This is a genomic window from Mesorhizobium sp. BAC0120, assembly GCF_033542235.1.
Taxonomy (GTDB): Bacteria; Pseudomonadota; Alphaproteobacteria; order Rhizobiales; family Rhizobiaceae; genus JAWRCU01.
Genome location: NZ_JAWRCU010000002.1, coordinates 620,782 through 678,452, shown reverse-complemented (window position 1 = coordinate 678,452; position 57,671 = coordinate 620,782). Strand labels below are relative to the sequence as shown.

The 57,671-nt window shown below is 62.9% G+C and carries 49 protein-coding genes, 1 tRNA gene and 1 pseudogene (2 of these 51 only partly in view); 17 read left to right on the top strand and 34 right to left on the bottom strand.

What is annotated here, in order from left to right; all coding sequences use genetic code 11:
- Both clpP and SAZ10_RS06700 read right to left on the bottom strand, forming a co-directional pair.
- Window positions 1-159: the 5' end (the start) of an ATP-dependent Clp endopeptidase proteolytic subunit ClpP gene (gene clpP / locus SAZ10_RS06705; RefSeq protein WP_318608406.1), read on the bottom strand. 483 nt of this gene lie to the left of the window's left edge; the window shows 159 of its 642 coding nt (coding positions 1-159); it begins with the start codon at window positions 157-159; the stop codon falls past the left edge of the window.
- Between the two features lie 234 nt (window positions 160-393).
- Window positions 394-1,602 (bottom strand): phosphotransferase family protein, encoded by a 1,209-nt coding sequence (locus tag SAZ10_RS06700; protein WP_318608405.1) that lies wholly within the window; start codon window positions 1,600-1,602, stop codon window positions 394-396.
- A 74-nt stretch (window positions 1,603-1,676) separates the two neighbouring features.
- Here SAZ10_RS06700 and SAZ10_RS06695 point away from each other — a divergent pair, with 74 nt between their 5' ends.
- Window positions 1,677-2,912 (top strand): cytochrome P450, encoded by a 1,236-nt coding sequence (locus SAZ10_RS06695; protein WP_318608404.1) that lies wholly within the window; start codon window positions 1,677-1,679, stop codon window positions 2,910-2,912.
- 400 nt (window positions 2,913-3,312) lie between these two features.
- Here the strand turns inward: SAZ10_RS06695 and SAZ10_RS06690 are convergent, their stop codons facing one another.
- From SAZ10_RS06690 to SAZ10_RS06670, 5 genes and pseudogenes are all read right to left on the bottom strand, one after another.
- A complete protein-coding gene (locus tag SAZ10_RS06690; RefSeq protein WP_318608403.1) occupies window positions 3,313-3,657 on the bottom strand; it encodes a cupin domain-containing protein in 345 nt (114 codons plus the stop codon).
- A 19-nt stretch (window positions 3,658-3,676) separates the two neighbouring features.
- On the bottom strand, window positions 3,677-4,960 hold the full coding sequence (locus SAZ10_RS06685) for an O-acetylhomoserine aminocarboxypropyltransferase (RefSeq protein ID WP_318608402.1): 1,284 nt from the start codon (window positions 4,958-4,960) through the stop codon (window positions 3,677-3,679).
- Window positions 4,961-5,038: 78 nt separating this feature from the next.
- Window positions 5,039-5,560 carry a CoA-binding protein gene (locus SAZ10_RS06680; protein ID WP_318608476.1) on the bottom strand — a complete coding sequence of 174 codons (522 nt, stop codon included), beginning with the start codon at window positions 5,558-5,560 and terminating at the stop codon, window positions 5,039-5,041.
- Window positions 5,561-5,563: 3 nt separating this feature from the next.
- Window positions 5,564-5,982 (bottom strand): annotated as a pseudogene (locus SAZ10_RS06675) (VOC family protein); the annotation flags it as partial.
- Window positions 5,983-5,984: 2 nt separating this feature from the next.
- On the bottom strand, window positions 5,985-6,806 hold the full coding sequence (locus SAZ10_RS06670) for an enoyl-CoA hydratase (RefSeq protein ID WP_318608401.1): 822 nt from the start codon (window positions 6,804-6,806) through the stop codon (window positions 5,985-5,987).
- A gap of 148 nt (window positions 6,807-6,954) precedes the next feature.
- On the opposite strand from SAZ10_RS06670, the gene SAZ10_RS06665 reads away from it, so the two are divergent.
- The 6 genes from SAZ10_RS06665 (at window position 6,955) to SAZ10_RS06640 (ending at window position 11,653) form a co-directional block, all read left to right on the top strand.
- The gene (locus tag SAZ10_RS06665) at window positions 6,955-7,434 is read left to right on the top strand and encodes a PaaI family thioesterase (RefSeq protein WP_318608400.1); all 480 of its coding nucleotides are present in this window, start codon (window positions 6,955-6,957) and stop codon (window positions 7,432-7,434) included.
- A gap of 229 nt (window positions 7,435-7,663) precedes the next feature.
- Entirely contained in the window at window positions 7,664-8,128 is a 465-nt protein-coding gene (gene rplM / locus SAZ10_RS06660; RefSeq protein ID WP_318608399.1) for a 50S ribosomal protein L13, read from the top strand.
- Window position 8,129: 1 nt separating this feature from the next.
- The gene (rpsI, locus tag SAZ10_RS06655; protein WP_318608398.1) at window positions 8,130-8,603 is read left to right on the top strand and encodes a 30S ribosomal protein S9; all 474 of its coding nucleotides are present in this window, start codon (window positions 8,130-8,132) and stop codon (window positions 8,601-8,603) included.
- Window positions 8,604-8,794: 191 nt separating this feature from the next.
- Window positions 8,795-9,742: an agmatinase gene (speB, locus tag SAZ10_RS06650; protein ID WP_318608397.1), complete on the top strand. Its 948-nt coding sequence runs from the start codon at window positions 8,795-8,797 to the stop codon at window positions 9,740-9,742.
- A gap of 138 nt (window positions 9,743-9,880) precedes the next feature.
- Window positions 9,881-10,813 carry an N-acetyl-gamma-glutamyl-phosphate reductase gene (argC, locus tag SAZ10_RS06645; RefSeq protein WP_318608396.1) on the top strand — a complete coding sequence of 311 codons (933 nt, stop codon included), beginning with the start codon at window positions 9,881-9,883 and terminating at the stop codon, window positions 10,811-10,813.
- Window positions 10,814-11,653 (top strand): aminoglycoside phosphotransferase family protein, encoded by an 840-nt coding sequence (locus SAZ10_RS06640; protein WP_318608395.1) that lies wholly within the window; start codon window positions 10,814-10,816, stop codon window positions 11,651-11,653.
- Here SAZ10_RS06640 and SAZ10_RS06635 read toward each other — a convergent pair.
- Window positions 11,643-12,731, bottom strand: a complete 1,089-nt coding sequence (locus SAZ10_RS06635; RefSeq protein WP_318608394.1) for a COX15/CtaA family protein — start codon at window positions 12,729-12,731, stop codon at window positions 11,643-11,645. The two genes, SAZ10_RS06640 and SAZ10_RS06635, sit on opposite strands and share 11 nt — an antisense overlap.
- A gap of 119 nt (window positions 12,732-12,850) precedes the next feature.
- Between SAZ10_RS06635 and SAZ10_RS06630 the strand changes: the two genes are divergently transcribed.
- On the top strand, window positions 12,851-13,066 hold the full coding sequence (locus tag SAZ10_RS06630) for a DUF2842 domain-containing protein (RefSeq protein ID WP_318608393.1): 216 nt from the start codon (window positions 12,851-12,853) through the stop codon (window positions 13,064-13,066).
- Window positions 13,067-13,093: 27 nt separating this feature from the next.
- Here the strand turns inward: SAZ10_RS06630 and SAZ10_RS06625 are convergent, their stop codons facing one another.
- Both SAZ10_RS06625 and SAZ10_RS06620 read right to left on the bottom strand, forming a co-directional pair.
- A complete protein-coding gene (locus SAZ10_RS06625) occupies window positions 13,094-14,272 on the bottom strand; it encodes an MFS transporter (protein WP_318608392.1) in 1,179 nt (392 codons plus the stop codon).
- A gap of 198 nt (window positions 14,273-14,470) precedes the next feature.
- Complete coding sequence (locus tag SAZ10_RS06620) at window positions 14,471-15,529, bottom strand: polysaccharide deacetylase family protein (RefSeq protein WP_318608391.1); 1,059 nt, start codon at window positions 15,527-15,529, stop codon at window positions 14,471-14,473.
- A gap of 95 nt (window positions 15,530-15,624) precedes the next feature.
- Between SAZ10_RS06620 and SAZ10_RS06615 the strand changes: the two genes are divergently transcribed.
- Window positions 15,625-16,833 carry a GNAT family N-acetyltransferase gene (locus SAZ10_RS06615; RefSeq protein ID WP_318608390.1) on the top strand — a complete coding sequence of 403 codons (1,209 nt, stop codon included), beginning with the start codon at window positions 15,625-15,627 and terminating at the stop codon, window positions 16,831-16,833.
- A gap of 85 nt (window positions 16,834-16,918) precedes the next feature.
- Here the strand turns inward: SAZ10_RS06615 and SAZ10_RS06610 are convergent, their stop codons facing one another.
- Complete coding sequence (locus SAZ10_RS06610; RefSeq protein WP_318608389.1) at window positions 16,919-19,093, bottom strand: exopolysaccharide transport family protein; 2,175 nt, start codon at window positions 19,091-19,093, stop codon at window positions 16,919-16,921.
- 245 nt (window positions 19,094-19,338) lie between these two features.
- Here SAZ10_RS06610 and SAZ10_RS06605 point away from each other — a divergent pair, with 245 nt between their 5' ends.
- The 4 genes from SAZ10_RS06605 (at window position 19,339) to SAZ10_RS06590 (ending at window position 24,028) form a co-directional block, all read left to right on the top strand.
- A complete protein-coding gene (locus SAZ10_RS06605; RefSeq protein WP_318608388.1) occupies window positions 19,339-19,902 on the top strand; it encodes a polysaccharide biosynthesis/export family protein in 564 nt (187 codons plus the stop codon).
- Window positions 19,903-19,921: 19 nt separating this feature from the next.
- Window positions 19,922-21,061, top strand: a complete 1,140-nt coding sequence (locus SAZ10_RS06600) for a glycosyltransferase (RefSeq protein ID WP_318608387.1) — start codon at window positions 19,922-19,924, stop codon at window positions 21,059-21,061.
- Window positions 21,062-21,236: 175 nt separating this feature from the next.
- Window positions 21,237-22,778, top strand: coding sequence for an undecaprenyl-phosphate glucose phosphotransferase (locus SAZ10_RS06595; RefSeq protein ID WP_318608386.1), 1,542 nt, complete (start codon window positions 21,237-21,239; stop codon window positions 22,776-22,778).
- A complete protein-coding gene (locus SAZ10_RS06590; RefSeq protein ID WP_318608385.1) occupies window positions 22,775-24,028 on the top strand; it encodes an O-antigen ligase family protein in 1,254 nt (417 codons plus the stop codon). The genes SAZ10_RS06595 and SAZ10_RS06590 overlap by 4 nt, the downstream gene beginning before the upstream one ends.
- 124 nt (window positions 24,029-24,152) lie before the next feature.
- On the opposite strand, the gene SAZ10_RS06585 is transcribed toward SAZ10_RS06590, so the two are convergent.
- The 10 genes from SAZ10_RS06585 to SAZ10_RS06540 form a co-directional block, all read right to left on the bottom strand.
- On the bottom strand, window positions 24,153-25,568 hold the full coding sequence (locus SAZ10_RS06585; RefSeq protein WP_318608384.1) for a DUF4269 domain-containing protein: 1,416 nt from the start codon (window positions 25,566-25,568) through the stop codon (window positions 24,153-24,155).
- Between the two features lie 7 nt (window positions 25,569-25,575).
- Window positions 25,576-26,544, bottom strand: a complete 969-nt coding sequence (locus SAZ10_RS06580) for a nucleoside hydrolase (RefSeq protein WP_318608383.1) — start codon at window positions 26,542-26,544, stop codon at window positions 25,576-25,578.
- Between the two features lie 25 nt (window positions 26,545-26,569).
- Complete coding sequence (locus SAZ10_RS06575) at window positions 26,570-27,532, bottom strand: ABC transporter permease (protein WP_318608382.1); 963 nt, start codon at window positions 27,530-27,532, stop codon at window positions 26,570-26,572.
- Window positions 27,532-28,635, bottom strand: coding sequence for an ABC transporter permease (locus SAZ10_RS06570; RefSeq protein ID WP_318608381.1), 1,104 nt, complete (start codon window positions 28,633-28,635; stop codon window positions 27,532-27,534). The genes SAZ10_RS06575 and SAZ10_RS06570 overlap by 1 nt, the downstream gene beginning before the upstream one ends.
- Window positions 28,632-30,203 (bottom strand): ABC transporter ATP-binding protein, encoded by a 1,572-nt coding sequence (locus tag SAZ10_RS06565; RefSeq protein WP_318608380.1) that lies wholly within the window; start codon window positions 30,201-30,203, stop codon window positions 28,632-28,634. Before SAZ10_RS06565 ends, SAZ10_RS06570 begins: the two co-directional genes overlap by 4 nt.
- Window positions 30,196-32,211, bottom strand: a complete 2,016-nt coding sequence (locus SAZ10_RS06560; protein WP_318608379.1) for a N,N-dimethylformamidase beta subunit family domain-containing protein — start codon at window positions 32,209-32,211, stop codon at window positions 30,196-30,198. The genes SAZ10_RS06565 and SAZ10_RS06560 overlap by 8 nt, the downstream gene beginning before the upstream one ends.
- Window positions 32,212-32,216: 5 nt before the next feature.
- Window positions 32,217-33,215, bottom strand: coding sequence for a BMP family ABC transporter substrate-binding protein (locus tag SAZ10_RS06555; RefSeq protein WP_318608378.1), 999 nt, complete (start codon window positions 33,213-33,215; stop codon window positions 32,217-32,219).
- 114 nt (window positions 33,216-33,329) lie between these two features.
- Window positions 33,330-34,337 (bottom strand): aldo/keto reductase, encoded by a 1,008-nt coding sequence (locus SAZ10_RS06550; RefSeq protein ID WP_318608377.1) that lies wholly within the window; start codon window positions 34,335-34,337, stop codon window positions 33,330-33,332.
- Window positions 34,334-34,993 (bottom strand): GntR family transcriptional regulator, encoded by a 660-nt coding sequence (locus tag SAZ10_RS06545; protein WP_318608376.1) that lies wholly within the window; start codon window positions 34,991-34,993, stop codon window positions 34,334-34,336. The genes SAZ10_RS06550 and SAZ10_RS06545 overlap by 4 nt, the downstream gene beginning before the upstream one ends.
- 8 nt (window positions 34,994-35,001) lie before the next feature.
- A complete protein-coding gene (locus SAZ10_RS06540; protein WP_318608375.1) occupies window positions 35,002-36,336 on the bottom strand; it encodes an aspartate aminotransferase family protein in 1,335 nt (444 codons plus the stop codon).
- A gap of 442 nt (window positions 36,337-36,778) precedes the next feature.
- Between SAZ10_RS06540 and SAZ10_RS06535 the strand changes: the two genes are divergently transcribed.
- On the top strand, window positions 36,779-36,946 hold the full coding sequence (locus SAZ10_RS06535; RefSeq protein ID WP_318608374.1) for a hypothetical protein: 168 nt from the start codon (window positions 36,779-36,781) through the stop codon (window positions 36,944-36,946).
- Window positions 36,947-36,962: 16 nt separating this feature from the next.
- On the opposite strand, the gene SAZ10_RS06530 is transcribed toward SAZ10_RS06535, so the two are convergent.
- The 8 genes from SAZ10_RS06530 to SAZ10_RS06495 all read right to left on the bottom strand — a co-directional run bounded on the left by SAZ10_RS06530 (window position 36,963) and on the right by SAZ10_RS06495 (window position 46,183).
- The gene (locus tag SAZ10_RS06530) at window positions 36,963-37,931 is read right to left on the bottom strand and encodes a sugar-binding transcriptional regulator (RefSeq protein WP_318608373.1); all 969 of its coding nucleotides are present in this window, start codon (window positions 37,929-37,931) and stop codon (window positions 36,963-36,965) included.
- Window positions 37,932-38,002: 71 nt separating this feature from the next.
- Complete coding sequence (locus SAZ10_RS06525; protein ID WP_318608372.1) at window positions 38,003-38,554, bottom strand: SIS domain-containing protein; 552 nt, start codon at window positions 38,552-38,554, stop codon at window positions 38,003-38,005.
- Window positions 38,555-38,582: 28 nt separating this feature from the next.
- Window positions 38,583-40,346: a dihydroxyacetone kinase subunit DhaL gene (gene dhaL, locus SAZ10_RS06520; RefSeq protein WP_318608371.1), complete on the bottom strand. Its 1,764-nt coding sequence runs from the start codon at window positions 40,344-40,346 to the stop codon at window positions 38,583-38,585.
- A gap of 39 nt (window positions 40,347-40,385) precedes the next feature.
- Window positions 40,386-41,270, bottom strand: coding sequence for a sugar phosphate isomerase/epimerase (locus SAZ10_RS06515; protein ID WP_318608370.1), 885 nt, complete (start codon window positions 41,268-41,270; stop codon window positions 40,386-40,388).
- A 31-nt stretch (window positions 41,271-41,301) separates the two neighbouring features.
- Entirely contained in the window at window positions 41,302-42,267 is a 966-nt protein-coding gene (locus SAZ10_RS06510) for an ABC transporter permease (RefSeq protein WP_318608369.1), read from the bottom strand.
- Window positions 42,257-43,765, bottom strand: a complete 1,509-nt coding sequence (locus SAZ10_RS06505; protein ID WP_318608368.1) for a sugar ABC transporter ATP-binding protein — start codon at window positions 43,763-43,765, stop codon at window positions 42,257-42,259. The genes SAZ10_RS06510 and SAZ10_RS06505 overlap by 11 nt, the downstream gene beginning before the upstream one ends.
- A 128-nt stretch (window positions 43,766-43,893) precedes the next feature.
- Window positions 43,894-44,844: a substrate-binding domain-containing protein gene (locus SAZ10_RS06500; protein ID WP_318608367.1), complete on the bottom strand. Its 951-nt coding sequence runs from the start codon at window positions 44,842-44,844 to the stop codon at window positions 43,894-43,896.
- A 253-nt stretch (window positions 44,845-45,097) separates the two neighbouring features.
- Window positions 45,098-46,183: a S1C family serine protease gene (locus SAZ10_RS06495; protein WP_318608366.1), complete on the bottom strand. Its 1,086-nt coding sequence runs from the start codon at window positions 46,181-46,183 to the stop codon at window positions 45,098-45,100.
- 377 nt (window positions 46,184-46,560) lie between these two features.
- Here SAZ10_RS06495 and SAZ10_RS06490 point away from each other — a divergent pair.
- Window positions 46,561-46,637: transfer RNA gene (locus tag SAZ10_RS06490), tRNA-Pro, on the top strand.
- Between the two features lie 210 nt (window positions 46,638-46,847).
- Here the strand turns inward: SAZ10_RS06490 and SAZ10_RS06485 are convergent.
- The 4 genes from SAZ10_RS06485 to SAZ10_RS06470 all read right to left on the bottom strand — a co-directional run bounded on the left by SAZ10_RS06485 (window position 46,848) and on the right by SAZ10_RS06470 (window position 54,655).
- On the bottom strand, window positions 46,848-47,918 hold the full coding sequence (locus SAZ10_RS06485; RefSeq protein WP_318608365.1) for a DUF2156 domain-containing protein: 1,071 nt from the start codon (window positions 47,916-47,918) through the stop codon (window positions 46,848-46,850).
- A gap of 412 nt (window positions 47,919-48,330) precedes the next feature.
- Window positions 48,331-48,693, bottom strand: a complete 363-nt coding sequence (locus SAZ10_RS06480) for a hypothetical protein (RefSeq protein ID WP_318608364.1) — start codon at window positions 48,691-48,693, stop codon at window positions 48,331-48,333.
- Between the two features lie 602 nt (window positions 48,694-49,295).
- On the bottom strand, window positions 49,296-53,423 hold the full coding sequence (locus tag SAZ10_RS06475; protein ID WP_318608363.1) for an autotransporter outer membrane beta-barrel domain-containing protein: 4,128 nt from the start codon (window positions 53,421-53,423) through the stop codon (window positions 49,296-49,298).
- Window positions 53,424-53,488: 65 nt separating this feature from the next.
- Complete coding sequence (locus tag SAZ10_RS06470) at window positions 53,489-54,655, bottom strand: TIGR03032 family protein (RefSeq protein WP_318608362.1); 1,167 nt, start codon at window positions 54,653-54,655, stop codon at window positions 53,489-53,491.
- A 358-nt stretch (window positions 54,656-55,013) separates the two neighbouring features.
- On the opposite strand from SAZ10_RS06470, the gene SAZ10_RS06465 reads away from it, so the two are divergent.
- Window positions 55,014-55,829, top strand: a complete 816-nt coding sequence (locus SAZ10_RS06465) for a hypothetical protein (protein WP_318608361.1) — start codon at window positions 55,014-55,016, stop codon at window positions 55,827-55,829.
- Entirely contained in the window at window positions 55,822-56,544 is a 723-nt protein-coding gene (locus SAZ10_RS06460; RefSeq protein WP_318608360.1) for a metallophosphoesterase family protein, read from the top strand. Before SAZ10_RS06465 ends, SAZ10_RS06460 begins: the two co-directional genes overlap by 8 nt.
- A gap of 71 nt (window positions 56,545-56,615) precedes the next feature.
- Here the strand turns inward: SAZ10_RS06460 and SAZ10_RS06455 are convergent, their stop codons facing one another.
- Window positions 56,616-57,671 carry the 3' portion of a M10 family metallopeptidase gene (locus tag SAZ10_RS06455; RefSeq protein WP_318608359.1) on the bottom strand. It continues 384 nt past the right edge of the window, so the window shows 1,056 of its 1,440 coding nt (coding positions 385-1,440); its start codon lies beyond the right edge, outside the window — the gene reads right to left on this strand; the stop codon is at window positions 56,616-56,618.

Here is a 57,671-nt window from a genome sequence, read left to right as displayed (position 1 = left end):
GCACACCAGCGTCGCCATGCCGTCCTCGACCGGACCGGTGATGAAGATGATGCGTTCCTTGAGCAGGCGCGAGAAGATATCGAACGCCCGCTCACCGCGGTTGGTCTGCTCGACGACCATGGGCACGAGGTTCATGGCGATCTGGACCGGGTCTTTCATGAGAGTTCCTTTTTGAAGCGGAAGGCCGCCGGCAGGCGGAGTCGCGCAGAATTCTTAGGACCTAAATAGGATGGCGAGCCGATGGAGTGCAAGACCGTCCGAACGGGCAGGCTCTACAAAAGCCGGCCAGACCCCTTCCGCAGCGTCGCCTTTCGATCACATTCAGCCAACTGCATTCAGCCAAACGACGTGCGCTGTGCATACAGCAGTTTCGGAAAGGGTACTGGCAATCGATCAACCTTCGGCCAACAGCAGCGCCAGCATCCGATGCAGCCAGTCGGCGGGATCGTGGCGATGGTAGACGTGTTCCGAGGGCTCGATATTGTCGAGGAAGCGCTGGTAGACAACGGCCTGCCTGGCGGCGGCGAGCGGCGCCAGGAGCTGCGAGGCCCGTGCCGGGTCGGAGCCGGGCGATGCGACCTGCCATCTTCTCACCCAATGCGCCTGAACCACATCCCTGTGCGCCGGCGGAACACGGCCGAGAAAAGCCGACTGGTCCAGCATGGGATGGCCGATGCCACTGTCGCCCCAGTCGAGCAGCGTGAGCCGATCTGCGGTACCGCGAAAGTTGCCGGGATGGAAATCCCCGTGAACCAGCGTGTCCGGGAGACCGCAGGCCTCGATCCCGGCAAAGCGGCGCGGCAGGTCATTGACGAAGCGGTCGAGGACCGCCGCATCATGGAGCGAAAGCTCGGCTCGCCTGCGCCCGACGACGTCGGCGATCCCAGCAGCCAATGCCGGGCCACGCCAGTCGGGCAAGCCGAGCGCCTGCAGCTCCTCCACGCGACCGGCCCACGATGCCTGTATCCCAACCAGCAGGGTCACCATTTCCAGAAGCCGGGGCAGCGTGGCCTCGTACAGGTCGTCGCCGCGGATTTCGGCGAGCAGCATGCGGCCGCCGTCATGGCCGAGCAGCCGCGGCACCGGCTCGCCCGCCAAAGCTGTCAGCAGACGAGGCTCATGCGCAAAGAACGGCGGCACGACCTTCAACCAAAGCGTCTCGCCATGGACCGGTATTCGCCAGATGCTGGAAAGGTTCCAGCTGCGGATCTGAACTGGCGCACCGCTAGGACGGATACCCCGGCGACGAATCACGGAGATCGCCCAGTCGAGATCGGCAGCAGGCCCACCGGGCTCGGCATAGGTCTGGCGAAGCGCGTGCGGCTCAAGCCGCCCAGCCCAGTGATTGGCCGCCACGGGTTCGGCGACTTCGGCGAGATAGACTACGTCGCCGCCATGCGGCCTTTTCCTGGATGCCTGGAGAAGCCGGAGCACGATCACGTCGATGCCATGCCGCTCGCGGATGGCTCTCACCACCGACTCCACCTCTTGCCACCATGGCAATTCGACCGGCACGCCCGGCAGGCTGCCCACCACCCCGCCATCCGGAGTTACGAGCACAAGCTGGGCAATCCGCTGCGGAGGCTCTGTCCTATGGCTCATAAAGTCTCGACACGTTCCCTTGCCGAACCGGCAGGCGGAGGTGCAATAACGACCGCCGAACCGGAGCGACTTGCATGCACGCCTACATGATCTCTCGAGATTCGCACGCCTCGGCCGAGCCGCGCGACAGAGCCTTCTACCAGAACCCCTACCCCTTCTACAGCGAGCTCCATGCAACAGCGCCCGTCTTTTTCTGGGAGAATTATGGCCACTGGTGCTTTGCGGGCTTCAAGGAGGTCAACGCGCTGCTTCGCGACAAGCGTTTCGGCCGGCAGATCCTGCATCTTGCAACTCGCGAGCAGCTCGGACTGCCCGAGCCGAAGCCGCATGTCGCGGCCTTTGACCAGACCGAGAAATATTCGCTTCTCAATCTCGAGCCGCCTGCTCACACACGGCTCAGGACCTTGGTCAACAGGGCGTTCGTGTCGCGGCAGGTCGAGCAGCTCAGGCCCCGCATCGAGCGGCTGGCCAATGAGTTGATCGACGGTTTCGAAGCGGACGGGCAAGTCGAGCTGATCAAGGCCTACGCCGCACCGATCCCGGCAATTGTGATCGCCGAGATGATCGGGCTGCCGGCCGAGATGGCCATGCAGCTGGTCAATTGGTCGAACCGCATGGTGACCATGTATATGTTCGGCGTCACGCATCAGACCGAGCTCGATGCAAACCAGGCTTCGGCCGAGTTCATGGACTATCTCAACGGCGTGATTGCCGAACGTCGGAGCCAGCCGAAGGACGACCTGCTCACGCATATGATCACCACTGAGGTCGATGGGCAGAGGCTCGACGACGAGGAGATCATGTCGACGGCTATCCTCCTCCTGAATGCCGGTCACGAGGCGACGGTCCACACGACCGGCAACGCAGTGAAGTCGATCCTCGAAAGCGGCATCGAGCCGACAAGGCTGTTCGCCGGGGACCAGCAGACCGCCGCGACCGTGGAGGAATGCCTCCGCTATGACGCACCGCTGCACATGTTCACGCGCTATGCGCTGGCCGATGTCGAGCTCGAGGGCGGCGTGCGCTTCAAATTCGGCGAGACCATCGGATTGATGCTCGGTGCGGCCAATCGCGACCCGCTGCGTTTCACCAATTCGAACAGCTTCGATCCCTTCCGCAGCGACGGCGGCAATGTCTCGTTCGGCGCGGGCATCCATTTCTGCATTGGCGCGCCGCTGGCCAGGATCGAGCTCCAGGTGGCACTGAAAGTGCTGTTCCAGCGGCTGCCGGCGCTCAGGCTCGCGGCAGCGCCGCAATACCGCGACGCCTATCATTTCCATGGGTTGGAGAGGCTGGACGTGCGCTTCTAACCGCTTCGGCGGTCAAGGGCCGCAATACCGCGACGCCTATCATTTCCATGGGTTGGAGAGGCTGGACGTGCGCTTCTAACCGCTTCGGCGGTCAAGGGCCGCACGCCTTCCTCAGGACAGGTGTGGTGATCGCGGAGGCAACTCTCTCCATTGTCAACCTGCCGATGGGGCGAGCCTGACTGTCGACGACATGGGCAGCGCGCACCAGCGTTCGTCACGAGGCGCAAGGCATCCTCAAGCGTGGCGTGTTCGCCGATGGCGGGATGGAGAGACGGCGCAGCCCGGTTTCGTGCTCGATTTTCCCGCCAGCGATCCGGTCGTCCACGAAGGGGACAAGGTGGATCGGCGCGAAGCGCCGAGACGGATGAGGGATGTTCCAGTAGGCGCGACCGACGGCGGACTAAGCCCTGATCACATACTCCTTGCGGGTCGTTTCAATGACTTCCCAGCTACCCTTGAACCCCGGTCTCATGACGAAGGCATCACCGGCACGCACCGTGCGTGCCTCGCCGCCGTCCTCAGTGATCACCGAGACGCCTGCGAGAATGTGGCAGAATTCCCATTCGTCATATTCGATGCGCCATTTGCCGGGCGTTGCCTCCCAGATGCCGGCATAGAGCCCGCCCTCGGCCTCTTCGACGTTCCACGTCGCGAAGCGCGGATCGCCCGAGATGACGCGCCCCTCGGCGGGCGCGCCGGTCTCCGCCTCGATGCCTTCCGTGCCGATGTTGCGAAACCTGCTCATAGGCCTCCGGCCCGCCACGTCAGACGTTCGCCAGCCCCTGCTCCAGGTCGGCGATGATGTCTTCGACATCCTCGATGCCGACTGACAGGCGCACCACGTCCGGCCCCGCGCCGGCGGCGACTTTCTGCTCGTCGGAGAGTTGGCGATGCGTGGTCGAGGCAGGATGGATGATCAGCGACTTGGTGTCGCCGACATTAGCAAGGTGCGAGAAGAGTTCGAGCGACTCCACCAGCTTGATGCCGGCCGCGTAGCCACCGGTAAGCCCGAAGGTGAACACCGCGCCGGCGCCGAGCGGCGAGTACTTCTGCTGCATTGCGTGGTTCTTGTCGCCCGGCAGACCGGGATAAGAGACCCAGGCTACCTTGGGGTGTTTCGACAGCCATTCTGCAACGGCCTGTGCGTTGTCGCAGTGGCGCTGCATCCTAAGCGGCAGAGTTTCGAGACCGGTCAGGATCAGGAAGGCATTGAAGGGCGAGATTGCCGGACCGAAATCGCGCAGGCCAAGCACCCGGCAGGCGATCGCGAAGGCGAAATTGCCGAAAGTCTCGTGCAGCACGACGCCGCCATATTCCGCACGCGGCTCGGACAGCATCGGGTAGTTGCCGGATTTCGACCAGTTGAAAGTGCCGCCGTCGACGATCGCGCCGCCGATCGAGTTGCCGTGTCCGCCGATGAATTTGGTCAGCGAATGCACGACGATATCGGCGCCATGCTCGATGGGACGCACGAGATACGGGCTCGCCAGCGTATTATCGACGATCAGCGGCAGTTCATGCTTGCGCGCGATATTGCCGATCACCTCGATATCGACGAATTCGCCGCCCGGATTGGCCAGGCTCTCGATGAAAATGCCGCGCGTTCTCTCGTCGATCTGGCTCTCGAAGGTCGACGGATCGCGCGGGTCGGCCCAGCGCACTTGCCAGTCGAAGTTGCGGAATGCTTGGCCGAACTGGTTGATAGAGCCACCGTAAAGCTTGCGCGCGGCGATGAAATTGTCGCCGGGCCGCATGATGGTGTGGAACACCAGGAGCTGCGCGGCATGGCCGGATGCGGTGGCGAGCCCAGCCGTGCCGCCCTCCAGCGCGGCAATGCGCTCCTCCAGCACCGCCGCCGTCGGGTTCATGATGCGCGTGTAGATGTTGCCGAACGACTTCAGGCCGAAAAGCGAGGCAGCATGATCGACGTCGTCGAAGACATAGGAGGTGGTCTGATAGATCGGAGTCGCGCGCGCCCCCGTCACAGGATCAGGCTTGGCTCCGGCGTGGACGGCGAGCGTATTGAAGCCGGGTGTGCGCTGCGACATGGAAGTCTCCCTCGAAAACCGTAGATCGGTCACCTTTCATGGCGAAGCTTGCAGCGGATTGCAAAGGAAATGGAGCGATCAGCCCACCTTCAGGCCAAGCTTCTGCAGGCCAGGCCGCATGATGGGCTTCTTCGAGGAGATCACGCGCGAATTGACACCATTCCAGCCGATCTCGCCTGAAAGCCGTCCGTATTCGATCTTCGGGCAGCGGTTCATCACGACCTTGAGGCCGGCGGCCTCGGCCTTCGCCGCCGCCTCGTCGTGGCGAACCCCGAGTTGCATCCAGATCACCTTCGGCCGCGGCTTCATCGCCAGCACCTGGTCGACGATGCCCGGCACGGCATCGCTGGCACGGAATATCTCGACCATGTCGATGGCGACGGGAATGTCGGCAAGCCGGGCATAGACTTTGCGCCCGGCAATCTCCTTGCCGTCATGGCCTGGATTGATCGGAAATACCTCGAAGCCCTTCTGCAGCAGGTATTTCAGCACGAAGAAACTCGGCCGCACGTCGTTCGGGGACGCGCCCACAATGGCGATGGTGCACACGGAATTTAGGATTCCGGAGATGTAGCCGTCCGGATAGCTGTCGTGGTTCATGTGCGGCAGAAAGATGCGGCCTTCGTCATCGATGGGGAAGGAAGCATTGTGCGCGACCTCCCAGAGATTGCCCTCCGTATCGGCAAATAGCCCTGCCGTCCGCCGAAGAAGGCCAGATGCGCAGCCCGCACGATCCTGCCGCCGGCCTTCTCGGCCGCTGCGAGCACCTCGTCGACCTCTCTTTCGGAGCGCGTGTTGTAGGCTAGCGCTATGCCTTGGAAACCCGGACCGTCATCGACGAGGCCGGCGTCCTTCGCGAGTTCCGCGCGCGGCCAGAGCCCGAGGATCACCCCGCCCATCTGGAAGAAAGCGACGCCTTCAGTGATCGCCTGGTTACGGGTGAGCCCCATCGCCTCGTAGAAGGCGACGGCACGGTCGAGATCCTTGACCCCAAGCGTGATGATCGAGACGCGCTGCTCCATTCCTATTCCCCCGACCACTTCGGATCGCGCTTCTCGATGAAGGCACCGATCCCCTCTTCGGCGTCCCGCGCCAGCATGTTCTCGAGCATCACCTCACTGGTGTAACGATAGGCGTCGGCGAGGCTCATCTCCGCCTGTCGGTAGAAGGCTTCCTTGCCGATCCTGAGCGTCAGCGGCGATTTGGCGGCGACAGTCTCGACATATTTCATGACCACCTTGTGCAGGTAGTCGCGCGGTACCGCCTGGTTGATCAGCCCGAAGTCGCGCGCCGTCTTGGCGTCGATGGCGTTGCCCGTGAGCAGCATCTCCATTGCCTGTTTGCGGGAGACGTTGCGCGACAGCGCGACCATCGGCGTCGAGCAGAACAGGCCGATATTGACGCCCGGCGTCGCAAAGGTGGCGTGCTCGCTGGCGAAAGCGAGGTCGCAGGAGGCGACGAGCTGGCAGCCGGCGGCTGTCGCCACCCCGTCCACCTCGGCGATCACCGGCTTCGGATAAGTGACGATCGCCTGCATCAACGCCGCGCAGCGATCCATCGTCTCCTTGAAGAATGCCCTGCCCCGGTCCGGGTCACTTCGATGTGCCGTCATCTCCTTGAGATCATGGCCCGCCGAGAAGACCTTGCCGGCGGCTGCGAGGACCACGGCGCGTACCGATTTGTCGTTGCGGGCTGTGTCAATCGCGTTGTGGAGCTCGCCGATCACGGCAAGGGAGAGCGCGTTGGCCGGCGGATTGGACAAGGTCATGATCAGCGCCGACTGCTCGCGCGAGACTGTCACCGGTCCCGCCGCTGCCGCGCGCTTGATTGCAACGATTTCTGCCAAGACGAACCTCCTCGTTCGAAGCCAGTTCTGAATAGGCTCTCGATTCGGACAACGAAAGGTCCAATCACACGCTATTGAAGAAGTTGCCGTCAATGTACGTTCTAGTTGAGTCGGTCCTGTCTTGGCCGCGCAAATTGGGATCTCGGCGATGCCGCCTCATGCGAATCTGAAACCTCAGCTCAACGCCGCCGAAGTGGACGTATTCCTGGCGGAGGCTTTTCCGCAACTCAACCACCATGACGCGCAGCATGATGCGGCGGCCTATCAGACCATCGAGGTCTTCCCGGGCGGCTGCACGGTCCGATTGAACGCCACGGAGCGTCATCTAAGACCCGGCGGCACGGTATCCGGCGCAGCGCTCTTCATGCTCGCCGACATAGGCGGGTACGTCTGTGTTCTCTCGCATGCCGGACCGGACGCGTTGTCGGTCACGACCAACCTGTCGATCAACTTCATGCGCAAGACCGAGGCCGGGCCGATCGACGGCCATTGCCGCATCCTGAAGCTCGGGAAAAGCCTGATGGTGTTCGACGTCGACATGGTTGCCGGTCCCGGCGGAGAGACTGTCGCCCATGCTGTCGGAACGTATTCGATACCGCCAAGGCGTGCCAGAAATGCGGTAAAATGATACCGCTGGCGCTACTCGATTGTTTTTCCTACGCATTCTCGTAGCATTGCCGCACAGCAGCGCTTGACGTCGATCCGCTCCTCTCCTATAAGCCCCGCCGGAACAGCGGCCCGCAACGGCCGCCGTTTCATTTTTTTGGCGGGTGGCCCGGCCACCCTCAAATCCAAGCAACAAGAAACGCCTTCCTGTTCCAATTGGGACTGGATGGTCCAACCGAGAGAACTGTTCCATGAAAACCTTCTCGCAGAAGCCTGCGGAGGTGACGAAGAAGTGGGTGCTGATCGACGCCGAGGGTCTCGTCGTCGGCCGTCTCGCCACCATCGTCGCCAACCGTCTGCGCGGCAAGCACAAGCCGACCTTTACCCCGCATGTCGATGACGGCGACAATGTCATCGTCATCAATGCCGACAAGGTCGTCCTGACCGGCAAGAAGTATACCGACAAGGTCTATTACTGGCACACCGGCTATGCCGGCGGCGTGAAAGAGCGCACCGCTCGCCAGCTGCTCGAGGGCCGCTTTCCTGAGCGCGTGGTCGAAAAGGCCGTAGAGCGCATGATCCCGCGCGGGCCGCTCGGCCGTCGCCAGATGAAGAATCTCCGCGTCTATGCAGGCGCTGAACATCCGCACACCGCCCAGCAGCCCGAGACGCTCGACGTCGGGGCGCTGAATGCCAAGAACAAGAGGGCTTCGTAATATGGCCGATCTCTCCTCCCTCGCCGATCTCGGCACCGTCGCCAAGCCCGAAGCGGCTGCGCCTGTGCATGAGCAGAAGCTCGACAAGCATGGTCGCGCCTACGCAACCGGCAAGCGCAAGGACGCCATTGCCCGCGTCTGGGTGAAGCCCGGCTCCGGCAAGATCACCGTCAACGACAAGGAATTCGTGGCCTATTTTGCACGGCCGGTGCTGCAGATGATCCTCAAGCAGCCGATCGTCGCTGCCAACCGCGACGGTCAGTTCGACATCATCGCGACGGTGACCGGCGGCGGCCTCTCCGGCCAGGCAGGCGCAGTGCGCCACGGCATCTCCAAGGCGCTCACCTATTATGAGCCGGGCCTGCGCTCGGTGCTCAAGAAGGGCGGCTTCCTCACCCGCGACAGCCGCACGGTCGAGCGCAAGAAGTACGGCAAGGCGAAGGCCCGCCGTTCCTTCCAGTTCTCGAAGCGCTAAGCGCGTCTGGATCGGATTGTCTTTGGGAAGGCCGCCTCCGGGCGGCCTTTTCATTTGGGGACGAGGTTTTGGCGCGACTGTCCCGGCGCAACCGAAGCGCGGCTCACTGGGGGATGAAAAGCAAGGAGGAAAGGGGTCGCAATTCCAGGAAGAATATCGAATAAGGGCCCTGAAACGAGAGTGGGTGTCAGATGCCGGCGACGATCGATCATTCCTTTACCGCGACCAGGATGCTTGGCCGCGCCAGCGACCCGACCTATGCGGGCGCACTTTCCTTCATGCGCCGCAAATACACGAAGAACGTCAAGGGCGCGGACGCGGTGGTCTGGGGCATTCCCTTCGATGCGGCCGTATCGAACCGGCCGGGATCCCGGTTCGGTCCGCAGGCGATCCGCCGTGCTTCCGTCATCTTCGACAACGACCCCCAATACCCTTTCAATCGCGACCTTTTCGCCGAGCTCGCAGTGGTCGATTACGGCGATTGCCGGCTCGATTACGGCAATCATCAGGCGACGCCGGCCACGATCGAACGCGAGGCGACGAAGCTGCTCAAATCGGGGGCGTTCCTGCTCTCGCTCGGCGGCGATCATTACGTCACCTGGCCTCTCTTAAAAGCGCATGCGGCCGTTCACGGGCCACTGGCTCTCGTGCAGTTCGACGCGCATCAGGACACCTGGTTCGACAGCGACAAGCGCATCGACCACGGCTCCTTCGTGGCGCGCGCGGTGCGCGCGGGCATCATCGACCCTGACCGCTCCATCCAGATCGGTATCAGAACGCATGCGCCGGAGGATTTCGGCATCAAGATCTTGTACGGCCACGAGATCGAGGAAATGCGCGCCTCCGATATCGCCTATGCGATCACCGAGCGCACCGACGGCCGCAAGACCTATGTCACGTTCGACATCGACTGCCTCGATCCGGCCTTCGCGCCGGGCACAGGCACGCCGGTCGCCGGAGGCCCGAGCACCGCCAGGATACTGTCGGTGCTGAGGCAGCTCACCAAGGTCGATATTGTCGGCGCCGATGTGGTGGAGGTTGCACCGCCCTATGATCATGCCGATATCACGGCAATCGCGGGCTCGACGGTGGCGATGTACTATCTTGGCCTGCTCGCGGAGAAAAAGGCGCGGGCTTGAGACTTAGAAGGGAGCTGGGGACAGTTTACTTTTTCCTACAGCGACAAGCTGACAACAGCCGCAGCCTATCCACGGAAAAAAGGTAAACTGTCCCCAGAGCCAGCATATGGACTTTCGACTGGAATGCACAGGATTGGCATGAAACCGAAAATCTTCATCGATGGCGAGCATGGCACGACCGGCCTGCAGATTCGGACCCGGCTGGCGGGACGCGACGACATCGAGATCATCTCGGTGCCGGCCGAGCGCCGCAAGGAAGCGGCCGCGCGCGCCGAGTTCCTCAACGCCGCGGACGTCGCAATCCTTTGCCTGCCGGACGATGCAGCCAACGAGAGCGTGTCGCTGATCGCCAATGACAACACCCGCGTGATCGACGCCTCAACCGCGCATCGCGTCGCCGACGGCTGGGTCTATGGCTTCGCCGAGATGGACAGGGATCAGGGCAAGGCGATCGCCTCCGCCAGGCGCGTCGCCAATCCCGGCTGCTGGCCGCAAGGTCCGATCGCCACGTTGCGCCCGCTGGTCACGGCCGGGCTGCTTCCGCCCGATTTCCCGGTCACCATGAACGGCATCTCGGGCTACACCGGCGGCGGCCGCTCGATGATCGACACCTATGTCAGCCAGGGTGAGGATGCGCCCGAGTTCCTGCCGTATGGACTCACCTTCCAGCACAAGCATGTGCCTGAACTGAAGAAATATGCAGGGCTCGCCCGCGACCCGCTGATGCAGCCGGTCGTCGGCAATTTCGCGCAGGGCATGGTGACCATGGTGCCGCTGCAGCTCGGCGAGCTGGAGCGCGTACCTACCGGGGCCGAGCTGCATGCCGCAATCGCCGACCACTATGCAGGTATCAAGGACAGCGCCGTCGAGGTCGCGCCATTCGAGCCCGTCGAGCGCACTCCCGCGCTCGACCCGGAAAGCTACAACGACACCAACCGCATGAGGCTCCATGTCTTTGCGAACGACAAGCGCGCCCAGGCTCTGCTCGTCGCCGTCTACGACAATCTCGGCAAGGGCGCATCCGGCGCGGCCGTGCAGAACCTCGACCTGATGCTCGGCCTACCGGGCTGAATGGATCAGCCGCTCTTTCCGGATCGCTGGAACGTCAGCGATCCCACCCTGATTGCGGAGACTTTCTCAAGTCGCATCTGGAAGGTGCGGCTCGGCGATGGTGACATCGGCATCGTCAAGAGCCTGAAGCCCTTCGACGACGTGGAGGACGAATTGCGCGGCGCGCATTTGCTCAAATGGCGCCGAGGCGAAGGAATGGTCAGGCTCCTCGACGTCGAAGGCCAGCAGATGCTGCTCGAATATGCCGGCGAGCGGATGCTCGTCGACGATCTCAACGAGCACGGCGACGCGGCTGCGACCGAGATTGCGGCAGAGGTGATCGCCAGGCTTCACTCGCCATCGCAATACCCTCCCCCGCCTGACCTTCAGGCGCTCGCCGAGCGCTTCCGGAGCCTCTTCAGGAAGGCCCAGGCCGATCGCAATGCAGGTGAGGACAGCCTCTATGTCGAAGCCGCCGAGATCGCCCAAAGGCTTTTGGCTGATCCACATGATGTGCGCCCGCTACACGGTGACGTTCACCACGAGAACATCCTGCACGGGCCGCGCGGATGGCTGGCGATCGATCCGAAAGGGGTGATTGGCGATCCGGGCTTCGATGCGGCCAATCTCTTCTATAACCCGCTCGAGCGCGACGACCTTTGCCTCGCTCCCGAACGGATCGCCTCCATGGCTGCTGTCCTTGCCGGCACGCTCGGACAGGACGTTCGCATCATTCTCGATCATGCGATCGCCTATGGCTGCCTCTCGGCGGCATGGCATGGAGAGGATGGCAATCGAAAGGACGAAGCCCGCGAACTGGCGGTAGCTGCTGCCATCCGCGCGGTGCGCTTCAGCTCTTGACCGAGACCTCGGTTTCCAAGGGATAGCTGCCCTGGGTGCCGCGCCAGTGCGCGGCGGCGAAGCCGAGCAAGATCAAGGCGACCGCCTGGTGTGTAAGCGCCAGATGCAGCGGCACCTGCATCATCAAGGTCGTGATACCGATTACCGCCTGCAACGAGACGAGCAGGAAGAGCACAACGGCCCGACGGGCATGCGTGGTCCCCGGTTCGCGGCGGAGCGTCACTATCATGTGCCAAAGCGCGGCGGCGAAGACGACGTAAGCACCGCAGCGGTGAATGAACTGCACCGTCTTCGGGGTTTCGAACAGACTGCGCCAGCCGAGTACAAAGAGGTCGCCGGGGATCACTCGTCCGTCCATCAGCGGCCAGGTGTTGTAGGAGAGACCGGCATTAAGGCCGGCCACCAACGCACCGAGATAGATCTGGACGAGAATAAGCACGACGAGGATACCTGCGAAACGTTGCGTCGTTCGGGGTGCAGGAGCCTCGCTGTGCGGGGCGAGCCCGCGCGCCACGATCATGGTTGCCGTGAAGATCAGGCAGGCCAGCAGCAAGTGGGTCGCGAGCCTGTACTGGCTGACGTCGGTCCGGTCGACTAGCCCCGAGGCCACCATCCACCAACCAACCGCGCCTTGCAGGCCGCCGAGCAAAAGAAGCCAGACGAGCTTGGGCAAGACCCGCCGCTCGATCCGCCCGGTCGCCCAGAAGAACAGCAGCGGCAAGGCGAAAATCACGCCGACGCTGCGCGCCAGGATACGGTGCACCCATTCCCACCAGAAGATCGTCTTGAACTCTTCAAGGCTCATGCCCTGGTTGAGCTGCGTGTACTGGGGGATCTGCTGGTACTTGACGAACTCCTCCTGCCATTCGGCTTCCGACAGCGGCGGGATGACGCCGTGGATCGGCTGCCATTCGGTGATCGACACGCCGGAATCGGTGAGCCGTGTCGCGCCGCCGACCAGAAAGAGCGTGAACATCACGAGGAGCACGACATAAAGCCAGCCGCGCACCAGCGCGCGGTTGCGCACCTCGCGATCGCGCGTGGCGAAAGGCGTTTCAATTCCTGCAATTGCGGTCATGGCTGCCTCAGTGAACGAACATGATGCGGCTTGCAAGCTTCAGCCGTGGCGACATGCCGTCGCGCCGCTCGGGGCCCGGCAAAGCTTGCGCTTCTCGCCTTTGATGTTAAAGGGTTCCCATGCCTATCCGCCTGAAGAAGCTCATCGGCACGGTGCTGCTTGTCGCACTGGTGATCGTCTACGCGCTGGCCGCGACCACGGTCGCAGCCGCACGTCTTGCCGAATCCGGGCCAGTCGTCCACCTCATCTTTTTCCTGGTGTCTGGCCTGCTCTGGGTGTTGCCGGCGATGGGCCTCATCAAATGGATGGTACGCGAGCCGAAGCCGCGCAACTAAACCGCTCCATTTGCGCCAAGGACCGCGCTATCTGTTTTGCAGCGTCTCGACGGCCACGGTTCCGCCAACGCCGCGAGTTCCGTAGTGGCGCCACAGCAGCGCCATCCCCAAAGCGATACCCGGCAGACCAAGCAGGATACCGATCGCCAGCGGCACACCTGATGCGGAGAGTGCTGCCGCAATCAGGCAAGCGCCGAAGCAGCCGACGTCCCAGCCGCCCTCCGTCACCATCTGGAAACGGAAGGGACACGGTGAGGACTTAGCCATGTTGTAGGTCGCGGTCCCGAGCGCCGGGATGAGCAGCGGAAACATCAGCGCACCGAGCGCGTTGGCCGTGACGGCGAGCCAGGGCAAGTGAAGGCTTGCAGCGCGCAGCAGCACCAGCAGCGCAGCCGCCAGGCCAGCGATAGCCACTGCGCGGCGGCCATGCCCGGCATCGATATGTCGCCCGAGCAGCAGGCTGCAGGCCGCGCCCACGAGCCCTGCGAGCGCCATCGCGCCGCCATATGCGGTCATGCTTTCCCCCAGCGAAACGAAAAGCGCAATCTGCCAGACGAAGATGAAGCAACCATCGAACCAGCCGTCGATGGCCATGAGAATCGTGCCGAGCGAGGCTGCCCGGAGCGCACCGGGCGCCAGCCGCTTGACAGTGACATCGGCGACGCCGAGCAGCGGAATGGCAGCCGCTGCCTGAACGAGACCGACCCCGGCGAACATCCAGCGCGGACCGAGCGTTACCAGCGCCCACGCGCCGAGCAGAGGAGCAACGATGCCAACCACAGCGACAAGCGCCTCGCGCGCGCTGATCTGGTGCCCACGGTGCTCCGCGTCACCGATTGCCGCGAAGTAGGCATGGTAGGAGGGCCAGTAGAAGATGTCGCCGATCGCGGAGACGATGCAGAGCGCAAAGAGCGCGCCGTCGATCCCCTGCACTTCGGCGAGCAGCGGGTACTGCAGCGCGATGCCCAATGTACCCGTGATCAGAAGCGGCCGTAGACCCCAACGCGTGGCGAGGGGCAACAGCAGCGGCCGGAGCACGAAGCGCCCGGCCACGATCGCGGCTTGGGCCAGCAGCGCCGCCGGCGCCGACACACCTGCGTGGAGCAGGAACACCATGAAGAAGATACCGCCGGCGCCTTGTGCGAGCGCCTGGATGCCTGAATGCAGATTGACGCGATTGATCGCGCCATTTCCCAAAAATGCCATGAGAATCGACCGGGGAATGTGGAAGGGAAGAGGCCGGCTGGGAAGCCGACCGAGCGGCGCGTCTTACGCGATGACTATGATCCCGGCCATCGAGGACATTCCTCTGTCGATACGCCACCTATAGTTGATACCGGCTTGGGGTGCAAGCTGTTGCCCGGAATCTGCGGGTACTTGTGGCCGCAGCGGCGCCCTGCCCTGCTACACGGTCACCAGCATCTTGCCGGAATTGGCGAGCGGCGTCGTCAGCCCCGACAGCATTGTGCGGATATGGCCTAAGTTCTGGTAGCGGCCATTGACGGAGATGCGCGGCAGCGCGTGAAGATGCTCGGCATGCTCGGCGCGCAGCACGCCGTGCCGGGTGGTCACCGCAGAGATGAAGCCGGCCGCCTTGGCGAGCCTCACCTCGCGCTTGCAGACGGCCGTCGCATAACCATAGGGATAAGCAAGGTGCCGCGGCGTTTCGCCGAGCTCGAAATTGAGGATCTCAGCGGATTCGGCCATTTCGCCGTAGGCCTTCTCTTCCGACAGCCGCTTGAGGTTGTAGTGATTCACCGTGTGGGCGCCGATGGTGGCCAGCGGGTGGCCGGCAACGGTGCGCACCTCCTCCCAGGTCATCAGCGTGTCGCGGCGCGGCTGCTCGTAATCGACCCCCACCGACGCCGCAAGCCCGCGCACGATATCGCGTTGCTCTTCCTCCCTCACCTTCTGTGTGAGGTAGTCAAAGAGGAAGCCATTCGACTCGCATTTCCGAGATGGGGTCGAGCAGTCGAGCCGTACCCGCCCATCCGCCGTCGGCAGGTAAATATAGTCACGAGCGGCCACGATGTCCTCGACCAGCTCCCACCAGAGATCGGAGGTGCCGTTGATCAACGAAGGCGCGACGTAGATCGTAATCGGCGTCTCGTGCTTCTCGAGAACCGGCAACGCCTCGGTGAGGTTGTCACGATAGGCATCGTCCGCGGTGATCGTCGCAAACTTCTCCGTATGCTTCCTGGCGACGATCCGGTCGATCGCCTCGTCGATCGACACGAACACATAGCCGCTGCGCTTCATATCCGCGATTACAATGTCGAGGAAATGCGGCGCGATATTGAGGTGCCGATTGACGCCGTTCGGCTTTTGCGGGTGCGCGGTGACGCGATGCAGCATCAGGATCGCGCCGATGCCGGAGGCGAATGGCCGCGCCAGCGGAGCAAGGCCCGAGAATCTGGCCAAGATGAGCGCCAGCTTCCGGAGCGCTTCCCCCCTGTCGATCATTCCTTCACCTTTTGCCCGTAAGGTCTTGCAGCGTAAGTGGATTGCGCTGCTGCAGCGGCTAGGCGCCCCGAAAGCTACGCGTGAAGGATTGAAGTATGGTTGATACGGCCGCTCCACTTCAAAGCGTGCCGGAACTGCGTCAGCAACTGATCACCAGGCAGAGTGAACCGGAAGTCAGCGTCGGGTCGATAACCGAAGCGGGGCTCGCCGCTTATGCCGATCTCGCCCGCCGGGGCGTCTTCTCCCCGTCGCAGAGCCCGACCTGGATTACAGGCTGGGTGAAGAACCTCCGTCCGGAGGTCATCGTCGCGACGCTCACCCGTGATGGCCAGCCGGCATTTTCGGTCGCGCTCGAAATCGTCAGGAGGGGACCGTTGCGCGTCGCGGCGTTCATGAGCGGACGTCATGCCAACGGCAACATGCCGCCTGTAAGCGCGGCCTTCGCGAACGCCGCGACCTCTGCCGACATCTATGCGGTCGTCGCCGCGATCGGAAAGGCGCGGCCGGATATCGACGTCATTGCGTTGGAGCGTCTGGCAGCAGGGATCGGCGGGGTGCGCAATCCGCTCCTGCTTCTGCCGCATATTCAGAGCCCCAACCTGTCGCTTGCCGTGGACCTGACGGGCGGCTTCGAGGCGCTGCTTGGCCGTGCCAGCGGTAAGCGCAAGCGCAAGAAACACCGTTCGCAGATGCGCAAGTTCGAAGCGGCAGGCGGCTTCCGACGCATTGAAGCAAAGACCGAAGCGGAAGCAAACGTGCTGCTCGACGCCTTCTTCGCCATGAAGGAGGTCCGCTTTCGCAAGGCAGGCATTGCCAATGTTTTCGCAGAGCCGGAAGTGCAGGCATTCTTCCGCACCATCTTTGCTGAAGCGCTGAAGGAGCCGAAACCGCCTTTCATGCTCCACGGGCTCGAGGTCTGCGGCAAGATCCGCGCGGTTACAGGCTCCAGCCGCTGCGCGGACCGGCTCATCTGCGAGTTCGGCGCGATAGCGGACGATGACATGGCATTCGCCAGCCCAGGAGAATTCCTGTTCTTCGACAATATCGAAGAGGCCTGCAGGGATGGGTTGTCCGTCTACGACTTCAGCGTCGGCGACGAGCCCTACAAACGGCTGTGGTGCGACCTCGAGATCCACCAGTTCAATGCGCTGGTGCCGCTGTCGGTCAAGGGCCGGGCATATGCGGCCGCGATGCGCGGGGCGACGCGGCTGAAGACCTTTGTCAAAAGCAACCGTCTGACCTGGAAATTGGTGAAGACGTTCAGGAAGAAGACCGCAGCGCGGGCGGAAACTGCGGACGACTGAAGTTGGCTGAGATCAGCGTCCGGCCGTCATCCGCCGGGGTGTGTAGTGCCGCGTGCGTTTCAAAGAAGCGCTGATGGGCCGTCGCTCAAGCTGCGTTGCGGCCAGACAATGGTGGGCGCGGCGGCACGTAACCAACCGGCGTGACCAGCGTCACGCCCTCATAGCCGTTCGCCTCGAGCCGCTTGGCGGCTTCAGTCACGGTGCTGTCGTCGGTTTCGAGCACGCTCACCAGGATCTCCGTCCCTGACCCGACCAGCCGTCCAATGGATTCGGGATCGGCGGGACCGCATTCGACGACGACCACGTCATAGGCGGTCGTCAGCGAATCCATGATGATCGGCAAGCGGTCTGCGGCGCGCATGGCGCGGACCGGGTCTGCGGTGCCCACCGGGATCACGTGGCAATCCGAATAGAGGTCGGCGTGGATCACGTCGGCGAACTGCGCCTCCGAGGCAAGCAGGTTGGTGACACCGGGATAGGCGCCGCTTTCCAGCATCGGCTGAGACGCCGCTCCGGAGGCGGTGAGATCGAGGAGCAAAACGCGCAGGCCTGCATCGGCTACTTCGCGCGCCACGAGCACCGCCGTCGCCGCCGCTTCGTCACCCTCCGGCGAGACGAAGATCGCACGCGCCGCACCGCGGGCGATCAGCCTGTCGGCCGCGGACTCGACGCTGATCTCGCCCATGCCTGGCGCAGCGGCCGGTGCGGCGGGCTCCGGCTCGACCGGCTCTGCCTTCGCAACTGGCGAAACGACATCCGTTACGATTTCGGGCTGTCGTGATGCTTCTGCCGACGCGGGCTGCTCCTCACGCACGGCCGGCATCTCGACCTCTGGCACCGGCTCGAATCGCGAGCCGGCGGCAGGGCGCATGGCGCGACCGCTAAAGAGCTCTTGCAGCAGCGTGATGATTGCCATGACGAGCAAGGAGCCGACGAATGCCGCGCTGACGATCGGAATGATCTTCGGGAAATAGGGTTCGGCCGGAACGACGGCGCGCGAGAAGATTCGGGCGTCCGCCGGCAGGTAGCTGCGATCCTTGCGCGAAGAAGCCTCACGGTAGCGGGTCAGGTAGGATTCGAGCAGCTCGCGCTGCGCTGCCGCCTCGCGCTCCAGAGCGCGCAGCTCGACTTCGTCGCCGCCCGCCTGCGCAGACGCCGCCTTCTGCGTATTGAGATCCGTCATCAGCTGTTTTTCGCGGTACTGCGCAGTTTGTGCCTGCGTCTCGAGGCTCTTCAGGATCTTCTGAGCCTCGGCACGGATCTGGGCATCGAGGTCAGCGAGTTGCGAGCGCAGCGCGCGGATGCGCGGATGATTATCGAGCAGCGTGGTGGAAAGGTCGGCGATATCAGCCTTCAGCTGAACCTGGCGTTCACGCAGCCGCTGGATCAGCTCGGACGACAGCACTTCCGGCAGCGCGTCGAGCGAGGCACCGCTCTTCAATGCCGCACGCAGGCTTTCCGCAGTCGCCTCTGCGGAGGCGCGGCTGGCGCGCACCCGCGACAATTCACTGGAGATCTCCGAGAGCTGCTGCGTCGCCAGCACCGAATTATTCTGGCCGATCAGAAGGTCCGATTGCGCACGAAAATTGGCTACCTTGGCTTCGGCGTCCTTGACCCGCTTCGTGAGGTCGGCGATCTCCGGCGCAAGCCACTCCGTTGCGTCGGCGTTCGACTGCAGCTTGGCGTCGCGCTGCACGGCGAGATAGGTGTCCGCGACTGCGTTCGGGATCTTCGCGGCGAGCTCCTGATTCTCAGAAGACATCTCGATGACGATCACGCGCGACTTCTCGACGCGATAGACCTTCAGCTTCTCGCGAAAGCGCTTCAGCACCCGCTCTTCGGGCGGGATCTCGTTGGGATCGTTCATCAGCCCGACGATCACCATGACGCGGCTGAACAGCGACATGTCCGCCGCCTCGTCGAATTCCGGAAGCTTAGACAAGTCAAGCCTTTGCGCGACTTGCTTCAGGATGTCGGTCGAGGTGATCACCTCGACCTGCGAGGTCACCCCCTCCTCGTCGAGGACGGATTTGTCGGCGTCGGTGCCCGCATTGGGCCGGGTGAATACCGACTCACGCGTCTCGATAAGAATGCGCGTCTCGCCCTTGTAAAGCGGGGTGGCGAGCCAGGCGATGGCAAAGGCCGCGCCGGTGGCGATCAATGCTACGGCGAGAATACGGCGCCAATTGCTCGCGAGGCTCCCGAAGAGCCTGCGCAGATCAACGTCGACGTCGCTGGCAGTCGCATAGCCACCCGACATGCATTCGTACTCCTACACGGTCCGACCCCATCGTAAACCCGTATGGTAACTCAGCAGTTAAGGAGCCCGGAGGCACTGCTCGATTTGGCTTCGGCCAGGTAACGCGGGCTCTCGGGTCACGCATCGGCCGACGCAACTCCCGCTTGCGGCCGCTTTACCGGCCATTAACCCTAACAGGATGATAACGGGCCATCCGCGAGGCGCCGGGCCACACCCGGCTTCGAGCTTGAAAGTCCTGTCGAGTGATGAAGCGCCTTTTTCTGCTGCTCAATGCTATCCTGGTTGCCGCGCTGCTTGCCGGCTGTTCCGGTTATCGCCCGGCGCCCGCCGCATTCAATCAAGCGCTCAACCAGCCTTACCGGCTGGGAGCCGGCGACCGCGTGCGCGTGACGGTGTTCGAGCAGGAAAGCCTCACCAACACCTATAGTGTCGACCAGTCCGGCTATCTCGCCTTCCCTCTGATCGGCGCCGTGCCGGCGCGCGGCTACACCATGCAGCAGCTCGAAGGCGCGATCGCCGGGAAGCTGCGCAACGGGTATCTCCGCGATCCGGATGTGACAGTGGAGATGGATCGCTACCGGCCCATCTTCGTCATGGGCGAGGTCGGCGCGGCCGGCCAGTATTCCTATGTTCCAGGCATGACCGTGCAGAAGGCGATCGCGGCAGCGGGCGGCTTCTCGCCCCGCGCCTATCAGGGCGATGTGGATGTCACGCGAGACATCAACGGAAAGGTAATGACCGGACGGGTAATCACCTCCGACCCGCTTCTGCCGGGCGATACGATCTACGTGCGCGAACGACTTTTCTGATCATGCGTCGCAACCTGCCGTGACGAGGAAGCTCCGTATTGTCCACTGCTTCCGTTCCCCCGTCGGCGGCATCTTCCGCCATGTGCGCGACCTTGCCGAAACGCAGGTCGCCGACGGTCATGAGGTCGGGATCGTCTGCGATTCCACGACCGGCGGCCCGTATGAGGAGAGGCTCTTCCAGGAAATGGAGGGCATGCTCAAGCTCGGCATTCGCCGCACGCCGATGCAGCGCCATATCGGCCCGGGCGACATCGCTTCCGCCTGGCGTACCTACAGGATCATCAAAAAATTGCAGCCGGACGTGCTTCACGGCCATGGCGCCAAGGGCGGCGTCTATGCACGTCTTTTCGGCTCACTGTTGCGGGTTTCAAGGTCTCGCGTGGCCCGCCTCTATTCGCCGCATGGCGGCAGCCTGCACTATGACGAGACGACATCGGTAGGGAAGATCTTCTTCGGACTCGAGCGGCTGATGAGCCGCTTCACCGACCATCTGCTGTTCGTCTCCGACTACGAGCGACGCGCCTATCGGCGCAAGGTCGGCGAGCCGCCGATCCCGAACAGCCTCGTCTATAACGGGCTCAGCGAGGCCGAGTTCGAGGTCGTGCCGCCCCAGACAGGCGCGGCGGACTTCCTCTACATAGGAATGATGCGCGACCTCAAGGGCCCGGATCTTTTCATCGATGCGCTCGCAGGCGCGGAGAAGCTTGTCGGTCGACAGCTTCGCGCCGTCATGGTGGGTGCGGGCGACGATCTTCCAAAATACAGGGAGCAGGTCGCCAGGCTCGGGCTTGCTGATCGCGTCGCCTTCTACGAACCCATGAAAGCGCGGCAGGCCTTCGCGCTCGCAGAAATCATCGTCGTGCCGTCGCGAGCCGAAGCGATGCCCTATATCGTGCTGGAAGCGCTGGCGGCAGGGATGCCGATGATCGTCAGCGCTGTCGGCGGCATCCCCGAAATTCTGGGTTCGCGTTCCCCTGCCCTGGTTCCGCCGGTCGCAAAGCAGATCGCGCTGGCAATGGCGACCGCCGCCGGCGACCTATCCCGTTATCGATCCCTGATGCCAAGCGCGGACGAGCTCAGCGCGCGTTTCAGCGCGGCAGTCATGGCCAAACACATCGAGGATGTTTATTTCGGCGTTCTCGATCGAACAAAGCGCTAAAGCAAACTTGGTGATCTGGAAATCAGGCGGTTTGCTTTAGCTTTCTGTTCCGCATTGCTTTTGTCGAAAGCCGGCGTCCAGCTTTCGGCGCGACGCCGTAAACATTCGAACGAAGGCTGCAAGGGTTTCTTAGCCGCTTTTTGCTAGAGAACGCGCGCATTTTGACGAGCGCGCGATGAACGAGATCGATCCCTCTCTTCGCTTTTCCATGGATGCGGTCCGCAGGTTCGAGGACGATTCCGGCGCCGCGAAAACGGGCAGCGTGACGTTGAACAGCGTGGCGCGCCAGGTTGCCAGCCAATATCGCCGCGATACGATGTCGCCGGTCATGGTGAGCGGCGTGCTTCGCCTCGTCGAGTTCAACCTGCTGTTCATTTCCGGCCTGGTTCTCGGCACCATCTATGTCGGCGTCACTACACATCTTATCTGGCACTACCTGGCGATCATCTTCGGCAGTTCGCTGCTCACTGTGATCCTGCTCGAGTTCACCGACTGCTATCAGATGTCGGCACTGCTCAAGCCGGTGCAGACCGCAGGCCGGCTGCTACTCGTCTGGTCGGGCGCTTTCGCGCTGCTCGCGCTTGCCGGCTTCTTCATGAAGGTCTCGTCCGACTTCTCGCGACTGTGGTTCGGAGGCTGGTTCGTCACCGGTTTCGTCCTGCTCTTCGGACTGCGCCTGATACTGTCGCGCATGATCCGGCGCTGGACGCGCAACGGCCGCATCGAGCGCCGCGCGGTGATCGTCGGCGGCGGCAAGGCCGCGGAATCGCTGATCCGCTCGATCGAGATGCAGGCCGACAACGACATCCGCATCTGCGGCATCTTCGACGACCGCGACGACCGGCGCTCGCCGCCGGTCGTGGCCGGCTATCCAAAGCTCGGCAATATCGCGGAGCTCATCGAATTCGCCCGCATCGCGCGGATCGACATGCTGATCGTCTCGCTCCCGCTCACGGCCGAAACGCGGGTGCTTTCGCTCCTTAAGAAGCTCTGGGTGCTGCCGGTCGACATCCGGCTGTCGGCTCATTCGAGCCAGTTGCGCTTCCGGCCGCGCTCCTATTCCTATCTCGGCTCGGTGCCAATGCTCGACATCTTCGACAAGCCGATCAACGATTGGGATTCGGTCGCCAAGCGCGCCTTCGACATCGTCTTCAGCCTGATCGGCATCGTCCTCTTCTCACCGGTAATGCTGGCGACTGCAATCGCCATCAAGCTCGACAGCAAGGGTCCGGTGATCTTTCGGCAAAAGCGACACGGCTTCAACAACGAGGTTGTCGAGGTCTACAAGTTCCGGTCGATGTATGTCGAGCAGTCGGATCCGACGGCAAGAAATGCAGTTACCAAGAACGATCCCCGCGTAACCCGCGTCGGGCGCTTCATCCGCAAGACGTCGATCGACGAGCTGCCGCAATTCTTCAACGCGCTGTTCGGCTCGCTCTCGCTGGTCGGCCCGCGTCCGCACTCCGTATACGCGCAGACGCAGAACCTGCTCTATACCGAGGTGGTCGACGGCTATTTTGCCCGCCACCGCGTCAAGCCCGGCGTAACCGGCTGGGCGCAGATCAACGGGTGGCGCGGTGAAATCGACACCGACGAGAAGATCAAGAAGCGCACCGAATTCGACCTCTTCTATATCGAGAACTGGTCGCTGTGGCTCGACCTCAAGATCATGTTCCTGACACCGGTCCGGCTGCTCACCTCCGGGAACGCGTATTGAGCGCAGCCGCCTCACCCGCACTCCCCGCCTCGGCGGTCAACGCCAAGCTGATTTCGCTGATCACCACCGGCGCGATCTCGCTCGGCGTGCTCCTGTCGGGCTTCGTGCTCAACGAGCCGGCGCCCTACGAGCTTTACATGGCCGGGCTGATTGCGGTCTGGGCGCTGTTCGGGCTGCGCATTTCGAAGCCGGTTCTGCCGCTGCTCGTGCTGCTCGTCGTTTTCAATATCGGCGGCATGATTGCGATGACGCAGATGGCGGATCTCGCCAATACCCCGCTCTATCTGGCTGTCTCGCTCTTCCTTGCCTTCACCGCGGTCTTCTTCGCTGCGGTCACCGAGGCGCAGCCGGATCTGTTCCATGTCATCTTCAGGGCATGGGTCCTCGCTGCGGTTTGCACGGCGGCGCTGGGCATTGCAGGCTATTTTCATGCCTTTCCGGGCGCGGAAGCGTTCACGCGCTACGATCGCGCAGCGGGCGCCTTCCAAGACCCGAACGTGTTCGGCCCCTTCCTGGTCCTTCCCACAATCTTCATGCTCTATCGGCTGATGACTGGCTCGATTGCGAACATGCCGCTCTACGCAATACCGTTGCTCATTCTTGCCGGCGGCATCTTCTTCTCCTTCTCGCGAGGCGCCTGGGGTCTCTTTGCGGCAGCGGCCATCCTGCTGATTGCCGGGCTTTTCCTGCAGACCGCGAGCGGCATGTTCAGGCTGCGCATCGTGGTGATGAGCGTCCTCGCGGTCGGACTGCTGCTTCTTGCCATTGTCGCCATCCTGCAGATTCCCGGCGTCGACCAATTCTTCCTGAGCCGCGCCCAGCTCGCCCAGGACTATGACAGCGCCCGCCTCGGCCGCTTTGCCCGCTATGTCATCGGCTTCCAGCTGGCGCTCGAGCATCCGTTCGGGATCGGCCCGCTGGTGTTCGGCACCATCTATGGCGAGGACACGCACGACATCTGGCTGAAGGCGCTGATGGATTATGGCTGGCTGGGCTTCGTGTCGTGGGCAACAATGATCGGCTGGACGCTGTCGGCAGGCTTCAGGCAGCTATTCCGCGATCGGCCATGGCAACCTTACCTGCTGTGCGTCTATGTCGTCTTCGTCGGCCACGTCTTCCTCGGCACGATCATCGATACCGACCACTGGCGGCATTTCTACATGCTGCTCGGCATGCTCTGGGGCTGCATGGCCCTCGAGTACCGTCACCAGCGGGCACTGCGGCTCGGACGAAGCTTATCTCCCAACTAGCGCTTGCGGCATGACCGTCGAGACTATCTGCTTTGCGCGGTTCGGAGCGTAGCGCAGTACTGAACTGCTCGGCTCCCGCCAAGTCGAACTCATCGCGGGGTCGTCGCCTGTCAGATCCCGGCAGCTAACGCTCGACCTGGTCAGAGCGTTGGTTTCCGCACGGCGCCGCCAGCTCGGCTCTAGAGCCGCCCCCTCGAACGAGGCTTGCCAGGGCTTCATACGGGTCACCCGGGATACCTAGAGCGCGCGCGAACGCCGGTTCAGTCTTCAGCCCCTGTCTTCGCAGCGCCATCACCCGGCGGCGCAACGGCTCACCCCACAGCATCAGCAATCTTCGCTCGGCCTCGAAATGCAGCCAGCCGTTTTGGTTTTCAATTGGTTCAGGTGATCCGAAGATCTCAACGAACCAGCCCCGGTGCACGAAGCGGATTACGGTGGGACGGCACGAGCCAACCCATTGCCACGCCTCGAAGCCTTCGGCATTTCCAAATGCTGCGTAAGCGACGCTCCAGAACTCCGCCGGATCAGAGTGTTGGCAGATCACGTCGATGTCGCTTGCCGCAAGGTCCAGGCGAAGAGGTGGCGTCCCGACGACAGTAGGACGAAAATCCGCCAGGTGTTTGATTAGCTCAGTTTCGGCGAGAACCTCTGAAAAGTCAGGTCGCTCTGGCCGGAGTTCGTCCTCGGCGGAGATTTCGTATGTGCGGATATAAGCGGAATGGTCGAGATGTCCGTCACCGCTATCGGCAAGGTGCAGAAAGTCTCTCATAACTCGCTCCGCATGCCGAAGATCGCCAAAGTCACCGGGCCAAGCTGCTTCTGCCAGCTTCAGGTCCTTCAGGTGCAGCCGTAGGGCCCCCGCCGCGCTGAAATCGCGCGTCGCGATGCGCGGCCCGTGAGTGCGCAGGACCGTGCTGTCGGCAAACCCCCTTTCCAGCGCCACAAGCAGTTTTGAGGCATTGACGCCGACGCTTTCGGCGAACAGCACGGCTTCGGCAACAGCTGCAATGTTGATGCCTACAACGATCTGATTTGCGAGTTTTGCCGCCTGCCCGGAGCCAACCGGGCCGAGGTGATGCAGGATGCCCATCCTCGCCAGCACACTCGACAGGCGAGGTAGGATCCGCTCGTCGGCGCCGACAAAGATCGTCAGAGCAGCCCGGGATGCTCCGTCCGTGCCACCCGACACGGGAGCATCCGCAAAGTCGATACCCAGGGGCGTCAGCCGCGCCGCCGTGGCTCGCGCGTGCTCAATACCGGTCGTGCCCATGTCGACGACGATTGTGCCGCGGCGCATGCTGGCAACAAAATCACGCTCGAACAGCACTTCGGAGACAGCGTGAGCGTCCGTCAGCATGAGAATTACGAAGTCACAGCCGTTTACGCAGGCGAGTCCATCGTCGCACCAGGTGACAGTCGCATCCAGGGCGGCCGGCCGCTTCCTGCTCCAAGCCCGCACCTGAAGCCCGGACCGAGCCAAAGTATTCGCCATCGGCAGGCCCATGGCACCAAGACCGATGAAGGCAATCGAGGAGGACATATAGCCCTTAGCCGCCCGTCAGCCGCTCAAGGAACATGGCGCGGAAGGCGTCATCGTCGACCTTTGTCGGTACGTGAGTGAGAGGCACATCGCGCCAGTCGCTGCCGCCGCCGCCATTGGTTGCGCCGATTCGACGATCCGCAACCGTCATCCCCCGCGTCAGGCTGCCGGTTAGTTCGACCTGGATCGGCAGCTTGACCGATTCCAGCACGAGTTCTGGCTGCGCAACGATCGCCACAGTCAAGGCCGAGTGGACCGCGCACGCATATTCGCCCAAGACGCGGGAATAGAAGTCCATGTAGAACGGCGTGATACGCGCAACGTATTGTGCAGCCTTGGCGTCCGACCTTTGGAGGCGCTCGAGGTGCTCTCTCCGGATCACGCACGGCTCGGTCACATCGAGACCGACCATGTCGACCCGCCAGCCGCGCTGTTGGAGCACTATCTGAGCGCCTTCCGGGTCGTGCCAGGCGTCGGCTTCGGCGACCGGGGTGACGTTCCCCCTGGCGTAGACAACCCCGCCCATCCAAACCACGCGCGGGCAAAGCTCGGGTAACCTAGGCTCGATGGCCAGGGCCAACGCCACGTTGGTCAGGGGACCTAGGGCGATGATGGTGATCTGGCCGGGATTCGCACGACAGAGATCGACGATCAACTGAGCTGCGTGCCGCGGATCGATCGCTACCTGTGTGGACTTTGGAAAGTTGGCGTTACCCACACCGTCATCGCCGTGGACATATGGCGAAAAGCTTGGCTTACCGACGAAGCCGGCCGCCGCGCCCCTGGCGAGCGGGATATCGGTGCGATCGAACAGTTCGAGCACATAGGCGGTGTTCTCGGTTGTCAGCTCCACGCTGACGTTGCCGAACACGCTTGTCATGCCGACCACCTCGAGTTCAGGTGAATTAAGAGCCAGCACGCAGCCCATGGCATCGTCGATGCCGGTGTCTGTATCCACGATGACTTTGATGGGCATCTTGCTTCCTTGGTTAGAGATAGCGTCAACGCTGACCGCGGACATACGGGCGCCCTGCGGCCGCGGGACCGTGTGAACGACCCACCAGGCCGGCCAGCAGGATGAGAGTCAGCAGATAAGGTATGGCCTGCACGACCTGGGTTGGAACTTCGAACTGGCCGAAGATCGGCACACCCTGCAGGCGCCCCTGCACGGCATCCGCACCGGCAAATAGCAAGCAGGCCAATGCTGCCCGGCCGGGCTTCCAGCCACCGAAGATCAGGGCCGCCAGGGCCATGTACCCCTGGCCGGCGCTCATGTCGCGATAGAATGCGCCGCCCTGGACGATCGAGAGGTAAGCGCCAGCCATGCCGCAGAGGCAGCCGCAAACGAAGATGGCGCAGTACCGCAGACGGAAGACCGAAACGCCAGCGCTCTCGACTGCTTCCGGCTTGTCGCCGGCCGCCACAAGGCGCAATCCGAAGCGGGTTCGGTAGATGACGAGCCAGGTGATCGCGATGGATGCGATTGCCGCGTAGCCAAGGATCGTCTGGCCGCCGATTACAGTTGCATATAGAGGGCCGACCACCGGCACCTGGGCGATCTCGGCTGATAAAGGAAGGTGGATGGCCTCGAAACGCTGGCCTTCGATGAGCTGCGGCGTCTGTCCCCCGCGCTGAAACCAGGCGATGCCAAGAAAGGCGGTCAGCCCGGAGGCTATGATATTGATCGCGAGCCCGATGACGAGCTGATTGCCGCGAAAGGCAATCGAGGCGACCCCTTGAGCGAGACCGACGATGCCGCCCGCAAGGATTGCCGCGATCAGGCCGACCCAGGCGCTTCCGGAGAGCGACGCGACGGCGGCGCCAGCGAAGGCGCCGGACAGCATCTTGCCCTCGAGGCCTATATCCACCAGGCCTGAGCGCTCCGCATAGAGTCCGGCCATGGTGGCGAAGATCAATGGGACTGCGAGCCGGAGAGTCGAGGCGGCAAGCTGGATCGGGTCCATTACGCGCTCCGCTCGGTATTGAGCAGCCCTGCGAAGAAGGCCACGAGCCTCGGGCGGAGCATATGGATCAACCCGCCGGCCAACAGGATCACCAATCCCTGGACGATCACCACGACATCGCGCGACACATTGGGGAACATGAAGGAGAGCGACGCGCCGCCCTGCTGCAAGGCACCGAACAGGACAGCAGCCGGAATGATGCCCGCGGGATGGTTCGCGCCAATCAGGGCCACGGCGATGCCGGTGAAGCCGTACCCGGCCGCGAGTTCCAGCAAGACACGGTGCTGGGCGCCCATCACTTCGTTCACACCGAGCATTCCTGCCACTGCCCCCGACAGGCAAATTGCCTGGATCTTGACGCGTGCGACGTTGACGCCGGCAAAAGCTGCGGCGTCGGAGTTCTTGCCGATTGCCCGCAACTCGTAGCCCCAGCGCGTGTGCCAGATCAGCCAAATCAGTCCGAGCGCCAGAGCGACGGCTACGAAGACCATGATCGTGAGCGGCGTTTCATTCGTTGGAATGCCAATGGCGGTGAGGATCTGATCGATCCTCGGTAAAAAGCTCGACTCCGGCATCGGGCCGCTCGAGGGAATAGCCGAGCCCGGCACTCGCAGCAGGTTGACAATGACGAAGGTCATCAGCAGCGAGGCAAGGAAGTTGAACATGATCGTGGTGATGATCAGATTGCTGCCACGCCGCGCTTCCATCACGGCCGGGATCAGGGCCCAACCGCCGCTGAACAGCCCGGATGCCGCAACGGCGACCGGCAATGCCAGCCACCAAGAGACTCCAGGCAGCGCGAGACAAGCAAGTCCGGTGCCGAGCCCCCCGATATAGGCCTGGCCCTCCGCGCCGATGTTGAACTGGCTGGCCTGCGCCGCGACGGCGAACGCGAGACCGGCGAAGATATAGTTGGTTGCGTAATAGAAGGTGTAACTGAGCCCGGCGGAGCTACCAAAGGCGCCGTTGTAGACGACGCGCAGAGCGGCCGACGGGTCTGCACCAACCGCCGCGACCAGCAACCCGCCGAGCAGCAGCGCTATAAGCAGATTGATCAGCGTGGCCGAGAGGCCGCCCAAGATCGACGATGCCCTCAGCGTCATGCCGATTCCCTTTGCTTGAGATATCCCAGCGCTTCCGCCTTCGACATGCCTGCCATCATCATCCCAACGAGCGTTTCCGAGAGTTCGGAGCGGCTGAGCTCGCCCATAGAGCGACCTTCGAACATGACGATCACCCGATCCGAGAGCGCGAAGATCTCATCGAGCTCCACCGAAACCAGCAGCAACGCGCGACCCTTGTTGCGTTGTTCGACGAGCTTGCCGTGGATGGCCTCGATGGCGCCGATGTCGACGCCGCGCGTGGGCTGCCCAACCAGCAGGATGTCCGGCTCGAGGGCGAGTTCGCGCCCGATCACCAGCTTCTGCTGGTTGCCTCCCGAGAGCACACCAATCGGGCGGTGCGGATCGGGTGGGCGAACGTCGTTGTGCCTGAGGAGGTCACGGCACCATGCCTCGATGTGCCGCCAGTTGAGCGATCGGCCGACGCCCGGCACGTCCTTGCTGCGCTGTAGGCCCAGGATGCTGTTCTCGAGCCCAGTCCATTCACCGATCACGCCGTTGCGGTGACGGTCTTCCGGTATGTTGCCAAGGCCGCCCCGGCGCAGGCCGCCTGGCGAGATCGTGCTCTTGTGGTCTATCGTCAGATGCTCGGTCCGGATCTCTCCCTCGATCACCGGAGCCAGGCCGGAGAGCGCCATCAGGAGCTCGCTCTGGCCGTTCCCGGCTACCCCGGCGATGCCGAGGATCTCGGCGCCATGGAGGTCGAAGCTCAGGCCTCGAACGCCCATCGATCCCTGGCCCTTTACGACCAGGTCCCGGACGCTGAGTTTCGGGCGTGGCGAAGGCGTAGCAGTGGGCAGTGCCACCGGGTTGATCTTGCGACCGACCATCGCTTCGGCAAGCGAGCTGCGCGTGACCGTGGCCGTTGGCACGGTGTCGACACAGCGGCCCTGCCGCAAGATCGTGACGTTGTCCGTAACCGCCAGGACTTCGCGCAGCTTGTGGGTGATCAGGACGACAGTCTTGCCCTCGGCCTTGAGGTCCTTGAAAACCGTGAAGAGGATGTCGACTTCCTGCGGCGTCAATACGCTCGTCGGTTCATCTAGGATAAGCACGCTCGCGTCGCGATAGAGCGCTTTCAGGATCTCGATTCGCTGCTGGGTCCCGACCGAGAGGTTGTGGGGAATGTGATCGAGCGGGAAGTCGAGGCCGTAGCGCGCCTGCAATGCCTCGATGCGCTTTCTTCCTCCGCCGACACCGCCTGTAAGCCAGAAGCCAGTCTCCGCGCCAAGCACGACATTCTGCATCGCCGTCAGCCGGTCGACCAGCATGAAGTGCTGATGCACCATGCCGATACCGAGGCGGATTGCATCAATCGAGCTCTTGATATGCGCCGGTCGCCCCTGAATCAGGATCGAACCGCTATCGGCCTGGTGAATGCCGAAAAGGATATTCATCAGTGTCGACTTGCCGGCGCCGTTCTCGCCGACGATTCCGTGGATGGTCCCCCGCGGCACGGCAAACGAGATGTCGTTATTGGCTACGACCCTGCCAAACCGTTTGTGGATGTTGTGGAACTCAATGGCATTCGCGCCCTGCGGCTCAGGCATGGCTTGCTCTCCGGTCCGCAGCTAAGGCAAGCAGATCGTCCAGGGCGGCGGTTGTGATCCGGCGCACCCAGTTCACATCGGCCGGATCGGCAAGACCGCTCGTCCAGCGGATCGAGCCGACCGAGAACACCTTTCCGCCGCCCGGCAGGTCGGCCAGGACCAGGTCGCCGCGAATCGCACGGGCAAGCGCCGCGTTGGCGTCGGGCAGAAATGCATCGAGCGCACCGAACTCTTCAATAGCCGGCACATAGCCTCGGGGCATGCTGACAGCTGAGGCGAGCACCGTCACCGGCCCGGGTTCGCCCAATGCCTGGTTGTGGGCATCAAGCTCAAGCCCGGCGATGCCGAATTCGGCTCGGCCAATCATGCTCAGCGTGTTGGCCAGTCTTGGAGGGAGAGCTGTGAGGTCGATACCGTCGGGGATCCTATAAGCGCCATCGCCCGAATAGCCATGCGCGGCGAATCCAACGCCGGTCAGCCGGTTCGGCGCGCGGTCCAGGTCGCGCCACAGCCCGCCTTCGGCCCCGTCCGTCTGATGACGCGTTTCGCCGGCACGCGCGGTCCATGTGCGCACGCCATGGCGCCGGCGAACTTCAATGATCGCGGGGTCGTTTGGGTCGACGCCGATCGACCAGTAAAAACCATTGCCTCCGAGATAGAGCATCGAGCCGCCACTGGCGGCATAGCTCTCGTAGGCATCGAGCGTCTGGGGACTCGCATATTCGGGATGCGACCCGGTGAGGACCGCATCATATCCGGCAAGGGCGCTGGCTCCCTGCGCATGCAACACCTCATCGGTCAGCAAGTCATAGGCGTATCCTGCCTTCTCAAGCCACCCGACGATCATCAGGTCGGCCGAATATTGGTGGGCAAAGCCTTGCAGCAAAGACACATAGTCTGCCCGCGTCGTCATATGCGGGCGTTTCAGCGTTGCGAGGCACACCCCTTCGCCGCAGGGATGCGTGTCGTAAAGCGATTTCAGCCCATGCTGCTCAGCGTAACGGTGGAGCGGAGCCGACCACGATTTGGCTTTCAGCTTGAAGACTTCCGGGTCTGCAGCCTCAAAGAAGGTGGAGTTTCCGTAGGCGCGATAGCTGAAAGTCGGCAGCACCATTGCGACGCGCGCTTCGGGACTTTTTGGTGCAACAAAGATCGGTAGTACGTCGAAGCTGCCGCGATCCGCCCAGTCCACCGTTTCCGTCTCGCTGAGCAGGATCCCATATGCTCCCGACCTGATGTCCGGGGGCAGGGCTAAGGTGAAATCCGCCGGCCAGGTTGCATCTCCGAGGTCATCGAAGTGAAATCCTGCTGCGTCTGCGTTCCTCCCGCAGGAGCGTAGGCTTAGCGTCGGCGCGTTGTGAAGCGCCAGCGAGGAATTGGCTTCGCCGAAAGTCCATGAAGCAACTACGTCGCCCCTGACGTCCAGGATGGTCGGTGCAGCGAGTCTGCCCTCGAAACGGGGAGCAAGAAGCAATTCCGTTAGCCTCCCCTCAGCATTCAGGGCAACGCTGCTGCCAGCCACAGTGCGATCGAACTCGGACCTGACGCACACCTCTGCTTGAGCGCCGGAAATCATCAAATGGACTTGCGCCCACCGCCTGATTTGCAAGCTGCATGTCGTCGCGACCGCGTTCACCAATAAGAGGCCTGAGGCGTCGCAACCGAGGACGAGCTCACCCGACTCGAACCGAAGTCGGGCCAGCGTCATATCGGCCGCCAGACCCAGTTCGACGCGCATGCTCAAGCCTCCTGCCTCGAGCGGTGGGTCGAACGAGGCGCTGGCATGGGAGCCGATCGAAATTGAGCGCACTGTGCCGCGCTGTGCCGGAATCGAAACGTCGTCGATTGTTTCGGTGTTGCGCTCCCAATCGGCCATTCTGCTTATCGGGCCGATGTGGCGGATCAGGCGGGCGACATAACGCGGGTACTCGCTCGAAACCCGTACCGGCACGGCCTCGCCGGGCCGAAAGGCCCAGCGCTCCGTATAGCCTGTAATGCGCATGCTCATGACGATCAGGGTGCCGGGCAGGCGCCGGTCTGGATATAACTCGGCACCTGGATTTTCCCTGCGATGATGTCGGCAACGATTCCATCGACCTTGGCGATTTCGTCATCGGTCAAGAGGGGCTTGTTGTTCTCGTCCAGCGACCAACCCACCCCCTTCTCGGCAAGGCCAAGCTGCTTCACACCTGGGCGCCAGGTGCCGTCCTGGGCCTCCTTGAAGGTCAAATAGATACCAAGGCCCACTTCCGCGGTTGCGGAGGTCAGAACATGGCCGGGATGCAAGCTGTTCTGGTTCAAGCCGACGCCGATCGCCAGCTTGTCGGCATCGGCGGCGGCCTGAAGAATGCCGACAGTCGTGCCTCCGGCAGCGGCGAAGATGATGTCTGCGCCGCGATCGTATTGTCCAAGCGCCAGTTCGCGGCCGCGGGTAGGGTCGTTCCAGGCCGAGGGCGTCGGGCCCGTCATGTTCTCGATGTATCGCACGCCGGGCTTGGTATAGGCAGCGCCGTGGTGGAAGGCGCACGCGAAGTCCTTGATGATCGGCACGTCCATACCGCCGACGAAGCCCACAGTGCCGGTCTTAGTCTTGAGGCCGGCAAGCGCTCCGACTACGAACGCTCCTTCGCCGTACTTGAATTCGATCGACTGCACGTTCGGCAAGTCGACCGTAGCGTCGACGATAGCGAAGTGCGCGTCCGGGAACTCTTTCGCGACCTTCTCCAGCGCAGGTGCCCAAGAGAAGCCGACGACAGCAATCGGGTTTACTCCGTTCTGCGCAAAAGTCCGCAGCGCCTGCTCGCGCTGAGCATCGTTGCTGAGTTCGAACTCCAAGAAGTTCACGCCGGTTTCCTGCTTGAATCGTTCAGCGCCGCTGAACGCGTTCTCGTTGAACGAGCGGTCGAATTTTCCGCCCAGGTCATAGAGAAGCCCAGGATCGGCGAAGGCCACACTGGTGGAAAGTGCTGCCAAGATTGCTGCCGCACTGGCGGCCAAAAGAGCTGATCGCATTTTTGTTCTCCCTCGGAGCGCCGCCTTTGACGGGTCTCACTGCACCGATTGTAATAATGTATACATTCATAAAGTCAAGGGGATCATGGTCTAGCCTGGCCATCGGCCCGGGGATCAGGGCGACAGTGAGTGAACCAAACCCTGGTCGCGGAGGGCAGACCAGAATTCATTGGGAATTTCGATGTCGACCAGGCCGGCGTTTTCCCGGGCCATCTCTGGGGTATCGGCGCCGGACACCACGCTGGCGACAATCTTGTGCCGTAGCGGAAATTGGTAGGCCGCCGCCTTAAGCGGCACTCCGAAGTCGACACACAGCTTTTCGATGCGCCTCACCTTGTCGAGCATGGCCGGAGGCGCCGGCAGGTAATTGTACTGCGGTTCAGATGCAGAGGCCCCGGTTGCAAGGATTCCGGACGCGAAGGGCGATCCGATCACAACTCCAACCCCCCGTTCTTCACAGAGCGGGAACTCATGGTCCAACGGCGCCTGGTCGAGCAGCGTGTAGGGCATGGCGACGAGGAAGAAATCCAGCTCGAACCGGCGCAGGAATTCCGGAATCGTCCCCATTATGTTGACGCCGGCGCCGATGCCGGCAATTTCGCCATAGTGGCGCAGCGTCTCGAGTGCCCGCCACCCCGAGCGCTCGAGGTCTGTGAAGTACTGCTTCACCAGATCATCCGACCCGATCTCGGCAACGTCCAAGTCATGGATCAGCAACAGGTCGATGGTGTTGAGGCCAAGGCGCATCAGGCTCTGGTCGTAGGACCGCATAATGCCGTCATAGGTGTAGTCGAAGCGATGCTCGAAAGACAGACCGCCCTTCCAGAAGGCGCCCTTGAAAATTGACGGGTCCTGCGGTCGGTGGAAGGTGCGGCCAACCTTGGTCGAGAGCACGAAGTCTTGCCGGGGCTGCTGGCGCAACATGGAACCGAAGCGCAGTTCGCTGAGGCCGCGGCCATACCAGGGCGAGGTATCGTAGTAGCGGATCCCGGCATCCCAGGCGGCTTCCAGCGTTGCCCGCGCCTGCGGCTCCGGAACGGTGCGGTAGATTTCGCCGAGCGGCACGCCGCCAAGCCCAACGGGCGAAAGTTCGAGGCTTGTGCGACCGAGCCGACGTTTCATAGCGGTGCGGCCTCGAAATGCGCGGGAGCCATCACATGACGCCCGATTTCGGCTTCGTAACCTTTCGAGTCACCAGTCGCAAGAAGTGCGATTAACCGTTCGTGATCGGAAATCGATCGGTCATACGATTCCTCAAGCCGCCTCTCCTGCATCAGGTACACCAGGATGCCGCGCGACAGCGACTCCCAGATTGGTTGAAGGATGGGGCTGTCCGCAAGCTCGATGATCGTGGAGTGGAATGCAAGGTCTGCTTGGCAGTACTCCAGCCGATCATTGTTGCGGATGGCGCGGTGCAGCGCATCCATGCATCGGCGGACGGCGTCGAGAATTGCCGGGTCACCCTTGCTCCGCCTGATCACATGGCGCCCAGCGATCCGCTCCACGACGATCCGAACCTCCATCATCTCGGCGATCTGCTCTGAACCGAGCTCCGTCACAAATGATCCCCGGTTAGGTTCCCCGCGAATGACGCCCTGAGCCTGCAGCAGGCGGAACGCTTCGCGCACGGGTATCCGACTGACGTTCAGCCGCTCACAAATGTCCTTTTCGAACACACGCTCGCCCGGAGTGAGTTCGCCAGCAGCGATCAGTAATACGATGTGATCAGCCACGTGCTGAGGAAGGTTGCGGTGCTGGAACTGGGGAGCAAGACTCATTGCGGCTCTCATTCTGAGACGGTGGGCACCGCCTCAATTAGCGCCTTCCGGTGATGGGCGAAATCCGACACCGCCTCGACGATGCGATCGAGATCGGCCTTTACCATGGGCAGGCTGAGATTGATTTGACCGCGGCGGGCGATAAACACGCCGCGTTCCATGAGGTCCAAATGCAGCAATGCCAGCAATCGCTTGTCGGCGCCATGTGTATCCTCCGGACGCCGGATGGGGCGCTGAACGAAGTGAATGTTCATGATCGAGCCCATGCCGGTGAACTGAGCGGGCACCGCGGCCCGTAGCAGGGCAGCGTTCAGCCGGGTTCGGAGCTCTTCGCCCTCTGCAAACAGCACATCGGCACGCTCGCGGGTAAACTCCTTTTCGAGGGCTGCCGCCCCCGCCGTCATCGAGAACAGATTGTTGTTGAAGGTGCCGGCATGCGGCAACGATCCGGGGCGCGTCGGATCCATCAACTCCATCAGTTCACGCCGGCCGCCGAACGCGCCCGACGAAAATCCGGCGCCGACATACTTTCCGAATGTCGTGAGATCCGGGATGACGCCTGTTATCGCTTGCACGCCACCGTAACCCATTCGGGAGGTGACGATTTCATCGAAGATCAACTGCACGCCATGCGCGTCGCACAGTGTCCGAAGCAGAGCCAGGAATTCCGGAGCTGCGGGGATGCAGCCGCCATTGCTCATCACCGGTTCGACAATCACGGCCGCAAGCGTATCTGCCCGCTCCGCGAAGATCTCCCGCACCGAAGTCTCGTCATTGTACCGGGCGATCGACCAATCGAAAGGCACGTTCATGAGACTGCCCCCGTCCGCGAACACGAAGGTGCCCCCGTGATAGGCGGCGGAGAAGGCCAGGATGCCGTTGCGCCGGGTCGCGACCTTCGCCAGCGTCAGAGCGTAGAGCGTCGCCTCGGTCCCCGAGTTGCAGAAGCGTATCGCTTCAACGCTGGGGAATCGCTCGCACATGAGCTCGGCCAGCCGTATTTCGGCCTCGCTCGGCGCTCCGTTCGAGAAGCCACGGGCCAAAACGTCTTCAATAGCCTGTATGATGACCGCATTGCGGTGGCCGTAGATGCCAGCCGTGAACTCGCCCAGCGCATCGAGATAGTGGTGTCCATCGGCGTCGGTGATCGTTGCACCGCTGCTGCTGGCCACATAGAGCGGGAAAGGATCAAAATGAAGCGCTGAACGCGTGTTCCCGCCGGGCATAGAGCGCGCGGCACGCTCGAAATGCTTCCCGCTGGTGGGGTTCCGGCGAGCATACCGCTCCTCGGCCAGCGCCAGTTCAGCGCCGATGAAATCGTTAGTTGCCCGAATTGCTGACATGCCCAGTCACTGCTGCCGATTCTCTAGTGTCATAATGTATACATTATTATGGCAGAGGATCAAGCAGGGTCGACCAAGGACTTCCGCGCACTATTAGTGGCAGTGTGCCGCGGCAGGCGCTCGTCGGCGCGTAACCCAGCTTCCGTCCTGCATGACACAACTCAAGTGACAGCGTCGCAACGCGCACGAACTAGCGCCCCTGCTCGAAGGCGGCGAGGAGCGTAAAGTCATGAAGCCAACGCGGTTCCCTGTTCCGTTCAACCCTGCAGTCGCGCGGGAACATCCGACGTGCCCCTCCATCACGGACAAACCGATCGCTGCTCAGCATAGGGTGAGGACGGTCGCACGCAGATTCCGAGCGTGGGACCCTCGCGATCGGCATCGAACCACCTCTCGGAACAAAACGGCGGCTTATCCCTTCGGCCTGTCAAGGAGATGCGCCATGGGCAAGGAACAGAACAAACCTCAGGAAGATCCGGCCGAAGGCTCGCGCGAAGTTATCGACCGCCAGCTCAAACGCGATGAAAACCACGAGAAGGAACGCTCCAAGGAGCCTCCCGGGCAGCCCGAAGACCTCGCGTCCGACGAAGAAGGCGGCGGGCCAGCCTGACGGATCGCCTCGGACCCTAAGGACTCAACAGGGTGCGTGCGACGGCTTCGTCGGTGACCAAATGGTTGACATAGCCCCCGACCAGCGTAGCCCGGATGATCCGTGCCTTGTAAAGGCCGCCTGATGCCAGGATCGACACCGGCTTCTGGCGAAGCGCTTCCAGAGAGATCGCCATGACGGATCTGTTCAACGGATGCTCGACAAGCGTGCCGTCCGCCCTCAGGAAGTAACCAAGCGTCTCGCCGACTGCGCCGAGGCGTTCCAACTCGTCAAGATTGTCCTTCACGACCCGAAGGGAGGGAATTGGCGAACGCTCGTGAAGATCTCCACAGGCGATCAGCGCTACGTCGGCAATTTCGGTCCGCGCCAGCACATCGGCAATCTCGTCATTGTGCAGCAGTGCCTCGAGGCTCTCGGGGCTGGAACAATATATGGGGGCGGTCAAATAGTGGCATTCGAGTCCGAGCGCCTTTGCCACCGACATTGCAACCTCGAAGGTGTTGGTGAGCGAAGCGCGCGTGACGCCGCCCATTAATCCCACAACCCAGGAATTCGGATTTGGGCGGGTCTCAAGCCGCCTGGTCGCAAACGAAAGCGTTCGCCCCCATCCTATCCCCACCCCGAGATCCCGCTCGGCAATGACCGAGTTAAGAAGTTCGCCGGCGGCCTCGCCTATCGTGCGTTGCTGCTCGATCGGATCGATCAGCGCAGGCACGACGACAGCACCCTTAAGGCTGTAGCGAACCTTCAGCCGCTCCTCCAGCTCGACACAGTCGGCGAGCGGCGTGCGCACCTCAATATTGACCAGCCCCGCGGTACGGACCTGGCCGATGATCTTGTTGACGCGCAGCCGGGTCGTGTCCAGCTCATCCGCAATTTCCTGCTGGGTCAGCCCGCCGACGAAATAAAGCCACGCAACACGCGCGATCTCACGATCCGAGTGGAATTCGCCTTCGACCGTGTCGAGTTTGGGTTTGTCCGGCACGTGGAAATCCGCCCGTCGATTCGTTGCTTGGCAGGTGAAATCGCGAAGCTGGATAGCAGATGGTCCGGGTGTCACTCCAGATTGGTATGGCGTGATCTCATCTGCCCCGCGTCGACAGCAAGCCGCTCACGCAGTTGCAGTATCAACATCTCGAACAGCACATAAAGCGCGCCCTCATAAAGCGAGCCCATGGGCAAGACGGAGCTTGGCGCTGTCGTATCGCGAGCCATCGTTTGAGCAGGCACTACCAGCTTGGCATCGGCGACACGGGGCGCAGCACCTTCCGGCTCGGCCGTGACGCAGAGGCTCTTCGCACCGGCGGAGCGGGCCACCCCGATCAATGCGCTGACCGTGGAGAAATCGCCAGGACCGGCAGACACGATCAGAAGATCTCCCTCGCCGATGTGCGGAGCGGTCATATCGCCGACGACATGCGCATCGAGCCCAAGGTGAAAAAGACGCATGGCGAAGCCCTTCATCTGGAGCCCTTCTCGCCCGACGCCGTAGAGGGCGATGCGACGCGCCCCGGCTATGGTGTCGAGGGCCGTCGCAATTTGCGCCTTGTCGACGGCGACCAGAACGTCATGCAGCTCGTCCAGCGCCTTGCGGTAGATATCGTCCATGCTCTCGCTCCAAACCCGGCTCAGACCGCTATGCAAGTTCCCGCCGCAAGGCCTCCGCCATGGCTCGCAATGTCAGATACGTCGAGGCCGCGCCCGGATCGATGTGTCCGACTGAACGTTCGCCAAGCTTGGAAGAGCGTCCGCGGCGAGCCGCGATACCGGCTGTCTTCTCCATGCCTTCCTTGGCACCGGCGGTTGCCGCCTCCATAACTTCCATGGATGGGGCTCCCCTCTCCGCGGCCGCGCTTGCGGCGGCGGCGGCCGGAACCCAGGCGTCAACCATGGTCTTGTCGCCGGGCGCCGCACGACCTCGGTCCTGGATGCCCTGCGAAGCGGCTGCGATCCAGCTCGCCAGCGCGCCAGCATCGAGGTTCCGCCTTCCACCCACCGCCGTGCCGGCGCGCAGGAATGCCGTCGCATAGAGCGGTCCGGACGAGGCGCCGACTGCGTCCAGGAAAGCCTTCGCCATTCGCTTGCAAGTCGCCTCGATGGTTTCCTCCTTCGGAGCTGCATCAAGCGCCTTGCCCACTGCGATCCAGCCGATCTCCATCGTGACGCCGTGATCCCCGTCGCCGATGACACCATCCAGTTCGGACAGCCAGTCCTTCTCAGCGACAATGACGCTGCCCACGCTGCGCATCATTTGACGGAAAATGGCTGGAGTGACGTCGCCTTCCGTCACGAGTTCCTTGCGCTCGGGAGCGACGCTCGCCTTCTGCGGACTGATATTCGAACCCGCGTGAGCCGGCGCCGCGTGCGAAACACCCGCGGCAGCGAACTCGCCGACCGTCAGCGCGATGGAACGGCAGGGATGCTCGAGCAGCACACGCAATTCATCGTCCAGCCGGAGCAGAGTGATCGAGGCTCCGGCCATCTCCAGCGACGTTGCATATTCCCCGACCCAGCTTCGCGCGATGCGGATTCCCTGCTCGGAAAGAATATGCTGCGTCCTGCGATGCAGCAGATAGAGCTCCATCGAAGATGTGGAGCCGAGGCCGTTCACCAGAACGGCTACTTCGTCGCCTCGGCGCAGGCCGAGATCTGCGATGATCGCCGCGACAAGATGGTCCGCAAGGCTGTCGGCGCTTTCAAGCGGGCCGCGACGCACGCCGGGCTCGCCGTGCAAACCCATCCCGATCTCCATCTCATCGGGTGGAATCTCGAAATTCGGCCTTCGGGTCTGCGGCAGGGAGCAGGCGGAAAGCGCCACCCCCATGGTGCGGGTCGAGGCGTTGGCGTGACGTGCCAGCCGAACAACCTCGCCGAGCGGCAACATGCGGTCAGCCGCTGCGCCTGCGATCTTGAAGACGAAGAAGTCGCCGGCAATACCGCGCCGTTCGCTCATGCGCTCTTTCGGTGCCGAGGCGACATCGTCAGTGACCTGGACGCTCTCCACCGAGCTGCCGGAGGCTGCCAGCTCTTCCGCCGCCATGTCGAAGTTCATCACGTCGCCGGAATAGTTTCCGTACAGGAAGATGATGCCGGCGCCGCCGTCGACGGCACGGGCGGCGTCGAGAATCTGTTCTGGAGATGGCGACGCGAACACGTTGCCGACCGCTGCCGCATCGGCGAGGCCCCGCCCGACATAGCCCGCGAAAGCCGGCTCATGCCCCGAGCCACCGCCGACCACCACCCCGACTTTGCCGGCTCTTGGCCCGTCGATGGCAACGACCGCACGACCGGTAGCGCCGGATAGGCGCAGCAAATCGGGATGAGCGCCGATCATCCCCTCGATCATCTCGGGGATGATGTTCTCCGGCGCGTTCATGATTTTCTTGGTCTTGGCAGTCACCGGTGGATCCTTGGCGAAATAGGTTGCTTGAGAGTTGGCTTACGCAGCTTGCCGGAGAAGGGCGACCGAGGCCTTCATGTCGGCAAGGACGTTCTCGTCCGTTTCCTCGAACGGATAGATGATTTCCATGAAATAGGTCTGATGAGTGAGCTTGTGGCGCTTCCAGAACTCGGCCAGCCAAGCTGGCGTGATGATGCCGTCATGGGTGAAGTTCCAATGCCGGTCGAGCAGCCCGTCGGACTGCTGAATGTGAAAGGCGCCGATATATTCACCGCAGGTTTTCATCCAGTAGTCCATGTCGGCCTGCTCGCCGAAAAGAGGCGTGAACAGCGCGTGCCCCCAGTCAACCATGAGCCGCACAGGAATCGCGGCGTGCGCGTTCAAATCCTTCATCAAACGCAAGGCGTCGGTCGCCGAAGACGGGAACTCGGTCGCGAGCGGCACCGGCTCGACGTAGAGCGTCTCCAGCCCCTTCTCCTTCGCGTACCGGGAGATGTCGAGGTAGGTCTCGACCGCTTCCTTGTAGATCGCCTCGCGCCGGCTCGGGTCGAGCGCGTCAGCCGACGAGAATGATCCGAAGGGCATGCCGGCTGCACGCACCTCCATTTCGGACGTCATATCTATCGCGTGCTTGAGGTGCTCCTTGCCGAGCGCCCGCAGTTCGGGCGTCGGAGCCAGCAGGTGGTTGTAGGTATAGGAGGCAAGACCACCGAACGTGCTCTCGATGGTGATCCCGGCACGCCGGAAAGCGACAGCATATTCACGCGCGATGGGGTCGCGCATTTCGGCCGGCCACCATGGATCAACCAGATCCCACGTGAACTGCACGACGTCAAAGCCGAGTTCGTCCTTGACGATATGGGCCATGGCGTCGCCGCCGAGCCAACGCTTTATGGCGAACGACAGGTTCAATCCAAGCTTCATTCTTCCCTCTCGGAAACTCTGGAGATCGTGCTCAGGCCGCGTCCGCCCTAAGATAACGGCGCGATATCGCATCGAAGGAGATCGCCAGCACCACGATCACTCCGCTGACGATGCCCTGCCAGTAAGGCGAGACCCCGAACAGCACGATGATGTTCTCGATGATGCCGATGATCGCTGCGCCGAAGATGGCGCCGAGAGGCGTTCCGACGCCGCCTGTGGTGGCGACGCCACCGATGACGGCCGCGGCAATCGGAGCCAGCACCCAAGTCTCGCCGATCGACGGCTGTGCCGTGCCGAGCCTGGCCACCATCAACACGCCCGCGAGCGCCGACATCACACCGGCGAAGACGAACACCAGCGTTCGGATACCATCGACCTTGATGCCCAGCATGCGTGCGGCTGCGGCGTTGTTCCCGATGGCATACATGTAGCGGCCGAATGGCGTCTTGACGGTGAGGAAGGACACCAGCGCCAACACCACGAGCATTATGATGAAGGGCATCGGCACGCCGAACACGTCGCTGAGACCCAGGAACCGGATCTCCTTCGGGATGTTGGTGATCGCGACCCCGCGAGTCAGCACCAGATTGGCGCCGCCGAATATGCCGGCCGTGCCGATCGTCAGCACCAGGGAGTGCAGGCGCAGCACCGACACCAGCGCACCGTTGAGCAGGCCGCAGGCCGCACCAAGCAGTAGTGCCAGCGCCATTGCCAGCCATGGATTGAGACCGAGAGTGACCATCAGAATGCCGGCCACGACGCCACAGAGGCCTCCGATTACGCCGAGCGACAGATCGATCTCGCCCAGGATCATGAGTGAGGCCTGGCCGATGGTGACAAGCCCGACGAAAGCCAGCGAGCGCGCCACGACCGAAAGATTGTAGCTGGACAGGAAGTAGGGCGACAGCAGCGCCGATCCGACAAAAATGACGAGCAGGACGACGAAGACGCCCGCCAGCGGATTGGCGACGAACGCCTTGAACGGATTAGGCCGCATTCGACATGTTCTCCTTGCCAAACATGGCGCCGACAAGCGTTTCGGTGTTCGTGCTGACGGCATCGAACGAGCCGGTCACCTTGCCGGAATACATTGTGATGATGCGCGTTGCGCATTTGCGCAGCTCGTCCATCTCGGAGGAAACGAGGATGATGCCGACACCCTGTTCGGCGAGGCTCTTCATGATCCGGTAGATTTCCGCCTTTGTGCGCACATCAATGCCCTTCGTTGGCTCGTCGAAGATGAGCACACGGGGCTGGCGTGCCATGGCGCGGCCGATTAAGGCCTTCTGCTGATTGCCGCCGGAAAGATAGACGATCCGCGTGTTCATGCTCGCCGTCTTGATGTCGTAGGCGCGGATGATGTCGCTGACCTGGGCACGTTCCTTCCGGGTCGAGATGCCGAATATCGAGGTCGTCTGGCCGTAGAGCGACATGCCGATATTGTCCCGCACGGACATCAGCGGAAAAATCCCATGATGCTTCCGCTCCTCGGACAGGTACATCATGCCGTTGCGGATGGAGGCCGTCGTGTCGCCAAGCTTCCATGGCGCGCCTTCCAGCTCGACCGTGCCGGCGCTGGCTTTGAGGTAGCCGAAGATCGTCTGCATTACTTCCGAGCGCCCCGCACCGACCAGCCCGGCGAATCCAAGGATCTCACCCCGCCTCAGGTCGAAATCCACATGGTTGAAATGGAACCCGGATAGTCCGCGCACTTTGAGCATCGGTTCGCCGGCGCCCGGCGGAACGACCTCCGGCTGGAACGTGTCGCCGAGATGGATGGCCTCGCCCGACATTGCCCTGATGAGGCCATCGGCATGGGTATCCGCAAGGCGGCCAGCCTGCACCTTCTCGCCGTTGCGCAGGACCGTGTAGTCGTCACCGATCGCGAACACCTCGTCGATTTTGTGCGAGATGAAGATGATGGCATGATCGCGGTCGCGGAAGCCCGAAATGACACGGAACACGCGGTCGACCTCGGTGCGCGTCAGCGACGAGGTCGGCTCGTCGAGGATCAGCACTTTCATGTCCCGGTTCGTCGACGCACGCGCGATCTGAAGCAGTTGCTGGTCGGAAACCGAGATGGTACGCACCAGGTCGGCGGGCGACGCGGCTATGCCGAACCGCGCCAGGATTTCCGTCGCCTCGCTCTCGAGCCGGCGCCGATTGAAATAGCTCCCGCCATGGCCCGAGCGGTCGTAGGGGAGAAACAGATTCTCCGCGACCGACATATGCGGGAACAGCGTCAGCTCCTGCGGAACATAAGCGATTTTGCGAAAAAGGCTCGGGTCCTCGGCGGGATCCCTCCCGTTGATGAGGACTCGCCCGCGCGACGGCGTGTAGGCGCCCGTCAGCAGCTTGACCAGCGTGGACTTGCCGGCCCCGTTCTCGCCGGCGAAGACATGCACGCGCCCCAGCTCGACGGAAATATCGACATTATTCAGCGCAGTGACGCCGGGAAAGTCCCGACCAAGTCCCTTGGTCTCGAGAAAGGCCATGGTTGCATCGTATCCAGCTGTTGTGCGCTCGTCCGGTTCTGCTGAACGAAACGGCCATTACGCTACCCTTCACGGGCACCGGGCCTGACAGAATAGCGGGGCCGCGGTCGGCCGCGGCCCCTGCGATCTCACTGGGTGACGTTGTCCTTGGTCAGGACAGCGATGCCGGTGTCGATGTACTTGGGCGTCTCGACGCCAGTCGCTTTCTGCCACATGGTCATCACTGACCAGTAGCCCTGCATTTCCGGCTTCGTCGACGAGGAGCTGTCGGCTACGTCGTCCTTGATCAGCTGGAGCATCTCCGGCAGGTTGTCGAGGCCGACGAGCTTAACCTGTCCGGTCTTGCCTGCCTCTTTGATTGCCTGGCCGATGCCGATCGGGCCGGCGGCGTCGCAAGCGACCCAACCCTTCAGGTTCGGATTGGCCTGCATGATCGCGGCGGCCTGCTTCTGCGCAGTCTCGATGTCATCATTGTCGATGCCAGTCGCAACCACCTTGATGTTCGGATGCTCGGCAAACACCTTCTGGTGGCACTCGGCCCGGATAGCGTGGTTCGGTGCGGTCGGCACGCCCATCATGATGGCGACTTCGCCGCCCTCTTCTCCGAGCAGTTCGACGAGGCGACGCGACGCGATTGACGCCTGCTCGCAGAAATCGTTGCCGATGCTGGTCAGCTCCATGCCTTCCGGCGGGACAGAGTCGAAAATCGTGACCGGAATCTCCTGGCCGATCGCCTCCTCGAGCGGGGCACGATTGCCGCTCGGGTCGAGCAGATCGATCGCGATGCCGTCCGGCCGCGTCGCAATGGAGCTTTCGAGGATCTGGTTCTGCTGAACGACGTCAGCCTGCTGCGGCGCGCTGTATTCGACCACGACCTTGGCGCCCGTCTGCGCCTCGATCGCCTTAGCGGCTGCCTGGGCGCCGTCATTCACCTTGTCGAACCACGGATGCACGACCTTCGGGATAATGACAAATCGATAGCTGTCTTTCTTTGTCGTGCCGGGCGCAGCGTCCTGCGCGAACGCCGACGTCGACGCGAGCAAAAGGCCGGCCATGGCCAGCCGGAACAAGGTCTTCATGAGTCCTCCCAAGGTTGGGGTGCGAGCTTCCAGATGGCGGCGCCGTCCAATTTCGGTCCGGCAACGCTGCCCGAGCCATACATATGTATTTTTTGATTTACAAGAGCTTTGGAGGGACTGAAGTCGTTGCACTCCAAGGAACTCGTCCGGCACATGCCCTGACGGTTTGGCATTGCGGTGGTGCGCGCCGGCCCCGCTGAATGGGGCGAGACGACCGAGTTGGCGGCCCCGTCGGATTACGACACCGGGATCGCTACGACCCGATATCGACCACTGGGACATCTACGGTGCGCGTGGTGCCGTTTCGGCTAACCGTCAGGCTGAGCTTGCCGCCAACGCCTGCCTGTTCGAGCTTGCCCGTGAGGTCGGGCAGCCGGTGCACGGGCTCGCCATCTGCCGCAATGATGACGTCGCCGATGGTCCCGCTCGCCGCGTCGAAACCCCTCAGCCCGGCGCGCTCCGCAGGCGAGCCAGGGGCCACCGCGGCGATCACGACACCCGTCAATCCGAGCTGGGCCGTGGTGGCTTCGTCCGCCGCCATGATGCCGATGCCAGGCGTTGGAACGCGGCCGTCGCGGATCAGCGCCGGAACGACGCGGTTCACGGTATCGACCGGGATGGCGAAGCCGATGCCGGCATTCGTGCCCGACGGCGAGAGGATGGCCGTGGTGACGCCGATCAGCCTTCCCGCCGAATCGAGCAGCGGACCGCCGGAATTGCCGGGGTTGATGGCCGCGTCGGTCTGGATGACATCGGCGATCTCGCGGCCGCTGCTCGTCGGCAGGCGGCGTTTCAGGGCGCTGATGATGCCGGTCGTGAGCGACTGGTCGAGCCCGAAAGGATTGCCGATGGCGTAGGCCGCCTGGCCGACCCGCAGGTCGCCAGAACTGCCGAGCGGCACGGGCGGGGGAAGGTTGACTGCCCGGCCGAGTTGGACCACGGCGAGATCGTAGTTCGGCGTCCGTCCAGTCAGCTGTGCTGGAACAATCTCGCCCGACGACAGCCTGACGACGAGCGAATCCGCGTTCTCGACCACGTGGTTGTTGGTGACGATATGGCCGGCCCTGTCCCACACGAAGCCGGTGCCCGATTTCACCTCGCCACCCGGATTGCCGGGCCGGGCACCCGGCGGCAGCGCCACAACCTGCACGACCGAAGGCGAGATTTCCTCGAACACATGAATGGTCGATCGCTCGAATTCGCTGAGGTCGGCGCGAGGGACGACCGGGCGTGGCTCCCTCGCTGCGAACAGCACCCGGTCGACATAGGGCTGCGCCAGAAACGCCACGAGCAGCACCGCGACGATGCCTAGTAGGATTCGTGTCGCGCGGTCCTTCATGCCGGGAGTTCCAAGCCCATGGCATTCCTCCTTAGCGGAGCCGGCCTGCTTTCGGCCGTTGACGGCCGGGATTGCGATGGCCCAAAACAGGCAAACATCAAGCTTCGCACTGTATCTGGGCTCCAATCGCTGTTCAGTCTCTGTCTCCTGGCCGGTGCTGACGCATCTCGGCCGACCGTTTCGGTGGCCTTGTCCGAGTGAGTTCCCGGGCCGCCCTGTGGATAAGTTCGGAGCACCACGAGACGGTCCTTGGGCATTTCCGAGGGACTTTTCCTCACTGGTCGCTGCCTATCAACGCCGATTATCGGCTTTCGTTCTTGTCGCGCCGTTTTGGCCCTTGCGCTGGCAAGGTAGAGAATATAGGGCTCTCCGCGGTTCGGAGCGTAGCGCAGCCCGGTAGCGCACTTGACTGGGGGTCAAGGGGTCGTGGGTTCGAATCCCGCCGCTCCGACCATTGAAATGTTTGACTGCATCTCCGAAACCACCAAAAATAAGAGTGGGTAACGCTGCGGGTAAAACGCCCGCCGAAGCGGGCGTAGTCTTCTCAAGTTGAGAGGTTGATCAGAAGGGACGCCCGATCGCGACCCGTGGCATGATCAGCACATCAAGCGGCAGAATGCGAGATCAGTTGAGTTTGACGCTGCACCTCAGCGCGATTGGGTCATCATAATATCCTGCACGCCCAGATCAGTTTCAGGAGGCGCGGCAGGCTCGGCAGAGTGTTGAAGGCGTAGTAGGTCTGACGGCTTGCTCCGCCATAGATTTCCTTATGCCGGGCGAGCGTCCGCACCGGGTAAATCAATCGATTGACGAAGAAATTGGCGTAGGCAAACTGGAACGCTTCTCGAACCAGCCAATGTTCGGTGAATTCCGGTGCCTCGATGCCGTGGAAGGGTGAGAGGCCGAGATAAAGGGTGCGGACGCCTTCCGCCTGAAAGCGTTCGATAGCAGTCCGCATAAGGTAGTAGCCGGCGAGCTTGTCGGTCTGGGGTGACCACCGCCGCGTCGACGACAGATAGCCTGCGATCTCGCCGCCTTCATAGACAGGATCGAAGAACGCAAACGCCTTCGGATCTCCGTCCCGATCGAGAATGAAAAACTTGCGTACGCCCAGTTCATCAGCCAGCACTACCGGGCGAACGAGAAACCGCAATTCGTGACGCTTGGTCGTCCGGGTTCTGCGCCAGCTTTCCGAGATTGACCGCAGGCGTGCGGCGTTGAGGCTTGCAAGCGGTTCTTCGCGCACGACGTGGCCGCTCGCGAAGAACCTGTGGACCGCCGTCCGGAAGTTTCGCCGGTGCGGCCCGGCGAAACTAAATGTGGTCAAGTCGACCAAGGTCTCGCAACCCAACTCATTGATGAAAAACCCGCGCGCCGATAAGATCTGGGCGACGGCGTGCGAGACCTGCCAGAAACTGACATCCTTCTCCGTCGCGAGGAATCCGTCGATGACTTTGTCCCGATGCTCCGGCGGCCCAATGGGATCGGATAGGACGAAGGCGGTGCGGCCTACCATCTTATAGCTGAGGAAGCCCCGCGCGTCGCCGAAGTAGGAGAGGTCCGGCTGAAAGGCGACGGAATAGGCCAGCGCAAAATTACCATGCTGCGCGAGCAACGCGCGGCGTGCTGCTTTCGATATCTCGTGCATTTCAGTACGCAAGCATCCGCCGGGACCGACCAGACGAAGAACGTTTCGACCGCATGGCGCGTTTCGCCGGGCGACGTTTGCAGTCAATGTGAACGATGCGCTCGACCGCGTCGTCTACCGTGGCGTCAGGCCTCATGGCGCCTATGAGCGAGAGCTTTGATATGTGCCCCAACATTTCGGGCATGCCATCCTTTGCAAGCAGGAGTTGCTATGGTCTAGGCCCTTTGAAGTAGCTGGCCGCTGCAGCAATATCTGCAAACATTTCGCTTCCGCCTGCGCTGCGGGCTTCCACCGGCGGCGTCGTCGCCATCACGGCCACGCCTAGCGTCAGCGCGCCAAGGCCGAGGCGGCGCGAGAAGCAGTGGCATTCCGGGTGCGGGTGGAAGCGTTCCGCATCCTTCTCCGATGGGCCGCGCCGCTCCTGGCCGGAGATGGCGCAGGTCATCGGGAAATGTATATCTAGCTTTCAGCCTGTAGCGGACAGGCCCTCACCTTCAGTTCAGTAGTTCCCTGAAGAGTGAGGGAGGCGTTTTTTGACCGAGCTAGTCGTCGTCCGGTCGCTGAATGCCGAGGCCGGGAACCACCAGCCCTCATGCTCGACATAGCCTTTGCGGTGGGCGCGATAGCCGCGATGCCCGTTGTAATACGGGATGCCGCCGCGCATCTGGATGTCTGCAGGTGCGCTGCCTACCACCGGCGGCGTAGGGTTCTTGTCCAACTGCTCATACTGGACAGCTATAAGATCGTTTTGTGCCGTTGCGGGCTGCGGCATCGAAAGGGGGGCCGCACCGAGCGGCAGTGTGGATGCAACCGCAAACGACGCGGCCAGCGTCACCCCAACGAGACCTGACGAAAGTTTCATTGCCGTTCTCCGCTCAAATCAGATTATGCGTCGGTCCGAGGGAGCGAACGTGCTCCAAAACTCGCCGGTTCCGTCACTTCTCGATCACGTCTGGGTGCACCTGAATTGAAAGGATCGTGATCGCCGTGTGGCTGCGAACCGATGTCGGACAGGCGCGGATCGAGGGAAACTGGCCGAGAACCAGCCGGAAACAGCGCGACGGATCTTCGGCGTATTGCAGGTCGGCGTCTTGTTGATCTTCGCTGATCTGCCAGAAGCATGCAACTGAGGCCGGCTACCTGTCGAGCGCAGGCACTCCATACGCGCCGACTGCAGTGAAGCGGATGCTGAGCACCGACAAACGCAAGAACGTAGCGAGTATGGTAGCCACCAAACCGGTGCGGGGCGAGGACCCGAAAGAAGCTACACTGACCGCCGACCGCACGCTGGTTGGCAGCCGCTGGTGACGAAGGCCCCTACCGGCGGGGGTTTCCCGACGGCCGGGCCGGCGTTCCGCAAAACATCCAATCTACACACTCACTGGACACTCGAACTCCGGATAAGGTTCGAATCCCGCCGCTCCGACCATTTTCGAAAACTCATTCCGCGCAGGTCAGGCCGGCCTACCAGTTCACCCTGAAGCCGATGGAGCCGCTCACGACGTGGCTGTCGCCGAAGTCCTCCAGGCTGGTCCTCGCCAGCGCCTCGCCGTAGAGCGCGTATTTACCGTCGGCGAAGCTGAGCGAGCCGCCGAGGCCGACCCCACCCCACAGCGCCTCGTTCTCGCTGACGAGATCGACCCCCGACACGTCGACCCGCGAGCCGTCGAGGAAGTCGTAGTAGAGATTGGCGATGCCGTAGATATGCGCCCGGCTCGTTTGCCCGGCTGCGTCCGTCCATGCGTCCTCGTAGTCCGCCGACACGCCGAGCCGGCCGAGCAGGCTGTCGCCGTCCTCGAGCGATACGGCCGCGCCGAACGGGTCGGTGAAGTCGTCGACGTCGACCGCGGCATAGGCAAGCTGCGCCTGCGGCGTCAGCGACCAGCGCTCGCTGACCGGCATGCGCTGGCCAGTCTCGAGGGAGAGCGCATAGCCCAGCCCGTCATTGCCGGAGGCCAGCGTCTTGGTCAGCGTGTCGGAGTAGATGTCGCTGTCGAACCAGGTCACCCTGGCCTGGCCGTCGACATAGAAGCCAGTGCTGTCGTACCAGGTGAGCGTGCCGGCAAGCCCGTAGCCGGTCGAATCGATCGAGCCGTCGCCGAAGGGCGAGCCGATGTCGGACGAGATGCGGCCGTAGTGGACGGCGACGCCGCCGACCAGCATTCCGGTCTGCTGCTCGAAGAGTGGCATGTCGAACCCGGTCTCGAGCTTCCAGGTGGAGACGTCGTAGTCGGTGCTGGTCGTCGAGGTCATGGGGTCGAAGCTGCCCTGCGCGCCTTCGATCGTGCCCCACACGCCGAAGCCCGGCGCGGTCGTCACCTCTTCGGAGAGCCCGTCGGCGCCTTGCGCTTCGACGGTCCACGACCGGTTGCCGAGGCGCTGCTGCAAGGTGCCCGGCTCGTTGAAGCTCTGCAGCACCCCGGCATAGGCCTCGTAGAGCGGCGCGCCCGGCTGGTAGACCGGCTGGTCGGAAGCGGTCAGGGCGGAGCGCAGGTACCAGTCGCCGTCGGCCGGCGTGCTGATACCGTTCTTTTGGAGCGTATAGGAATAGGCGCCGGCGATCACGACCGGCCTGCCCTGGAAGACATGGTCGCCGATGAGCGTGAAGGTTCCATTCGAGGCGCCGCCGACATCGATGACCTTGATGCCTTCCACCGTCTGCGCGCCGCCGCCCCCGAGGTTGACAACACGAACGTCGGTGCTGCCCGAGGTGTTGCCGGTCACGACGAGCCGGTCCGACGGCGAGGCATCGCTGCCAAGCGCGGCTTCGATCTCGAGCGTGCCGCCGCCTCCCGTATAGTTCCCCTTGACGGTCAGCGTGCCGATCGAGTTGCCGGGCGCTATCACGCCGCCGGCGAAATTCTCGGTGTCGCCCACTACCGTGCCGGTACCCTGCAGCCGGCCGCCGAGCACCGTGATCCTGCCGGTCAGGCTGCCGTTGACGGCGATCGTGCCGGCTTTGATCGAGGTCGTGCCGGCATTGACCACACCCTCCACTATCATCTTGCCGCCACTGACGGTCATTCTGTCGGTGGTCGCGGTGCCCTGCAGATCGACCGTGCCGGAGTTCATGTTGATTTCGGCCATGCCGGTGATGGCGTTCGGCGCGGCGAAGGTGAAGCTGCCCGCTCCCAGCGCGAAGTTGAGGGTGGCGCCGCCCTTGCCGGTGACGTCGCCGTCGATCGCGCCGCCCGTCACATTGACCGTGTCGGGACCGGCCGACAGCAGGATGTCGCCGGTGATCGTGCCGGCCTGCTGGTTGAAGGTGTTCGGACCGAACGAGGTCCTGAGGTCGATCGCGGTCCCACCGATGCCGGTGATGGTGCCGCTGTTGGTGATGGTCACCGGGCCGGCAGTCCGCGCGACAACGCCCGTCCTGCCGGAGATCGCGCCGGCATTCTCCAGGCTCGCGGCGCGGCCGGTCGTAGAAATAAGCGCGACCCCCACTGTGCTCCCCTCCACGGCGCCTCTGCTGCCCACGCTCACGGTCGTCGTCGAGCCGGCAGCCGCGCAATCGTTGAGGGCATTGATGCCCGTGTCGCCGCCGGCCACCGTGCCGGTGGTTGTGATCGACAGCCTGCCAGAACCGTAATGTTTGGCGTAGATGCCTTGGGTTCCGCCGCTTACATCCGCAGCCTCAATGGTCAAGCCGGCGCCGTTGTTGCTTCTGGCGTAGATGCCGAGCCCGTTTGTCCCCGTTACTGTGCCGGTATCGGTGATCGACAGCGCGCCGCTGCCGTAGTGGTGGGCCTCGATGCCGGTCGACCCGCCAGCCACATCCGCCGCGGCGATGGTGAGATCTGTCGTCCCCGCGACGCTGGTGGCGAAGATGCCATTGCCCAGCGTCCCTTTCACCGTACCGGAGGCTGCGATCGAAACTGAGCCGCTGCCGTATTGGCGGGCGCTGATGCCGGTCGAGCCGCCACCCACATCCGCCGCCTCGATCGTCAGGGCGGCGCCGACACCGAGCGCGAAAATGCCGTAGCGACCCGTCCCCGTCACCGCGCCGGAGGCAGCGATCGAAAACGCGCCGCTGCCGTATTGGCGGGCATTGATGCCGTCGCCGCCGCCGCTGACATCAGCGGCCGCGATCGTCAGGTCGCTACCGGCGTTGTGCGCAAGGATGCCGTAGCTGCCCGCCCCCGTTACCGTCCCGGTACTGGTAATCGACAGCACGCCGCCGCCGTAGTGGCGGGCGACGATACCACCATCGCCGCCGTTCACATCCGCCGAGGCGATGGTCAGGTCGATCGCGTCGACGCCGGCATAGGCCAAAATGCCGTTCTGGCTGGTTCCCGCCACGGTGCCTGTCGTGGTGATCGACAGCGCGCCGCTGCCCAATTGGCGAGCATAGATGCCGTCATTGCTGCCACTCACATCCGTCGCCTCGATCGTCAGACGGGTGCCGTGGTTATTGAGCGCAAAAATGCCGTCGCCATTCGTCCCCTCGACCGCACCGGAAGCGGTGATCGACAGCGCGCGGCTGCCGTAGTGGCGGGATTCGATGCCGTTCGAGCCGCCAGTCACATCCGCCGCTGCGATTGTCAGGTCTGTCGTGCCCGCGACGGTGGTGGCGAAGATGCCGTTGCCCAGCGTGCCTTTCACGGTGCCCGACGCAGTGATGGACAGTGCGCCGCTGCCCGATTGGCGGGCTTGGATGCCGGTCGACCCGCCATCAACATCCGCGGCCACAATCGTCAGGTCAGTGCCGGTGTTGAGCGCAGAGATGCCGTAGCGCCCCCTCCCCGTCACCTCGCCTGTGGCGGTGATCGACAGCGCGCCGCTGCCATACTGGCGGGCGTTGATGCCGTCGCTGCCGCCGCTGACATAGGCCGCCTCGATCGTCAGGTCGGTGCCTTTGTTGAACGCATAGATGCCGTAGCTGCTCCCTGCGATCACCGTGCCGGTGCTCGTGATCGACAGCGCCCCGATGCCGTAGTGGATGCCTTGGATGCCATAGGCCCCGCCGCTGACGTCCACCGCCTCGATCGTCAGGCCGGCGGCGGCGGAGCCGGTATAGGCGAAGATGCCGTTGCTGAAGGGGTTGGTCCCCGTGACGGTACCGGTGGCGGTGATCGACAGGAGTCCGCTGCCATAGTGGCGGGCGAAGATGCCGTCGACCCCCCCGCTCACATTCGCCACCTCGAGCCTCGTGTCGGAGCCGTTGAGGTTGCTCGCATAGATGCCGAAGCGGTTTGTCCCCGTCACCGTGCCGGTGCTGGTGATCGACAGCGCGCCGCCACTCCCGAAGAGTTGGGCGTTGATGCCGTCGAGGGCGCCCGTGATCGTCGATCGATAGTGGTCGGTGAAGATCAGCCCGCCAGCGGCACTGAGATCAAGAGCATGGCCGGCTGCGGTGTCGATGCTGAAGGAGTTATCCGTGGTCACCGTCAGCGGAGTGCCGGTCAGCATCTGCGTGGTCGTCGTGACGCCGCTGCAGAGGTAAGGTCCTCCCAAAGGGCCGCAGTCCGCATAGGCGCGGCGAACATAGCCGCGATAACCGCCCAGAAGAGCGCTGGTCGCGAGCGCCGTGCCGAGCACCAGGCGCTGACGGAGGTCGAGGGCCGGCCGGCTCACCGCTTGCTCCTTCATCGTGGCTCCCCGCCCTATGAATGCTTCCGCCTTAAATAATAGCTATCGGTCAGCCGCGTCCGATCTCAAACCTGCGGTTCCGCCAGGCGATAGATCCGTCGATTGCGTCTGGCTGCCGGCGCGTGGCTCACCACGCTCGCCGCCTCGGGCGATCCCGGGCTCACCGCCATCGGACAGGCGAAGCCGGGAACCACCGCAAGGTCGTAGAGCTCGGATACCGGACCGTCGATGCGGAACCAGTCGACGCAGCTTCGCGTCTCGAGGTCGATCACCTGGACCCCGCACCAGGGCTCGGAATCGGCGGCCGCCAGGCGCTGGTCCAGCGCCAGCCCCTCGAAGCGCTTGTAGCGCGGCTTGGAAAGCCCGACGAAGGCATAGCGGCCATGGAAGGCCAGCCCGCGCAGGAAGCCGGGGCAGAAGACAACCGGCTCGAACCTGCCCTTGCCGCCGCCTTTCGGCAATTCCACGAAGCCGAGCTCGCCGGTGCCGGCATTGAGCAGCCACAGCGCGCCGCGGTGAAGGCGCGGCGAATGCGGCATGGAAAGCCCGTCGCAGACGATCTCCCCGGTCCTGACGTCGACGACCACGCCGCCATCGGCGCGCCGGTCGCGCCAGCCGTCGATCGTGTCGGAGCGGCTCACCGCCGTCACATAGGCCGGCTCGCCGTCTTTCATGGCAAGGCCGTTCAGATGGCAGCGGTCCTCGTCCACCAGCGCCGAGATGAAGGGCGGTCGCCACTGCTCTTCGAAGCTGTAGCGGGCGGACAAGGTGGCGAGGCAGTTGTAGCGGGTGTTGACGAATACGGGGCGGCCGGCTGCGTCGACGCCGACGTCATGCGCGTCGAGCTCCCCGGTGATGTGCACCGTGCGCGGCACGTAGCAGGCATCGAAGATCCGGTTGGCGCGCTGGTCGGGCTCGAGCGTGTTGACGAAGCGGATCAGGTGGAAGCCGGCTGCCAGCACCAGCGATCCGTCCGGGCCATGGGCAAGTCCCATCGGCCGCAGGATGCTCGTCTGATGGACATTGAGCCCGCCGGTCGCGGGATTGCGGCCGATGAAATAGAGGAGGTTGGACTGATAGGAAGTGACGGCGAGTGCGATATCGAGCGCCCGCAGCTTCGCTACGAGGCCGGCCGACATGGAATAGCTTGTCTCCGGAACGTCGCTCTCCGCCGCAGCGTCGTCCCCCTGTCCGGGACTGGTCACGGCTTCGCGGCTATCGCTCCCACCCATTGCCGCCACCCAGCATGAAAACCCGATTCGGAAGTTTCATCCAGTAGTGCGGTCGTGTGCAGACGGGCAACCGATGCCGGCCAGGCAGACAGAACAAATTAATTTTTGACGCGCTCTGTGGCGGCGAGGCAACATCTCGCGCAAACCAGCGGCGCTGAGACCAATATCCGCTTGAAGTCAAAGAGAGCTATGCGCCGACGCTTTCATAAAACAGGCAGTTGGAACGAATTCAGTTGCCGGGTGTTCAACCGAGACCACGGCGGATCGGTTTGATGATTGCGGTAAGCCTGACTGCAGCTTCTTCGTTCCTGATCCCGGCCGCCACAGCGGCCGGTGACAGAGACTCCATTGGCGTCCGGTGAACCCCGCCCCGAAGGTCATACCCCCGCTCGACGCCAAGGCGGAACCGACGCCGGCAAGCCCCGAGGCCGAGGATTTCTATCGCGAAGCTATCAGCCAGCTCGTTGCATCCGCGATCCCGTTCATGTTGGCAGGCACCTACGCCGTCAGCGCCTACACCGGAATCAGGCGGCAAACGAAGGATATCGATATCTTCTGCAGGGCAGGCGATTACCCGCGCATCCTTTCCCACTTCAAGAAGCTCGGTTACCGGATTTCCATCGAGGATGACCGTTGGCTGGGCAAAGTCTTCAAGGGAAGAAGCTTCTTCGACGTCGTCTTCGCCTCGTCAAATGGCATGCCGATCGACGATGGCTGGTTCGAACACGCCCGCCAGACTCTCGTCTTCGGCACACCGGTCCTCGTTGTCGGTCCGACCGAACTCGTCTGGTCCAAGTGCTTCATTCAAACCAGGTACCGCTACGACGGCGCGGACGTGGCGCATGTCGTCCTCAAAGCGCACGATCAGATCGATTGGCGAAGATTGCTCGGCTATTTCGGCGGACACTGGGAGGTATTGCTTTCTCATATCGTGAATTTCCGCTGGATCTATCCCTCGGAACGCAACGCCATACCGGACTGGCTTTTGGACGAGTTGCTTGAACGGCTGGCGGCGCAGCGCCGGCAGCCGCCACCCGCGACCAAGATATGCCGCGGGCGCGCAGTCTCCCGGACAGACTATAAGGTCGACGTGCAAGAATGGGGATTTCAAGAAGTCGACCGCAACTCGCACCGGAACGGGCTTGCCAGTTCGGAGCCGGACAGCGATGGGTGACGCGCCCCAGCTTCTCAAAGTCGCTGCGCTCGGCGACCTTCATGTGAAGGAAGACGCGTCGTCCTCCTATCGCGATCTCTTCAGCGAAGTGTCACGTCTGGCAGACGTTCTGGTGCTCGCCGGCGACCTTACCGATCTTGGCAAGCCACGCGAAGCGGAGATGCTGCTGGACGACTTGCGCGCATGCTCCATCCCGATAGTCGCCGTGCTCGGCAACCACGACTACCAAAGCGATTCCGCCGAGCAGATATCCGAACTGTTGCGCCAGTCCGGCGTCCACTTGCTTGATGGACAGTCGGTCGAAATCGACGGAGTCGGATTTGTCGGAGTGAAGGGTTTCGTAGGAGGATTCGGGCGGCGCATGCTGAGTTCGTTCGGCGAACCAGCCATCAAGACAATGGTCGCGGAAAGTGTGAGCGAGGCAATGCGCCTGGAGAACGCGATGCGGCATACCGGCAGCGAGCGGACGCTGGTCGTCCTGCACTATGCTCCGGTCGCGGACACGATCGCCGGCGAGCCGCTCGAGATCTTTCCGTTCCTGGGGTCATCCCGCCTGGCCGAGACGATCGATCGGTTCAAGGTCAGCGCCGTCGTTCACGGCCATGCCCATCGCGGCGTCTACGAGGGGCGCACTCCCGGCGGCGCCCCGGTGTATAATGTGGCAATGCATATCGACAAGCCGACCGGGAGGCCCTACGCGCTGCTCGAAATTTGAGCTGCCGCAAGCCGGTCGGACTTTGCCTACCCGGGCGCTCCGCCAGCCTGGCCGTGGCGAACTCGCATCACTCAGACGACGAGAAAGTCCGAGGCTGTGAGCACCGGCTTGTTGGTGAGTGTGGCGATCTGAATGGCACCGCCGCCTGCGCTCCCGTTCGGGTCGTAGAACAGTGCGCCCTTCGTCTGGTCATAGACGACGTAGTCGTTGGCGTCCTGAGCGGCGCCTCCTAGCCGGAAGAAAGCATCGCTCAAGGCATGCGCGGCGCCACCGCCAAGCTTCGTAAATATGCTACTCGCCAGCCAGATCATGTCGTCGTTGCCGCTCGTACTGCCGAAATCGACGATCGTGTCCTTGTTGGATGGGCTCGGCGCGCTGTCGAAGACGAAGATATCGTTGCCGGCGCCGCCATTGAGCCTGTCTGATCCGGGTCCGCCGATCAGGACATCATTGCCTGCCCCCCCGAACAGAACATCGTTGCCCGCACCGCCGTTCAGATTGTTGCCGACCGAGTTGCCTGTGAGCGTGTCGTTACCATTGCCGCCGTGGGCGTTCTCTATGACGACGCCCGGACCGATGGTAACCGTGCTTTTGGTTGACGTGTAGCCGCCACTCGAGTTCCGGAACTGGATCGGCTCGCTCAACGCGCTGAAAGTGCCCGGGTTGAGGTTGATCGTCGCGTTCTCGGCGCCGTTGTAGACGATGGTGTCGATCCCGCCGGTGTCCTGGATCGCCTGCCAGTATTTGACGCCGTCATTGAACGTATAAGTGTCGTTGCCGGTACTATGCGCACTGCGGCCGTACAGCGCCTCGATCGCGACGAGGTCGTCGTACATAGGCGTCGTCGGGTAGAAGCTTGCCCAGTTGTCACCCTGCGCCGACCAAGGTGACGCCGTGTAGCTCATAATAGAGTAGAAGTAATTGTCCTGGGCGGCCGGCATATGATCGGCGCCGGCAGTTCCAATGCTCGGGTCGTCAAATGTGTGCTTCAGCCCAAGCGCGTGCCCGATCTCGTGCAGTATCGCAAGGAAGTCGTACGAGCCTTTGGCAATCGTCGGGAGCTTGCCGGGATTGAAATTCGACCAGTCGAACCAAACATCGCCCGCGGAAGGATCATCGTAGGGGAA

Coding starts and splice junctions, on each gene's coding strand:
- SAZ10_RS06700 (WP_318608405.1), bottom strand. CDS start 1,602: ATGAGCCATAGGACAGAGCCTCCGCAGCGGATTGCCCAGCTTGTGCTC.
- SAZ10_RS06695 (WP_318608404.1), top strand. CDS start 1,677: ATGCACGCCTACATGATCTCTCGAGATTCGCACGCCTCGGCCGAGCCG.
- SAZ10_RS06690 (WP_318608403.1), bottom strand. CDS start 3,657: ATGAGCAGGTTTCGCAACATCGGCACGGAAGGCATCGAGGCGGAGACC.
- SAZ10_RS06685 (WP_318608402.1), bottom strand. CDS start 4,960: ATGTCGCAGCGCACACCCGGCTTCAATACGCTCGCCGTCCACGCCGGA.
- SAZ10_RS06680 (WP_318608476.1), bottom strand. CDS start 5,560: ATGAACCACGACAGCTATCCGGACGGCTACATCTCCGGAATCCTAAAT.
- SAZ10_RS06665 (WP_318608400.1), top strand. CDS start 6,955: ATGCCGCCTCATGCGAATCTGAAACCTCAGCTCAACGCCGCCGAAGTG.
- rplM (WP_318608399.1), top strand. CDS start 7,664: ATGAAAACCTTCTCGCAGAAGCCTGCGGAGGTGACGAAGAAGTGGGTG.
- rpsI (WP_318608398.1), top strand. CDS start 8,130: ATGGCCGATCTCTCCTCCCTCGCCGATCTCGGCACCGTCGCCAAGCCC.
- speB (WP_318608397.1), top strand. CDS start 8,795: ATGCCGGCGACGATCGATCATTCCTTTACCGCGACCAGGATGCTTGGC.
- argC (WP_318608396.1), top strand. CDS start 9,881: ATGAAACCGAAAATCTTCATCGATGGCGAGCATGGCACGACCGGCCTG.
- SAZ10_RS06640 (WP_318608395.1), top strand. CDS start 10,814: ATGGATCAGCCGCTCTTTCCGGATCGCTGGAACGTCAGCGATCCCACC.
- SAZ10_RS06635 (WP_318608394.1), bottom strand. CDS start 12,731: ATGACCGCAATTGCAGGAATTGAAACGCCTTTCGCCACGCGCGATCGC.
- SAZ10_RS06630 (WP_318608393.1), top strand. CDS start 12,851: ATGCCTATCCGCCTGAAGAAGCTCATCGGCACGGTGCTGCTTGTCGCA.
- SAZ10_RS06625 (WP_318608392.1), bottom strand. CDS start 14,272: ATGGCATTTTTGGGAAATGGCGCGATCAATCGCGTCAATCTGCATTCA.
- SAZ10_RS06620 (WP_318608391.1), bottom strand. CDS start 15,529: ATGATCGACAGGGGGGAAGCGCTCCGGAAGCTGGCGCTCATCTTGGCC.
- SAZ10_RS06615 (WP_318608390.1), top strand. CDS start 15,625: ATGGTTGATACGGCCGCTCCACTTCAAAGCGTGCCGGAACTGCGTCAG.
- SAZ10_RS06610 (WP_318608389.1), bottom strand. CDS start 19,093: ATGTCGGGTGGCTATGCGACTGCCAGCGACGTCGACGTTGATCTGCGC.
- SAZ10_RS06605 (WP_318608388.1), top strand. CDS start 19,339: ATGAAGCGCCTTTTTCTGCTGCTCAATGCTATCCTGGTTGCCGCGCTG.
- SAZ10_RS06595 (WP_318608386.1), top strand. CDS start 21,237: ATGAACGAGATCGATCCCTCTCTTCGCTTTTCCATGGATGCGGTCCGC.
- SAZ10_RS06585 (WP_318608384.1), bottom strand. CDS start 25,568: ATGTCCTCCTCGATTGCCTTCATCGGTCTTGGTGCCATGGGCCTGCCG.
- SAZ10_RS06580 (WP_318608383.1), bottom strand. CDS start 26,544: ATGCCCATCAAAGTCATCGTGGATACAGACACCGGCATCGACGATGCC.
- SAZ10_RS06575 (WP_318608382.1), bottom strand. CDS start 27,532: ATGGACCCGATCCAGCTTGCCGCCTCGACTCTCCGGCTCGCAGTCCCA.
- SAZ10_RS06570 (WP_318608381.1), bottom strand. CDS start 28,635: ATGACGCTGAGGGCATCGTCGATCTTGGGCGGCCTCTCGGCCACGCTG.
- SAZ10_RS06565 (WP_318608380.1), bottom strand. CDS start 30,203: ATGCCTGAGCCGCAGGGCGCGAATGCCATTGAGTTCCACAACATCCAC.
- SAZ10_RS06560 (WP_318608379.1), bottom strand. CDS start 32,211: ATGAGCATGCGCATTACAGGCTATACGGAGCGCTGGGCCTTTCGGCCC.
- SAZ10_RS06555 (WP_318608378.1), bottom strand. CDS start 33,215: ATGCGATCAGCTCTTTTGGCCGCCAGTGCGGCAGCAATCTTGGCAGCA.
- SAZ10_RS06550 (WP_318608377.1), bottom strand. CDS start 34,337: ATGAAACGTCGGCTCGGTCGCACAAGCCTCGAACTTTCGCCCGTTGGG.
- SAZ10_RS06545 (WP_318608376.1), bottom strand. CDS start 34,993: ATGAGTCTTGCTCCCCAGTTCCAGCACCGCAACCTTCCTCAGCACGTG.
- SAZ10_RS06540 (WP_318608375.1), bottom strand. CDS start 36,336: ATGTCAGCAATTCGGGCAACTAACGATTTCATCGGCGCTGAACTGGCG.
- SAZ10_RS06535 (WP_318608374.1), top strand. CDS start 36,779: ATGGGCAAGGAACAGAACAAACCTCAGGAAGATCCGGCCGAAGGCTCG.
- SAZ10_RS06525 (WP_318608372.1), bottom strand. CDS start 38,554: ATGGACGATATCTACCGCAAGGCGCTGGACGAGCTGCATGACGTTCTG.
- SAZ10_RS06515 (WP_318608370.1), bottom strand. CDS start 41,270: ATGAAGCTTGGATTGAACCTGTCGTTCGCCATAAAGCGTTGGCTCGGC.
- SAZ10_RS06510 (WP_318608369.1), bottom strand. CDS start 42,267: ATGCGGCCTAATCCGTTCAAGGCGTTCGTCGCCAATCCGCTGGCGGGC.
- SAZ10_RS06505 (WP_318608368.1), bottom strand. CDS start 43,765: ATGGCCTTTCTCGAGACCAAGGGACTTGGTCGGGACTTTCCCGGCGTC.
- SAZ10_RS06500 (WP_318608367.1), bottom strand. CDS start 44,844: ATGAAGACCTTGTTCCGGCTGGCCATGGCCGGCCTTTTGCTCGCGTCG.
- SAZ10_RS06495 (WP_318608366.1), bottom strand. CDS start 46,183: ATGAAGGACCGCGCGACACGAATCCTACTAGGCATCGTCGCGGTGCTG.
- SAZ10_RS06480 (WP_318608364.1), bottom strand. CDS start 48,693: ATGAAACTTTCGTCAGGTCTCGTTGGGGTGACGCTGGCCGCGTCGTTT.
- SAZ10_RS06475 (WP_318608363.1), bottom strand. CDS start 53,423: ATGAAGGAGCAAGCGGTGAGCCGGCCGGCCCTCGACCTCCGTCAGCGC.
- SAZ10_RS06470 (WP_318608362.1), bottom strand. CDS start 54,655: ATGGGTGGGAGCGATAGCCGCGAAGCCGTGACCAGTCCCGGACAGGGG.
- SAZ10_RS06460 (WP_318608360.1), top strand. CDS start 55,822: ATGGGTGACGCGCCCCAGCTTCTCAAAGTCGCTGCGCTCGGCGACCTT.